Origin of the sequence: Roseburia sp. AF25-13LB, from assembly GCF_003478915.1 — a bacterium.
In the GTDB taxonomy this organism is placed as follows: Bacteria; Bacillota; Clostridia; order Lachnospirales; family Lachnospiraceae; genus Roseburia_C; species Roseburia_C amylophila.
In genome coordinates, this window is record NZ_QUFO01000011.1 from 1 (window position 1) to 57,210 (window position 57,210).

63 protein-coding genes, 6 tRNA genes, 1 riboswitch and 1 other annotated feature (1 of these 71 only partly in view) are annotated in these 57,210 nt (G+C 41.3%); of the genes, 60 read left to right on the top strand and 9 right to left on the bottom strand.

Annotated elements, in window-relative coordinates:
* Positions 1–87 precede the first annotated feature (87 nt).
* From DWY37_RS13220 to DWY37_RS13240, 5 genes are all read left to right on the top strand, one after another.
* Positions 88–160: transfer RNA gene (locus tag DWY37_RS13220), tRNA-Thr, on the top strand.
* A 27-nt stretch (positions 161–187) separates the two neighbouring features.
* A tRNA-Tyr gene (locus DWY37_RS13225) sits at positions 188–269 on the top strand.
* A gap of 28 nt (positions 270–297) precedes the next feature.
* A tRNA-Met gene (locus DWY37_RS13230) sits at positions 298–371 on the top strand.
* 5 nt (positions 372–376) lie between these two features.
* A tRNA-Phe gene (locus tag DWY37_RS13235) sits at positions 377–449 on the top strand.
* A gap of 21 nt (positions 450–470) precedes the next feature.
* Positions 471–543, top strand: a tRNA-Lys gene (locus tag DWY37_RS13240).
* 134 nt (positions 544–677) lie between these two features.
* On the opposite strand, the gene DWY37_RS16420 is transcribed toward DWY37_RS13240, so the two are convergent.
* The gene (locus tag DWY37_RS16420) at positions 678–1,073 is read right to left on the bottom strand and encodes a tyrosine-type recombinase/integrase (protein ID WP_334294286.1); all 396 of its coding nucleotides are present in this window, start codon (positions 1,071–1,073) and stop codon (positions 678–680) included.
* Positions 1,074–1,277: 204 nt separating this feature from the next.
* On the opposite strand from DWY37_RS16420, the gene DWY37_RS13250 reads away from it, so the two are divergent.
* The 7 genes from DWY37_RS13250 (at position 1,278) to DWY37_RS15875 (ending at position 6,628) form a co-directional block, all read left to right on the top strand.
* On the top strand, positions 1,278–2,588 hold the full coding sequence (locus DWY37_RS13250) for a phage portal protein (protein ID WP_255415058.1): 1,311 nt from the start codon (positions 1,278–1,280) through the stop codon (positions 2,586–2,588).
* Positions 2,589–2,955: 367 nt separating this feature from the next.
* A complete protein-coding gene (locus DWY37_RS15870) occupies positions 2,956–3,123 on the top strand; it encodes a hypothetical protein (protein ID WP_156454672.1) in 168 nt (55 codons plus the stop codon).
* A 75-nt stretch (positions 3,124–3,198) separates the two neighbouring features.
* Positions 3,199–3,678 carry a hypothetical protein gene (locus DWY37_RS13255; protein WP_147326032.1) on the top strand — a complete coding sequence of 160 codons (480 nt, stop codon included), beginning with the start codon at positions 3,199–3,201 and terminating at the stop codon, positions 3,676–3,678.
* A gap of 84 nt (positions 3,679–3,762) precedes the next feature.
* Complete coding sequence (locus DWY37_RS13260) at positions 3,763–4,227, top strand: GNAT family N-acetyltransferase (RefSeq protein ID WP_118087933.1); 465 nt, start codon at positions 3,763–3,765, stop codon at positions 4,225–4,227.
* Positions 4,228–4,263: 36 nt separating this feature from the next.
* Positions 4,264–5,163 (top strand): NAD-dependent epimerase/dehydratase family protein, encoded by a 900-nt coding sequence (locus DWY37_RS13265; protein WP_118173685.1) that lies wholly within the window; start codon positions 4,264–4,266, stop codon positions 5,161–5,163.
* Positions 5,164–5,304: 141 nt separating this feature from the next.
* Positions 5,305–6,420, top strand: a complete 1,116-nt coding sequence (gene aroB, locus DWY37_RS13270) for a 3-dehydroquinate synthase (protein ID WP_118173686.1) — start codon at positions 5,305–5,307, stop codon at positions 6,418–6,420.
* A gap of 70 nt (positions 6,421–6,490) precedes the next feature.
* On the top strand, positions 6,491–6,628 hold the full coding sequence (locus DWY37_RS15875) for a hypothetical protein (RefSeq protein WP_156454671.1): 138 nt from the start codon (positions 6,491–6,493) through the stop codon (positions 6,626–6,628).
* 96 nt (positions 6,629–6,724) lie between these two features.
* Here DWY37_RS15875 and DWY37_RS13275 read toward each other — a convergent pair whose 3' ends face one another.
* Positions 6,725–9,043 carry a GGDEF domain-containing protein gene (locus DWY37_RS13275; protein WP_158564750.1) on the bottom strand — a complete coding sequence of 773 codons (2,319 nt, stop codon included), beginning with the start codon at positions 9,041–9,043 and terminating at the stop codon, positions 6,725–6,727.
* 166 nt (positions 9,044–9,209) lie between these two features.
* Here DWY37_RS13275 and DWY37_RS13280 point away from each other — a divergent pair.
* Together DWY37_RS13280 and DWY37_RS13285 are read left to right on the top strand one after the other, a co-directional pair.
* Positions 9,210–9,283, top strand: a tRNA-Pro gene (locus DWY37_RS13280).
* A 217-nt stretch (positions 9,284–9,500) separates the two neighbouring features.
* Positions 9,501–9,974, top strand: a complete 474-nt coding sequence (locus tag DWY37_RS13285) for a methylglyoxal synthase (protein WP_117842334.1) — start codon at positions 9,501–9,503, stop codon at positions 9,972–9,974.
* A 130-nt stretch (positions 9,975–10,104) separates the two neighbouring features.
* Here DWY37_RS13285 and DWY37_RS13290 read toward each other — a convergent pair whose 3' ends face one another.
* Genes DWY37_RS13290 through DWY37_RS13295 form a run of 3 tightly spaced genes read right to left on the bottom strand, consistent with a single transcriptional unit; the run spans position 10,105 to position 11,220 of the window.
* The gene (locus DWY37_RS13290; RefSeq protein ID WP_118173688.1) at positions 10,105–10,545 is read right to left on the bottom strand and encodes an Hsp20/alpha crystallin family protein; all 441 of its coding nucleotides are present in this window, start codon (positions 10,543–10,545) and stop codon (positions 10,105–10,107) included.
* A 31-nt stretch (positions 10,546–10,576) separates the two neighbouring features.
* Positions 10,577–10,702, bottom strand: a complete 126-nt coding sequence (locus DWY37_RS16305; protein WP_255415056.1) for a hypothetical protein — start codon at positions 10,700–10,702, stop codon at positions 10,577–10,579.
* 50 nt (positions 10,703–10,752) lie between these two features.
* Complete coding sequence (locus DWY37_RS13295) at positions 10,753–11,220, bottom strand: Hsp20/alpha crystallin family protein (protein ID WP_118173689.1); 468 nt, start codon at positions 11,218–11,220, stop codon at positions 10,753–10,755.
* Between the two features lie 382 nt (positions 11,221–11,602).
* Here DWY37_RS13295 and DWY37_RS13300 point away from each other — a divergent pair, with 382 nt between their 5' ends.
* The gene (locus DWY37_RS13300; protein WP_118544560.1) at positions 11,603–12,976 is read left to right on the top strand and encodes a sodium-dependent transporter; all 1,374 of its coding nucleotides are present in this window, start codon (positions 11,603–11,605) and stop codon (positions 12,974–12,976) included.
* Between the two features lie 181 nt (positions 12,977–13,157).
* Here DWY37_RS13300 and thiT read toward each other — a convergent pair whose 3' ends face one another.
* Positions 13,158–13,814, bottom strand: coding sequence for an energy-coupled thiamine transporter ThiT (gene thiT, locus DWY37_RS13305; protein WP_118544561.1), 657 nt, complete (start codon positions 13,812–13,814; stop codon positions 13,158–13,160).
* Positions 13,815–13,847: 33 nt separating this feature from the next.
* Positions 13,848–13,947: riboswitch (TPP riboswitch) on the bottom strand.
* 252 nt (positions 13,948–14,199) lie between these two features.
* Between thiT and DWY37_RS13310 the strand changes: the two genes are divergently transcribed.
* The 18 genes from DWY37_RS13310 to DWY37_RS13395 all read left to right on the top strand — a co-directional run bounded on the left by DWY37_RS13310 (position 14,200) and on the right by DWY37_RS13395 (position 38,063).
* On the top strand, positions 14,200–21,762 hold the full coding sequence (locus DWY37_RS13310) for a GBS Bsp-like repeat-containing protein (RefSeq protein ID WP_158575689.1): 7,563 nt from the start codon (positions 14,200–14,202) through the stop codon (positions 21,760–21,762).
* A 245-nt stretch (positions 21,763–22,007) separates the two neighbouring features.
* Entirely contained in the window at positions 22,008–22,277 is a 270-nt protein-coding gene (locus tag DWY37_RS13315; protein WP_022242806.1) for a TM1266 family iron-only hydrogenase system putative regulator, read from the top strand.
* The gene (hydE, locus tag DWY37_RS13320; protein WP_118541668.1) at positions 22,267–23,322 is read left to right on the top strand and encodes a [FeFe] hydrogenase H-cluster radical SAM maturase HydE; all 1,056 of its coding nucleotides are present in this window, start codon (positions 22,267–22,269) and stop codon (positions 23,320–23,322) included. Before DWY37_RS13315 ends, hydE begins: the two co-directional genes overlap by 11 nt.
* Before the next feature lie 84 nt (positions 23,323–23,406).
* Complete coding sequence (hydG, locus tag DWY37_RS13325) at positions 23,407–24,825, top strand: [FeFe] hydrogenase H-cluster radical SAM maturase HydG (protein WP_117842320.1); 1,419 nt, start codon at positions 23,407–23,409, stop codon at positions 24,823–24,825.
* Between the two features lie 13 nt (positions 24,826–24,838).
* Positions 24,839–26,029 (top strand): [FeFe] hydrogenase H-cluster maturation GTPase HydF, encoded by a 1,191-nt coding sequence (hydF, locus tag DWY37_RS13330; protein WP_118544562.1) that lies wholly within the window; start codon positions 24,839–24,841, stop codon positions 26,027–26,029.
* Positions 26,030–26,052: 23 nt separating this feature from the next.
* Entirely contained in the window at positions 26,053–26,529 is a 477-nt protein-coding gene (locus DWY37_RS13335) for a YbaK/EbsC family protein (protein WP_118541670.1), read from the top strand.
* The gene (locus tag DWY37_RS13340) at positions 26,526–27,734 is read left to right on the top strand and encodes an MFS transporter (protein ID WP_118541672.1); all 1,209 of its coding nucleotides are present in this window, start codon (positions 26,526–26,528) and stop codon (positions 27,732–27,734) included. The genes DWY37_RS13335 and DWY37_RS13340 overlap by 4 nt, the downstream gene beginning before the upstream one ends.
* 39 nt (positions 27,735–27,773) lie before the next feature.
* Positions 27,774–28,316: an RNA polymerase sigma factor gene (locus tag DWY37_RS13345; protein ID WP_118541674.1), complete on the top strand. Its 543-nt coding sequence runs from the start codon at positions 27,774–27,776 to the stop codon at positions 28,314–28,316.
* The gene (locus DWY37_RS13350) at positions 28,313–29,062 is read left to right on the top strand and encodes a DUF4367 domain-containing protein (protein ID WP_118541676.1); all 750 of its coding nucleotides are present in this window, start codon (positions 28,313–28,315) and stop codon (positions 29,060–29,062) included. The genes DWY37_RS13345 and DWY37_RS13350 overlap by 4 nt, the downstream gene beginning before the upstream one ends.
* Before the next feature lie 98 nt (positions 29,063–29,160).
* Complete coding sequence (locus DWY37_RS13355) at positions 29,161–29,592, top strand: hypothetical protein (RefSeq protein ID WP_118541678.1); 432 nt, start codon at positions 29,161–29,163, stop codon at positions 29,590–29,592.
* Between the two features lie 119 nt (positions 29,593–29,711).
* Positions 29,712–30,614: a TraX family protein gene (locus DWY37_RS13360; protein WP_118544563.1), complete on the top strand. Its 903-nt coding sequence runs from the start codon at positions 29,712–29,714 to the stop codon at positions 30,612–30,614.
* A gap of 337 nt (positions 30,615–30,951) precedes the next feature.
* The gene (locus DWY37_RS13365; RefSeq protein WP_158575690.1) at positions 30,952–32,115 is read left to right on the top strand and encodes a starch-binding protein; all 1,164 of its coding nucleotides are present in this window, start codon (positions 30,952–30,954) and stop codon (positions 32,113–32,115) included.
* Positions 32,116–32,171: 56 nt separating this feature from the next.
* On the top strand, positions 32,172–33,095 hold the full coding sequence (locus DWY37_RS13370) for an extracellular solute-binding protein (RefSeq protein WP_147403599.1): 924 nt from the start codon (positions 32,172–32,174) through the stop codon (positions 33,093–33,095).
* Between the two features lie 38 nt (positions 33,096–33,133).
* Positions 33,134–33,397, top strand: coding sequence for a hypothetical protein (locus DWY37_RS13375; RefSeq protein WP_147403600.1), 264 nt, complete (start codon positions 33,134–33,136; stop codon positions 33,395–33,397).
* A gap of 4 nt (positions 33,398–33,401) precedes the next feature.
* On the top strand, positions 33,402–34,301 hold the full coding sequence (locus DWY37_RS13380; protein ID WP_118541688.1) for a carbohydrate ABC transporter permease: 900 nt from the start codon (positions 33,402–33,404) through the stop codon (positions 34,299–34,301).
* A gap of 1 nt (position 34,302) precedes the next feature.
* Entirely contained in the window at positions 34,303–35,145 is an 843-nt protein-coding gene (locus DWY37_RS13385) for a sugar ABC transporter permease (RefSeq protein ID WP_118541690.1), read from the top strand.
* Between the two features lie 17 nt (positions 35,146–35,162).
* Positions 35,163–36,971: a glycoside hydrolase family 13 protein gene (locus tag DWY37_RS13390; RefSeq protein ID WP_117947382.1), complete on the top strand. Its 1,809-nt coding sequence runs from the start codon at positions 35,163–35,165 to the stop codon at positions 36,969–36,971.
* A gap of 66 nt (positions 36,972–37,037) precedes the next feature.
* A complete protein-coding gene (locus DWY37_RS13395; protein WP_117947381.1) occupies positions 37,038–38,063 on the top strand; it encodes a LacI family DNA-binding transcriptional regulator in 1,026 nt (341 codons plus the stop codon).
* Between the two features lie 174 nt (positions 38,064–38,237).
* Here DWY37_RS13395 and DWY37_RS13400 read toward each other — a convergent pair whose 3' ends face one another.
* The 3 genes from DWY37_RS13400 to DWY37_RS13410 all read right to left on the bottom strand — a co-directional run bounded on the left by DWY37_RS13400 (position 38,238) and on the right by DWY37_RS13410 (position 42,332).
* The gene (locus DWY37_RS13400) at positions 38,238–40,232 is read right to left on the bottom strand and encodes a 2-isopropylmalate synthase (RefSeq protein ID WP_117698344.1); all 1,995 of its coding nucleotides are present in this window, start codon (positions 40,230–40,232) and stop codon (positions 38,238–38,240) included.
* Between the two features lie 86 nt (positions 40,233–40,318).
* Positions 40,319–40,549, bottom strand: a binding site (T-box leader).
* Between the two features lie 76 nt (positions 40,550–40,625).
* A complete protein-coding gene (locus DWY37_RS13405) occupies positions 40,626–41,321 on the bottom strand; it encodes a zinc ribbon domain-containing protein (protein WP_118056977.1) in 696 nt (231 codons plus the stop codon).
* Positions 41,322–41,513: 192 nt separating this feature from the next.
* Positions 41,514–42,332, bottom strand: coding sequence for a hypothetical protein (locus tag DWY37_RS13410; RefSeq protein WP_118541692.1), 819 nt, complete (start codon positions 42,330–42,332; stop codon positions 41,514–41,516).
* Between the two features lie 159 nt (positions 42,333–42,491).
* On the opposite strand from DWY37_RS13410, the gene putP reads away from it, so the two are divergent.
* The 27 genes from putP to infA form a co-directional block, all read left to right on the top strand.
* Positions 42,492–44,063 (top strand): sodium/proline symporter PutP, encoded by a 1,572-nt coding sequence (gene putP / locus DWY37_RS13415; protein WP_118541694.1) that lies wholly within the window; start codon positions 42,492–42,494, stop codon positions 44,061–44,063.
* 410 nt (positions 44,064–44,473) lie between these two features.
* On the top strand, positions 44,474–44,785 hold the full coding sequence (gene rpsJ / locus DWY37_RS13420) for a 30S ribosomal protein S10 (protein ID WP_117698348.1): 312 nt from the start codon (positions 44,474–44,476) through the stop codon (positions 44,783–44,785).
* Between the two features lie 92 nt (positions 44,786–44,877).
* The gene (rplC, locus tag DWY37_RS13425) at positions 44,878–45,561 is read left to right on the top strand and encodes a 50S ribosomal protein L3 (protein WP_022242791.1); all 684 of its coding nucleotides are present in this window, start codon (positions 44,878–44,880) and stop codon (positions 45,559–45,561) included.
* A gap of 27 nt (positions 45,562–45,588) precedes the next feature.
* Complete coding sequence (gene rplD, locus DWY37_RS13430) at positions 45,589–46,209, top strand: 50S ribosomal protein L4 (protein ID WP_022242790.1); 621 nt, start codon at positions 45,589–45,591, stop codon at positions 46,207–46,209.
* Positions 46,209–46,508 carry a 50S ribosomal protein L23 gene (rplW, locus tag DWY37_RS13435; RefSeq protein WP_022242789.1) on the top strand — a complete coding sequence of 100 codons (300 nt, stop codon included), beginning with the start codon at positions 46,209–46,211 and terminating at the stop codon, positions 46,506–46,508. The genes rplD and rplW overlap by 1 nt, the downstream gene beginning before the upstream one ends.
* 68 nt (positions 46,509–46,576) lie before the next feature.
* Complete coding sequence (rplB, locus tag DWY37_RS13440) at positions 46,577–47,419, top strand: 50S ribosomal protein L2 (RefSeq protein WP_022242788.1); 843 nt, start codon at positions 46,577–46,579, stop codon at positions 47,417–47,419.
* 18 nt (positions 47,420–47,437) lie between these two features.
* Positions 47,438–47,719 (top strand): 30S ribosomal protein S19, encoded by a 282-nt coding sequence (gene rpsS, locus DWY37_RS13445; protein ID WP_022242787.1) that lies wholly within the window; start codon positions 47,438–47,440, stop codon positions 47,717–47,719.
* A gap of 27 nt (positions 47,720–47,746) precedes the next feature.
* Complete coding sequence (gene rplV, locus DWY37_RS13450; RefSeq protein ID WP_022242786.1) at positions 47,747–48,133, top strand: 50S ribosomal protein L22; 387 nt, start codon at positions 47,747–47,749, stop codon at positions 48,131–48,133.
* Positions 48,134–48,143: 10 nt separating this feature from the next.
* Positions 48,144–48,800: a 30S ribosomal protein S3 gene (gene rpsC / locus DWY37_RS13455; RefSeq protein WP_117698349.1), complete on the top strand. Its 657-nt coding sequence runs from the start codon at positions 48,144–48,146 to the stop codon at positions 48,798–48,800.
* Positions 48,800–49,237, top strand: a complete 438-nt coding sequence (gene rplP / locus DWY37_RS13460; protein WP_118541696.1) for a 50S ribosomal protein L16 — start codon at positions 48,800–48,802, stop codon at positions 49,235–49,237. Before rpsC ends, rplP begins: the two co-directional genes overlap by 1 nt.
* Complete coding sequence (gene rpmC, locus DWY37_RS13465) at positions 49,227–49,436, top strand: 50S ribosomal protein L29 (RefSeq protein ID WP_022242783.1); 210 nt, start codon at positions 49,227–49,229, stop codon at positions 49,434–49,436. The genes rplP and rpmC overlap by 11 nt, the downstream gene beginning before the upstream one ends.
* A gap of 64 nt (positions 49,437–49,500) precedes the next feature.
* Positions 49,501–49,758, top strand: a complete 258-nt coding sequence (gene rpsQ / locus DWY37_RS13470; protein ID WP_022242782.1) for a 30S ribosomal protein S17 — start codon at positions 49,501–49,503, stop codon at positions 49,756–49,758.
* Positions 49,759–49,776: 18 nt separating this feature from the next.
* The gene (gene rplN, locus DWY37_RS13475; RefSeq protein ID WP_022242781.1) at positions 49,777–50,145 is read left to right on the top strand and encodes a 50S ribosomal protein L14; all 369 of its coding nucleotides are present in this window, start codon (positions 49,777–49,779) and stop codon (positions 50,143–50,145) included.
* Positions 50,146–50,158: 13 nt separating this feature from the next.
* Complete coding sequence (rplX, locus tag DWY37_RS13480) at positions 50,159–50,470, top strand: 50S ribosomal protein L24 (protein ID WP_022242780.1); 312 nt, start codon at positions 50,159–50,161, stop codon at positions 50,468–50,470.
* Between the two features lie 24 nt (positions 50,471–50,494).
* Positions 50,495–51,034 carry a 50S ribosomal protein L5 gene (gene rplE, locus DWY37_RS13485; protein WP_022242779.1) on the top strand — a complete coding sequence of 180 codons (540 nt, stop codon included), beginning with the start codon at positions 50,495–50,497 and terminating at the stop codon, positions 51,032–51,034.
* A gap of 17 nt (positions 51,035–51,051) precedes the next feature.
* On the top strand, positions 51,052–51,237 hold the full coding sequence (locus DWY37_RS13490) for a type Z 30S ribosomal protein S14 (RefSeq protein WP_022242778.1): 186 nt from the start codon (positions 51,052–51,054) through the stop codon (positions 51,235–51,237).
* Positions 51,238–51,352: 115 nt separating this feature from the next.
* On the top strand, positions 51,353–51,757 hold the full coding sequence (gene rpsH, locus DWY37_RS13495) for a 30S ribosomal protein S8 (RefSeq protein WP_117698350.1): 405 nt from the start codon (positions 51,353–51,355) through the stop codon (positions 51,755–51,757).
* A 190-nt stretch (positions 51,758–51,947) separates the two neighbouring features.
* Positions 51,948–52,487 (top strand): 50S ribosomal protein L6, encoded by a 540-nt coding sequence (gene rplF / locus DWY37_RS13500; protein WP_022242776.1) that lies wholly within the window; start codon positions 51,948–51,950, stop codon positions 52,485–52,487.
* Between the two features lie 18 nt (positions 52,488–52,505).
* The gene (rplR, locus tag DWY37_RS13505; protein ID WP_117698351.1) at positions 52,506–52,874 is read left to right on the top strand and encodes a 50S ribosomal protein L18; all 369 of its coding nucleotides are present in this window, start codon (positions 52,506–52,508) and stop codon (positions 52,872–52,874) included.
* 18 nt (positions 52,875–52,892) lie between these two features.
* Complete coding sequence (gene rpsE, locus DWY37_RS13510; RefSeq protein ID WP_022242774.1) at positions 52,893–53,402, top strand: 30S ribosomal protein S5; 510 nt, start codon at positions 52,893–52,895, stop codon at positions 53,400–53,402.
* 13 nt (positions 53,403–53,415) lie between these two features.
* Positions 53,416–53,595: a 50S ribosomal protein L30 gene (gene rpmD / locus DWY37_RS13515; RefSeq protein WP_022242773.1), complete on the top strand. Its 180-nt coding sequence runs from the start codon at positions 53,416–53,418 to the stop codon at positions 53,593–53,595.
* A 25-nt stretch (positions 53,596–53,620) separates the two neighbouring features.
* Complete coding sequence (gene rplO / locus DWY37_RS13520) at positions 53,621–54,061, top strand: 50S ribosomal protein L15 (RefSeq protein ID WP_022242772.1); 441 nt, start codon at positions 53,621–53,623, stop codon at positions 54,059–54,061.
* The gene (gene secY, locus DWY37_RS13525) at positions 54,061–55,377 is read left to right on the top strand and encodes a preprotein translocase subunit SecY (RefSeq protein WP_117698352.1); all 1,317 of its coding nucleotides are present in this window, start codon (positions 54,061–54,063) and stop codon (positions 55,375–55,377) included. The genes rplO and secY overlap by 1 nt, the downstream gene beginning before the upstream one ends.
* A 117-nt stretch (positions 55,378–55,494) precedes the next feature.
* Positions 55,495–56,139, top strand: a complete 645-nt coding sequence (locus DWY37_RS13530; protein WP_022242770.1) for an adenylate kinase — start codon at positions 55,495–55,497, stop codon at positions 56,137–56,139.
* Positions 56,140–56,142: 3 nt separating this feature from the next.
* A complete protein-coding gene (map, locus tag DWY37_RS13535) occupies positions 56,143–56,925 on the top strand; it encodes a type I methionyl aminopeptidase (RefSeq protein WP_022242769.1) in 783 nt (260 codons plus the stop codon).
* Positions 56,907–57,173: a KOW domain-containing protein gene (locus DWY37_RS13540; protein WP_118541700.1), complete on the top strand. Its 267-nt coding sequence runs from the start codon at positions 56,907–56,909 to the stop codon at positions 57,171–57,173. The genes map and DWY37_RS13540 overlap by 19 nt, the downstream gene beginning before the upstream one ends.
* A gap of 19 nt (positions 57,174–57,192) precedes the next feature.
* Positions 57,193–57,210: the beginning of a translation initiation factor IF-1 gene (infA, locus tag DWY37_RS13545; RefSeq protein WP_022242767.1), read on the top strand. It continues 201 nt past the right edge of the window; 18 of the gene's 219 nt are visible here — the first part of the coding sequence; its start codon is at positions 57,193–57,195; its stop codon lies off the right edge, out of view.

Here is a 57,210-nt window from a genome sequence, read left to right on the forward strand (position 1 = left end):
AGAGCATCTGCCTTACAAGCAGAGGGTCACAGGTTCGAGCCCTGTAGGTCCCACTTTTCTTGTAGTTATAAGTGTAGCGCAAGATATGCCGATGTGGCTCAATTGGCAGAGCAGCTGATTTGTAATCAGCAGGTTATCGGTTCGAGTCCGATCATCGGCTTTATACAATTTCATATTGTATAGAAATGGGCAGATTCCCGAGTGGCCAAAGGGGACAGACTGTAAATCTGCTGCAAATTGCTTCGGTGGTTCGAATCCACCTCTGCCCATTCTTCTTTTTAGAAGATAATTGAATAACGCGGGATGGAGCAGTCTGGAAGCTCGTCGGGCTCATAACCCGAAGGTCACAGGTTCAAATCCTGTTCCCGCAACTCTTGCCCAGTTAGCTCAGTTGGTAGAGCAGAGGACTGAAAATCCTCGTGTCTCTGGTTCGATTCCGGAACTGGGCATTCTCAGAAAACCTGAGAAATGGGATATTAGCTCAGTTGGTAGAGCACTTGACTTTTAATCAAGTTGTCCGGGGTTCGAATCCCCGATGTCTCATTAGTTAAAAATGGCGGAAATACTGATAAATACAGTATTTCCGCCATTTTTGTGAGTAATCGGAAGTAGTGCTAAGTAAGCCTAAATATTCATCTTCACCCCATCTTCAAGGGCATTTTTGAACCCCTTCATCTTCAAAAATTAATTGAATTTTTTACTACTTCCTGCACGTTTTCTTTCTGTTCCAGAACATGATTATAAACCTCTAAAACCATCTCCTCAGAATCACCTAATAATTGTGCAATTCTTTTAATACTGATGTTTGGCATCTGATAACATAAGTTTGCACAGTAATTATGCCGAAAGATATGCGCGGTCAGTCTGGTTATTATTTTAATCTTATTTGACCCACTGGCAGCAACATTCATTTTGGAAATAATATTAGACCACATCTTATTATAAGCAGAAGCAGTCATATATTCATTATTGGCAGAATAGAAGAGATTGGTTCCTGGTAAGGCCTTTATGTATTCTGAAATAAATTCATTAAAAATGGTGGTATGGGAACTATACGATTGCCATTTACGGATTTTGTACCCTTAAAGTAAGGATTATTGCCATCAAAGGGCTAAAGCCTTGTTTACGGTCAATTCATTACGTTCTAGGGATATATCAAATATAGTAAGCAGCCTTTCAAATAACCTGATTGATTTTGATACTCCTATTCATGTGGTGAAAGGTTTTCAGGGTGATAATTTGGAAGAATTGCAGACCAACCTGAAGACAAAAAAATAATTGGTGTGGATGATGACGGCGGTGTTGATGTCAAGACCGTGGATGTGCCATATCAGACGAGACAGGCAAAACTTGAATTGGATGAAAAAAATATTTACCGGTTTGGAATGGGGGTGAATACAGCAGGACTTAAGGACACAAATGCAACAACCAATATAGCAATTAAGGCAGCCTATTCTTTACTAGATTTAAAGTGTTCCAAACTGGAAATAAGATTAAAGCAGTTACTTAGAAGGCTTTTGAAGCTGATTATTGTTGAAATCAATGAAACTGATGGTACAGATTACCACTGCAATCAGGTTTACTTCGAATTTAGCCATGAAGTCATGTCAAATGAGCAGGAAAATGAACCCGCTGAAGCACAAAAGGCTTTAGATGGAGTGAATGCAGATGAATCAGAGACAAAAGGAAATATATTGACTTCTTGTGGGCAACAACAAAAAGAAACGGATGAGCAAGAAGTGTCTAAAACAACAGAAACAACAGAAACAGATTTTACCGACAAAGGACAAAGTGAATTGTCAGAATTAGAGAAACAAATTGAAGAATTTGAAAAAGGCACTTCAGATGAAACAACTATTACACAGGATATTCTTAGAGGTGAATGGAGAATGACAAGTAAGGATGACCTTGTAAATGGTGGATTTCAACCAGAAACAGTAAAACTAGGCAATCTTGAAGTGGATTATGATACTAGTTCAAAGGATTCCAAGATTATATTTACGGATGATGAATTTATGATTTTCTATGATGAACCAGAAGTAAAATATGGAGAAGAAGAAAAACGGTATAGTAAACTTATGAACGATATTACAGTGTCTGGTTTGTATCGTGTTATTAATCAGGATAATTTTAACGAGGAAAAGGACTCGTATGAATCAGAAATAGAGTTATTGATAACAAATGTTTCTCCTAAATATGGATTTATGAATACTGATATATATTCTGAGCTGAATTCATTAATCGGGACGACTATCAATAAAGAAGTAAAATTTTACACTTTTTACGAAGATTGGTCGAATGTAACAGAAGAAGAACTTAATGAATATGAGATAGAGGTGCATGAAGAGGTAAATATAAGTATTGGGGGAGAAATTACAATGAGTGGATTCATATACTATGATGAACCGATTTTGAGCAAAGGTTATCCGATGACTTGTGGATGGTTGTCACAATCTGATGATGAACAACTATATACAGGATATTCACGAACTAAAACGAAAAACACATTGAATTTAAATAAGAAAGAGAAAAAAGGAGTATGGCTATATGATGTGACACCGCAGGAAGAGGTTGAAACAACAGAATAAATGTATAGAGAAAAAGGAATGACTGCATTTTTTAATTGTAGCATTTCTTTTTCTCAGCTTTTGTTTCAATAGTTATTGTATTAAAAATTATGACATGGAGGAAAGAAACATGGGAATAACGTTTAAAAGTGTTCGGCAAAACAACATCGTGGAGTTGATATTTTGGCGTTCATCTATTTTTAACAGCATTTTTGAATCCCTTCGTCTTTATTTCATTAAAAAAAGAAAGTCAAAAAGTAATTCATAAAAGAAAGCTAAAGATAAGCTATATACATGCGAAACAATAATAAGTATAATATGATATGTAAATTGTTGTGGGTAAATAGAAGTTAAAAACAAGAAGAGCGCAAAAAACGGAGGTATTTTTATGAGAAAATTTAAAGCAGTGGATGCAGTTTGTATTATGGTACTTGCGGGAATTGTAGGTTTCTTTATGGGGGATTTTTTGGACAATTCAATGGGAGGAGCTATTTTATTTTCGATGGTTGCGGGATTTGCCTGCGTTGTTCATGCAATCGGTGATAGAGAAGAGTGAATGAAGAGGAAGAGTGAACGGAAAAGAAGAGAGAACGCAAAGGAAGTGTAAATGAAAAGGAAGATTAAAAATAGAATGAAAAACAAGATTACAGGGAAAATGAAAAGATTTGGCATAGTATGTATTTTAGTTATGGGGCTATTGCTTACTGGCTGTAATAATAAATTTGCAAAAGAGCAGTACGATTCAGATATTCAGATAGCAGAGGGTGGGGACCGGTATGCTAAAACAAATAGTGTATTGAATAATTATGGAAATAATGTGACATACACCGTTGGAAAATTCGATGGCAGGGAGACACTCTGGGAAGCGAATTGCAGCAGCGCGACGTGGGTAGATATAACGCTTGTGTTTACGCTGGATGAAGGAAAAGCAAAGCTGGTGCAGATTGATGAGGATGGAAATGTGTCAACGGTGGTGGAATGTACGCCGGATTCTGAAGTGAATGAACTGACTACCTATTCTATTCAGTTGAAAGAGGGAAAAAATCGACTGAAGTTCGTAGGATATGATTGTAAGAATGTGACATTTTATATGGAAATCAAAGAATCATAAAAAATTAAGTATTATTTCCTCCGTTCTGTGATATGATACTGCTGTACGAAGAAGACAGAAAAAATGCGACCTGGAGGAATGATTATGATAACATATATGAATGCGTCACGAAGAGATATGGAGAATCTGATGAGTACCCGGCTGGAGATGCTTCGGGAAGTAAATGATTTGTCAGAGGATGATACATTTCCGGATAATCTGGTCGACAGCAGCAGATTGTATTTTGAAGATGGCAATCAGACGACAATTCTGGCAATGGATGGAAGAAAAGTAGTTGGCTGTGCATCGGTCAGCTATATTGAGGTCATGCCGACATTTGTCCATCCTACCGGAAAACGTGGACATATTATGAATGTATATACGAAGAAGGACTATCGTGGACAGGGAATTGCCCGCCACATGATGGAACTTCTGATAAATGAAGCCAAATTGCGTGGTGTGACAGAACTGAGTCTGGATACAACGGAGAGTGGCAGAGCCTTGTATCATGCCTGCGGATTTACCGAATCCAAAGAATGTATGGTTTTAACATTAGAGCGGGGAAAATAAAAATTTCATAGAAACCCATGCACAAGGAGGAGAAGTATGAGAAAAATCCTGATAACTGGTGGCACTGTATTTGTGAGTCGGTTTATTGCAGAGTATTATGCGGCAAAGGGCGATGAGGTTTATGTGTTAAATCGAAACACCAGACCGCAGTCGGCGGCTGTAAAACTGATTCAGGCAGACCGGCATGCAATTGGTGATGCATTGCAGGGACTGCATTTTGATATTGTGGTTGATACGGCATATACCGGAGAAGATGTAGCGGACTTGCTGAATGCATTGGAAAGTTACGAAGATTATGTCCTTATAAGTTCAAGTGCCGTATATCCGGAATATGCGCCGGCACCATTTACGGAAGAAATACAGCTTGCAGAAAATGTGCACTGGGGTGCATATGGAACAAATAAAATAGCGGCTGAGGCAGCACTGATGCAGAGAAATCCGAAGGCATATATCCTTAGACCGCCTTATTTATATGGACCGATGAATAATGTATACCGGGAAGCCTTTGTATTTGACTGTGCATTGGAAAACCGGAAATTTTATCTGCCACAGGAGGGCGGCATGAAGCTGCAATTTTTTCATGTGGAGGATTTGTGTAGATTTATAGATATTCTGGTGGAAAAACAACCAAAGCAGCATATTTTCAATGTTGGAAATAAAGAAAGCATATCCATTCGTGACTGGGTAACTCTGTGCTATCAGGCGGCAGGAAAGCAGCCGGAGTTTGTGGAAGTTCCAGCGGAGGAAGAACAGCGCAATTACTTCAGCTTTTATAATTATGAATATGCACTGGATGTCAGGAAACAGCTTGCACTTATGAAAGAAACAAAGCCATTGGCGGATGGGTTAAAAGAAGCTTATGACTGGTATGTGACAAATCAGGATAAGGTAAATAAGAAGCCATATATTACATACATAGAGGAACATCTGGCATGAAATAGGATATTTCACAAACTGGGAATTTCTTTCGATTAGAGTTTCGGTGGTTGTAGAGAAAAGAGCAAAATAGTATAATAAACGAAATAAAAATCTGAGACAGACGCAGATTTACAAGACACAGGATAGAACGGAGAAAACATGAGCGTATTTCAGGTAGAATTAAAAAAAGTAGTAGATGACAGCTATGAAATAGAGATTGGCTACCAGTTACAGGAAAAATTAATTGATGATTTAAAAAATGGACTGGTTGGCAAGATTAAGAAGTTTGCAGTAATTACAGATAGCATTGTAAAGGAACTTTACGCAGACCACATTGTGGAACTGCTGCTGGAAGCAGGTTATCAGGCAAAAGAATTTGTCTTTGCGGCAGGAGAGACCAGTAAGACCAGAAAGACAAAGGAAGAAGTAGAAGATGCCATGCTTGAGGCTGGCTTTCGGAGAGACTGCTGCATCATTGCCGTGGGCGGCGGTGTAGTGACGGATTTGTCTGGATTTCTGGCAGGAACCTATGGCAGAGGCGTGCCATTTATTAATTATGCTACGACACTTCTGGCGGCGGCAGATGCATCGGTCGGAGGAAAGACAGCAGTAGATACGCCATTGGCAACGAATCTGATTGGGCTGTTTAATCAGCCGGAGAAGGTATATCTTGATATTGCTGCATGGAAGACATTGCCACAGCGGCAGCTCTCCAGTGGTATGGCAGAGACAATCAAGCATGCCTGCATGGCAGATAAGGAAATGTTTGAATTCCTGGAAAAACATATGGAAGATATTTTCGCGGGAGACAGAGAAGCCTGTGAATACATCGCAAAGAAGAACTGTCAGATAAAATATGCCGTGGTAATGAAGGATGAAAAAGAACAGGGCTTAAGGGAAATCTTAAATCTTGGACATACCGTAGGACGTGCCATAGAAACAGTCAGTGATTATAAACTACTTCATGGGGAAGCACTTTCCATTGGAATGATTGCACAGACGGAACTTGCCCACAGACTTGGTTATATGACAGAAGAAGAGAAGGCAGAAGTGAAGAATCTGCTGGAGAAAGCGAAGCTGCCGGTAGAGATTCCGGAATATATCGATAGAGAAGCGCTGGTTAAGAAATTATATACGGACAAGAAAGTCCGGGATGGAAAACTTCGTTTCGTAGTAGAAAAAGGAATTGGCGGAATCGTGGAATTTGAAGAGGGTGTATTTGCAACACCGGTAGAGGAAGCTGTCGCAAGAGAGATTATTATGAATATGAAATAGAAAAAGATGACATTCCGGGTGGCTTATGTTATACTTGGAAAAACAAAGTGACGCAGGGAGGGTGCTTACTATGGTTATATTTATTGGAATTCTGATATTCGCCGCAATGATTGGATTTTATGCCTGCTTCGGACGTAGAATCAATGAAAATATCGGTTCTGGATTCGGAAAAGAGTACATGAAAGATAAATGGGGAATGGATGAATAAAAGAGCGGTTTCAGAAAGCCGGATGGGTTGACCATCCGGCTTTTTTTCCGCTATTTTCATAGCGTGTGTTTCTTACAGCTTATAGAAAAACATAGCCTACTTTTTAATACTTGCACGCCGTTTGACCTTTTCCTCGTAGAGGATTGCATCAGAGTGCTTGAGAATGTCTGTTAAGTTCATCTGCGGATTACAGTAGAAGTCGTAGATGCCGACAGAGATTTCTACATAAAAAGGTTTATCGCATACGGCATTAAAAGCATCGCTCTCTGCTTTCAGATTCTTTAAAAGCTGTTCTTTGAAATCCGGTATATCTGTTAAGATAAAGGATACAAATTCATCTCCACCGAGTCTTGCAGTAATGGCATCTTTCGGCAGGCATTTCCGGAGCCGTTCAGATACGGTACGCAATGCAAAATCACCGGCAAGATGTGAGAAACAGTCATTGATTTCTTTTAAGTGGTCTAAGTCACCAAAGAGAAGATAAGCCTTTTTGCCGGAATTGGATTCTATAGCATGGGATGCCCGTTCCATAAATCCACGGCGGTTCAAAAGCTGGCTTAAGTCGTCATATTCGGAGATATAGCTTAAGATGCTGTTCTGCTCCTGAATGACTTTCATGGAATCCTGTAATTCTTTCTGAATCTGGCGTTCGCTGGCATTTAACTGGATAAAATGCAGGAGTGCACCAATCTGGAGGCTGCAAATCTGCATAAAGGAAATATCTTTCTGTTCCACTTCGCAAAGCAGCAGACCGAACTGTTCATCCCCGGAAAAGAGGATAAATGATGTATAGCAGTGGCTGTGTTCCTTTGGAAGAAAACTGGAAAATCCATTGGCAGTCGTTACTTTTGGACGTTTGCCCGGTTCATGGTAGACTGATTTTTCATCATGGTAATATGCTGCCAGATAGATTTCATCCGGATACTCTGCAAGCTCATTTTCCTGATGAATGACCGGTTTGTCAAAGAAGAAAAAGAAGGAACTTTTGACATTCATCAGATGCAGCCGCTCCATGATATGTGTAATCGTTTCTTTGAAATTGGCACCGGAGTTAATCAAATCTCTTGTAAAGGAAGGTACAAACCAGGCTTTCCGGTTAGAATCCATGATTTCTTTTTCAAGCTGGAAGACATCTGCAGAATGAACGTATTGCTGGGTAAAGGATAAAATGCCGGAAAGCTGTGTCTGCAGCAGTTCTTCCTCCGAGAAGTTAATCAGTGTACGGAGTAATGAAGTAAGTTGCTCTAAGAGCATTTCTCCGGAAATATGGGGATATGCAGTAAGCTTTCTCAGATAACGAATCAGAGGCTCGTTGGAGAAGTCAGTTCCCTTCCGGATAAAGATTTCTTCATATATATTTTCAAAATATGCATGTAGAACTTCGGTATAGTAATTACGATCTTTTTCGTATGAAATGGAAGAGAATAATTCCTCAGCCATAGCATCGACCTGCTGGTGTATAAAATCGTGCAGCTGCTCCATGCTGATATGACGCAGTGTGGTAAAGCCGGTGTGCAGCTGGCAGCCGCAGGAGCTCCTCTGGTGAAAAATGGCTGACATCCGGCAGGATTGTGGCTTCTTTCCCTGACAGAGCATAAGCGCATTCTGTAATGCCTGGTAGCTGAACTGGAAGCTGCTGTGGGAAACACTGGTCAGTGGTGGCTCCATGGTTTTTGCGTGGTCAATGTCGTCAAAACCGGTAATGGCAATGTCATGTCCCACCAAAAGGTCTCTTGCAGCACAGACGCGGTATCCTGCCTTTGCCATATTATCATTTGCAAAAGCAATTGCCTCTAATCCCGGGTTGTGGTCTAAGATATATTCCACCTGCTCGGTGACAAGCTCTGAGTAGTTGCCATAGACGACCATATCATCCGTGACCGGAAGCTGATGTTCCACCATAACATCTCGGTAGGCTTTCAGCCGTTCGTTGGAGTCTTTGTTGTTAGCTGGTCCTGCTACAAAAGCAATCTTACGATAGCCATGGACATTCACAAGATGTTCGATACATTGCCGCATGCCGTTGTAGTTGTCAGCAATCAGATATGGGATGTCCGGATCGTCCGGTGTGTCCTCTAACATCAGAAATGGAATATCTTTGTAATGGGAAAGAAATTCCGCTTTTACCTGATTACTTTTAAAAATAGAAAGGGAACCATAAGTGATGATCAGTGCATCCGGCTTGCTGAAATGTACATAATCATAAATGGTATCGAACTGATAATTATAGTCCCCGTCAAAGCTGCAGGATAAAATATCTTTACAATATTGTGGCATCTGAGGTCCCATCAGAAAAATAATATTGACATCTTCTTCTCTGGCACAGGTATAGAAACCCCGAAGTAAGTCTTCTGAGTAGCTGGACTGGGTGTCACCTAACATAATTGCAATGGTTGGTCTCTGGTTGTTCTCCATAATGTGCCTTTCTCTGGTAAAAAAGTTACTTGGCATTGTAAAAGCCATTCTTATGATTGACTTAAGTATAACATAAAACGATTAAGTAGAAAAGAAAATAAAAATATTACTGGACAAAAAATGCGATATATGCTAATATAGTTGAGCGTGTGAAAGAATTAAATAACGATGCGTGGCTCAGCTTGGTAGAGCGCTGCGTTCGGGACGCAGAGGTCGCAGGTTCAAATCCTGTCGCATCGACGAAAAAAACGAGTAGACTGTTAAGTGTACTCGTTTTTTATATGAAGATTTCTACCCAAACATTGTCTGGAATCATCCTGTCATGTTATAATGAGCGTAAGCAAGTCAACATATAAGCGTGATTGGCGAGCTGCAATTGTTTATCAGGAGTTGATTTTCACTTGATAAATGAAATGGTTGGAAAATAATACAATAAAGGAGAAGACACAATATGAGTATGGAACCGGATTTTCTTACTTTGACAATCGGAAAACAGAAAAATATTGCATTGATTGCCCATGATGGGAAAAAGGCAGAACTGATTCAGTGGTGTAAAGACAATGCAGAGACTTTAAAGAAACATTTTCTGTGTGGAACAGGAACAACTGCAAAGATGATTACAGACCAGACGGGACTGCCGGTTAAGGGCTATAATAGTGGCCCGCTGGGTGGAGACCAGCAGATTGGTGCCAAGATAGTAGAGGGAAAAATAGACTTCGTTATTTTCTTTTCAGACCCGCTTACTGCAGCACCTCATGACCCGGATGTAAAAGCATTGCTTCGTATTGCCCAGGTCTATGACATTCCGATTGCCAATAATAAAGCGACCGCAGATTTTATGATTCATTCTGAACTGATGGATGAAGAATATAATCACAATGTGATTAATTTTAATAAGAATATCAGACAGCGGGCATCGACGATAAAGTAACAGCTGGAGCAGAGAAAAAGAATTAATATTGCAGAGTTAATTATAAAAAGCTGGCAGCAACAGATGGAAAATACGAATCCGTCTGCTGCTGCCAGTTTATAAATTAAACTTTAAGTTGTTATGATATTCATTATCCTTCAATAGAAATATATTTCCTTTCTTCCACAGCAGGTTTTGCTTCTTTCTTCGGAACGGTCAGAGTCAGGATGCCATTTTCAAAACCGCCTTTGATGTCATCCTGAGTAACGCCATCTCCGACATAGAAGCTACGCTGGTAAGAGCCATAGTAACGTTCTTTACGGATATATTTGCCATCTTTGCCTTTTTCGTCCTTGTTGTCCTGGTGTTTGGCATTGACGATGAGGTATCCGTCTTTCAGCTCAGCCTGGATATCTTCTTTCTTAAAGCCCGGAAGTTCAAATTCCAGTTCATATCTGTCGTCAAATTCCTTAACGTCAGTGTTCATGGCAGCACGGTTGTCTGCTGCAGGAGCATTGTAAGCTCCGAATGGAAATACATCATCGAATATATCATCTACAAAGTTGTTTGAAAAAATACTTGGTACTAACATAAGTCATTCCTCCTGAAATAGTCTATTGTAATTAGTAATAATGTTTCTTGTTTCTGTGAGCTTCTCTGGCTTCCTCAACAGCCTCATGGTCGGCTACATTAATTTTAGCTTTTACTTTCTTCTTCTTTAATGGATGTTTTGGATTTTTATCTGACATAATAACATGCTTCCTTTCTTAATCTGAATCAGATACCATATAAAGTTCTGTTATCCTTCAATGGCAATGTACTTGTGGTCTTCCACAGCAGGTTTTGCTTCTTTCTTCGGAACGAAGAGTTTTAAGATACCATGTTTAAATTCGCCTTTGATATCCTCTTCAGTAATGGCATCGCCGACATAAAAGCTTCGGCTGCAGGCTCCGGAATAACGTTCCTTACGGATGTACTTGCCGGATTTCTTATCTTTATCTTCCTCGTCCAAACCTTTGGCAGCGCTGATGGTAAGGTAACCGTTCTCTAAGGAAGCACTTACTTCGTCTTTCTTAAATCCAGGTAAATCAATGACCAGTTCATAACCATTATCTTGTTCCTTGATATCTGTCTTCATCAGACGTGCGGCTCTACGACCGTAAAGTTTTTTCTCAGTTTTTTTCATATCCATGTTATCGTCCATCCATGGAAAATCCTCAAAGAAGTCATCAAATAAATTCTCTCCAAAAATACTAGGCATCAACATAAGTCATCTCTCCTTTTTTAATAAATCATTTTATGCTTGTTTACCTTGTTTCTTTGGAACCGGGATGTTTTAGGAACTCTTTTTTTGTTCCTCTCCTTTGTTCTGACTACGTTATAGCACCAATTATTAGCACTGTCAAGAGGTGAGTGCTAATAAAATTGTGAAAAATTTGTGAAAAAACACAAATTGTGCAAAAACAAAGAAAAAACATGGAAATGCACTGTAAAAACAAATGAAATATATGGAGATATAATGCAGAAATATAGGGGGAAATAAGGGGTAGCATGATAAAAAGGAAAGAATATTGCAGGAACTATGAGACTGTGTTATGATTTCTATAACTTTGCGTCATGGAAATTATGAGTTTAGGAGAAAAAACAAAATGAAGACACAGAATGAGAAAAGAAGTACATTTTCGGGGAAGATAGGGTTTGTATTATCAGCAGCAGGCGCTTCTGTGGGACTGGGAAACATATGGAGATTCCCATATCTTGCGGCAAAGTATGGGGGAGGAATCTTTCTGCTGATTTATATTATACTTGCACTGACTTTTGGATATACGATGATTATGGCGGAGACTTCTATCGGAAGAATGACGAAGAAGAGCCCGGTGGGAGCATATCATACCTTTGGAAAATCCCGCTGGCTCTCTTTCGGTGGCTGGATAAATGCGATTATTCCGGTTTTAATCGTGCCATATTATTCTGTAATTGGCGGCTGGGTAATGAAATATCTGGTGGAATATATCAGGGGAAATGGCAGTAAGCTTGCATCGGATGGATATTTTTCTGATTTCATTTCCAGCGGACTTTCCACAGAAATCTGCTTTGCTTTTTTTGCAGTATTTACGTTGGGGATTATCTTTGCCGGCGTCCGGAATGGTATTGAACGGGTATCCAGATTTATGATGCCGGTGCTGGTTGTTCTTTCTATATTAATAACGGTTTATTCCGTAAGCAGACCGGGAGCATTAAAAGGAGTTAAATATTTTCTGATTCCAAATTTTGAAAATTTTTCCTGGATGACGGTAGTAACAGCCATGGGACAGATGTTTTATTCCCTGTCCATTGCCATGGGAATTCTCGTTACTTTTGGTTCTTATATGAAGAAGGAAGTTTCTATTGAGGAGTCCACGAAGAACGTGGAAATCTTCGATACAGCGATTGCCATGATGGCAGGGCTGATGATTATTCCGGCAGTCTTTGCATTTTCCGGTGGAAATCCGGAAACCCTGCAGGCGGGTCCATCATTGATGTTTATTACGATTCCAAAAGTATTTGACAGCATGGGACTTGGAACCGGAGTCGGAATTTTGTTTTTTGTACTGGTGCTGTTTGCAGCAATAACAAGTTCTATTGCATTAACGGAAAGTGCAGTATCGACTTTTGAAGATGAACTGGGCTGGGAAAGACGGAAAGCAACGGTAATTGTCGGTATTGTAATGCTTCTTTTGGGAAGTCTTTCTACACTGGGATATGGACCATTGGCGAATGTAAAAATTATCGGAATGCAGATTCTTGATTTCTTTGATTTCCTGACGAACTCCGTGATGATGCCGATTGCAGCTATTGCAACCTGCCTTCTGGTATCAAGAGTGGTGGGAGTGCAGCGGATTGAAGAAGAAGTAACCCGGGGCGGCAACCCGTTCCGCAGGAAAAAGATATTTACGGTGATGATAAAATACCTTTGTCCGATCTTTGCAGCGATTATTTTAATCAGTTCCATAGCAAATGCTTTTGGATGGATTCAGATGTAATGAATGACAAATTAAGAAAATACAGAAATGCAACTACGAGAAACACGCTTTGCGAGTTTCTCGAGTTATCGCGGTGCTCGTCAAATCTGCATGCAAGCATGCGATTTTTCTCGCTACTCGCGTAATCAAAAAGAGCGTTCTTTCCTAATTAGGAAAGACGCTCTTTTTGGACAGAACCATATTATGAATTTGCCATATCCTTAACGGCATTCAATGCCTTCTGGACTGGTGGCAGACAGATAATGATTAATGTAATAAGTGCTTCTGCACCAAGGTATGCACCGTTGTAAGCAAGAGAGTATACCACTGCATTCGGGAATTCTTCCGGAGCATACATGCCGAAGAAAATCCAGCCGGAAAGGAATGCGAAGAAGTATCGGCCTAATACACCAGCGATATAACCTTTGATAAGTCCATGTTTGGATTTGCTGAAAAGTCCGGAAAGTCCTAATGCACCAAAGGCGAAGAGGTAGTCCACTAACATCTGTGGAACACTGATGATGTAAGGGTCAACGACTAACTGCAGAATTCCGTAAGCAAAAGCTGCGGTTAAGCCGGCACCCAGACCGTACCAGTAACCAATCAGAACGATGAATAACATGCTCAGTAAAGTAACGGAACCGCCCATTGGCATGTCAAAAAGTTTAATCATGGAAGTTACCATAGCCAGTGCGATTGCCATTGCTGAAAAAGCAAGCTGCTTTGCACTGAATTTCTTTTTACCTCCGAAGATGGCGCAGCCAATCAGAAGAATGGCAAGCATGATGATAACGAGGGCTGTAAAACCTGCGGTGGTAAGCTGGTAAGATGAGCCGTCGTATGTTGCAAAAAATGACATAAAAAATCCTCCTTAAAGATGATACTCTGCCAGGAGGTTGTATATGTGCTTCCTTACGCCGGTATTATCCGGTTCAAGTAATAAGGGTCAACGCAGATGCGTTTCTCAGCCAAAGGCGCCCCTAGCAAAGTGATATTTTGTTTTCAGTTTGTAATGGTAACAGTGGCAGCTTAAAATGTCAAGTATATTTTTTAATGCAGATTTTATGGAAAAATCTGTGGATAAATGTAAAGAAAAAGTAACTTCCGGTCGATAAAAAAACTAGAAGTGTATTATTCTGTGCTTTTTCGGAAAAAGGTTTCCCTTGAATCTGAAAAGCAAAAAGAATATAGTAAGAATAAAGCGAAAAATGATGAGGAAACAAGAAGTAACAAGGAGAGGTTCTATGCGTAAGTACAAGGATGTTGGAAAAAGAATATTGGTATTAGTTTTAAGTATCTGTATGATTGCAGGTGTGCTTCCGGCGATGCCGGCAGAAGCAGCGGATGCATTTCCAGGCAATGGAAGCATTACATTAGGAGCAGATGCAAATGGAGCGACTGCAACGGGAAATGATACTTATACCTATACCGGACAGGAGGTCAAACCGGCGGTTGCAGTTCAGATTGACGGAGTGACATTAAAGGAAAAAGAGGATTATTCCGTTTATTACCGTAATAATACCAGCGCAGGAACAGCATATATTGATATCGTTGGTATCGGAGACAGCCACAGATGGCAGACCACCAAGAGCTTTACGATTGCACAGCAGAAGTTAAGCTATATCGGTGTTAATTATAAAGGAGTGGAAGGAACCGGTGAAGACGGATATGTTTATTATACCGGAAGTGATGTATTGCCGACGATTACCGGTGTGTATGGTATTGTAAGCGGTACATCTACCATGGTGAACCTTTCTTCTGATGATTACAACGTAGAATATACTGCAGGAAGCAATACTTCTGTTGGAACACATTCCTTTAAGATTGTATTAAAGAGCAGCAGTAATTATACTTTTTCAGGAACAGTAGCAGAAAACCGTTACAATATTTATTATAATATTGGGGCAGATTCTGTAACTGTTTCAAATGGACTGAGTGATTCTACTTATACAGGAACTGCGCAGAAACCGGAATTTACACTGGTTGACAGCCAGAACTCCGCAGGAATCCAGTCGTCTGACTATACTACCAGCTGGGCAGACAATACGAATGCCGGAACAGCGAAGATGACAGTAACAGCAAACTCCTCTTCCCTGTACCGGGGCAGCAAGACCTTTACCTTCTTAATCGGTAAAGCGGATTTAAGTGCAGCAGGCATCAGTGTTTCCTTAAAGAGTGATAAATATTATTATGTAAAGAATAGTAAACCGGATATGACCAATGAGGTAGTAGTGAAGTTGAATGGCGTGGAGATTCCTGCTGGCAACTACAACGTGGCATACCGAAATGAAACTACTGCAGGACAGACGGGAACCAATAACCTGATTATTACAGGAACTGGTAATTTAAGTGGTAATGCATTTATTAACTTTGAAATCTATGACAAACTGGGCAAGGCAGTCCTGGATAAAGAGGAACTGGAATATAACGGTAAGAAAAACGTACCAAATATCACAGTTTCCAATACATCCGGTGATGTCATCAGTGATTCCAGATATAAGATTACTTATTATAAAGATGCAGAATATACCCAGGCAGTATCTGAACCGACTTCCATCGGAAGATATTATGTGAAGGTAACCGGACTGGGTTACTACGAAGGAGACCTTGGAACCAAGGCAGAGCCGATTTGTTTTGATATTGTAGCAAAATCTTTAGATAAATGTAGCTTTAAGCTGGCAATCAACGGAACAGAAGCAGGTGTCATTAATAAAGATACCAGTTATTCCAGTTTCTTTGACGGCAAGAGCAAGGTATTATCCCTGACAGCAACCGATGATGAGGGGAATGCCTTGAAAAAAGGAACGGATTTTGACTATGCTGTTTATCGTGACCCGGAATGTACCGAGCCGGCAGACGATAAGGAAGAGACTACGGGCGTACAGGAACTGATTCATGCAGCAACCTATTATCTTAAGATAACCGGTTTGGATGGCAGTAATTATGCCGGAGGCGAAAGAGTATATACTTATATGATTAAGCCAAAGAACATCAGCCCGACAGATATTGTAATTACAGACCAGACTTATACCGGTAGTGCTGTTGTGCCGGATCCTGCAAATATTACCGTTTATTATACCGAAGGTAGTAAAAATGTCACATTGGACAGCCAGTATGTAGAAGTGGTTTCCTGTGAAGATAACATCGAAATTGGAACCAACAATGCAAAGGCTTATATCAGACTGACTGGAGATTATGCACTGGCAGAGGGTGGCGTGAACCGTGGAACTTTCAGTATTGTGCCAAGAAAGTTAAATGAATGCGAGTGTAATATCGTTACAGGTTCTGCAAACTATGATCCGACACAGGTTACCTTTGAATACAATGGCAGCATGCAGGTACCGGCAATCCGTATTACTGATAATAACGGTGCCAAAGGCCTGGTACAGGGTGAAGACTTTAAGGTTACTTATTTTACGGATTCTGCTTACAAGAATGTCATTACAGAGCCGGTGGACGCAGGTACTTATTATGTATTAATCAGCGGTCTTGGAACCTATGCTAATTTAGATGGAAGTATCCGTACTTCCTATAAGATTACTCCGAAGAGCATGAGTTCATTAACTATAATGGCAAGTAACTGCGGTTATACAGGCAATCCGGAAGCTACAACCTTAGCAGTAATGGATGGTAATCGCACTTTGACAGAGAGTGTCGATTATGAAATCGAAGGTTATTATGAAGATGAATTATGTACAACTGTTTCAGAACATAAGAATTCCGGAAAAGTATATGTCAGAATCAAAGCAGTAGATGGCAGAAATTATACAGGAATGGCAGTGACCTTCTACTTTATCGGAGCAAATATTGCTACAACCGTACAGGCATTTAATATATCTGGTGGAACCTATAACCGGAATTCCCATAAGAATGAGATGATTCAGGCAATTGAGACAAAGATGATGGATGCGATTCCGGATCCGTCATCCTATAGCATTTCCTTCTATAGTGATGCAGCACATCAGAATGTTGTAAGCTCTGAGACAAATGAAGCATTTATCAATGCGGGAACTGTTTATTTTGCTGTATCAGGAAGAGGAGGCTATTACGGAGAGATTTCCGGATATGCTGTTATTGAGAAGAAAGATATTGCAGAACTGAATGCAAGAGTAAATGGAACTTATACATATAATGGAATTGAACAGAAAGTTGTAATTTCTACTACCGCAGACGGAGATGGTGTTGTATTACAGTACCCTACCACCAATGGCTATATTCTGACCGATAAGGAATACAGTATTGAAAGCAGTGAAAATGCAATCAATGCGGGAATTGCAACTCTGACCTTAAAGGCGGCAGAAAACAGCAACTATACAGGAACAACAACCGTAAGCTATACCATTAATCAGAAGGATATCAACGAATTAAGCAAACTCCGGGTAGATGTAAATAGTCCGGTTTATGCAAATAAAGTACTGACTCCTTCCGTAAAAGTAAGCTATGGAGATTCTTCCAGCATATTATCTACAAATAAGGATTACCAGTTTGAGGTATATTCTGATGCAGATTTCCAGAATGTTGCAACAGCAGCCGAGAAGACCAATGCAGGAACAACTTATGTAAGAATCCAGGGTATCGGAAATTACACCGGTGTGCTGGAAAGTGCAGATTATACTGCAGATAAGATTGCAGGCTCTAATCAGTTTATTATTCAGCGGAAGAGTATTGATGGTGTAGGCGTATCTTTGCAGGGAATGAGTTACATTTTTAAAAAGAATATTCCGGATTTCACAGTAACACAGAGTTTTCCGAATGAGTCCGGAATTGGAGAATATTCATATACACTGCAGCCTGGCGTAGATTATACCTATACTCCGACCCAGGTAGATAAATTTAAAGTAGGACAGCAGGATATTACCATTGAAGGAACCGGTAACTTTAAGGGAACCAAGAATAGTTACTTCTACTATGATGGAGATATGAATAATTCTGCTGACCAGATTGAAGTGAAGTTAAGCTATGATACCATTGAGTATGATAAGGCACAGGCAGCATCCGGCGGAATGAAACCTACCGTTACCGTGTATGTAAAAGGCAGCGATACCCAGGAACGTCTGATAGAGGGAACACATTACAGCGTGTCTTATAGAAATAATACTGTTCCAGGGCAGGCCAGTGTACTCATTACCGGAATTGAGAAGAATCACTGGGTAGGCAGCTATGTTGCGAATTTTGCAATTACCGGTAAAATTGAAGATGCTGAGATTACGATTCCGGCACAGAAATATACTGGAAGCGAATACAATACAACCACACAGCCAATTGAAAATATGACTGTGGTATGTGATGGCAAAACTTTGGCACTTGGAACAGACTACAACATTAAGAGCATTGTAAATGGTAAATCGGTTTCACTGACTGACCCGACCGTAACGATTGAGGGAACCGGAACTTATTTCAGTGGTGAGAAATCGGCGAAGTTTGCGATTAAATACGACCTGGGCAGTGATGATTTAAGTATTGACTTAGGTGGAGATGTATTCTCCTATACCGGACAGGAAATCAGACCGGTTCCGGTTGTGAAATATGCATTAACCGGTTCTACCTTTGATACCTTGGAAGAAGGAAAAGATTATACGGTAACTTATCGTAAGAATACTGCAGTTGCAGCAGCAAATGGCGAGAACGGACCATGTGTAGTCATTCAGGCAACAGCAAACGGTAAACTGATGGGAAGCACCAAGGCGAAAGCATTTACCATTGATTCCATTCATATGGAAGATTATGAGATTACCGGAATTGCGGACAGCTATGTTTATACCGGTAAGCTGATTAAACCGGATTCTCTGGTCATTAAGAAGATTGGCGGTTCAGAAGTAATTGACCCGGCAAACTATAGCGTGTATTACCAGACGGATGCAGATAATCCATCCAGTGCACCGGCAGGTGCAACCGAGACCATTACTGTAATCGGTAAGGGCAATTACAAGGGAACACTGACTAAGACATTTACCATTACAAAACGTGATTTGTCTACGGTAAGCAAGACAATTGCTGACGTAACCTACAATGGTGAGGCACAGGAACCTGAAATTAAATTAACATTTAATGATGAAAATAACAAAGAACAGACCCTTACGTTAGACACGGATTATGTGGTGGATGAGTATCGCAATAATATCAATGCAGCGAACGCCGGCGGGGCAAATGCGCCATATGCAGCAATCCACGGTGTGGCAAGCTGTACCGGAACTGCAACGGTAGAGTTTAACATTTTAAAGAAAAATGTTGAAGATTTAGTATACTCTAAAATAGAAGATCCACAGTATGTACCGTTAAAAACCAAGTATGAACCGGAATTAAATGTTTATATGACATCCACCAGTGCCGAACCACTGGTTCGCAATGTGGATTATGTGGCAGCTTACTTTAACAATGAAGCTGTAAAAGATGCAAATGGAACTTCAGGACCGTTTGTCCAGATTACTCCGAAGGATACCACCAACTATACCGGAAGCAAGACGATTCCGTTCTCTATTCTGGCAAGGGATCTTTCTTCTGAAAATATCAGTGCGGCGTTATCCGATGCTTCTGATACAGGATTTGACCCGGCAAACCGGAACTATCCTTATATTCAGGGTACTACTTATACACCGAATATCAGCCTGAAAGATAATTCGGAAAATGGAATTGTAGCACTGATAAATGGAACAGACTTTACTTATGAATATTCTACCAATAACAGTCAGGTGGGAACTGCGTGGATTAAAGTAACCGGACAGGGTAATTACAGTGGAACACGAATTGAGAAGTTTACCATAGGTACCTTACTTTCCAATGATACTTTAACGGTAACCGGAATTTCCGATACTGTATATAACGGTCTTGATACCAAACCGAAGAACATTCAGGTGAAGTTCAATAAGACCGGAAGCTATCTGACAGAAAACGAAGATTACATCGTAAAATACTATATTGATAAAGATTGTACGACGGAAGCAAGTGCCATTGACCTGATTCATGCTGGAACAGTATATGTTGGAATCGTTGGTACGGAAAATGACCAGACCGGATATGTAGGAACAGCTGTATATCCATATCAGATTGCAAGAAAGTCACTTACTTCTGCAGATATTGAGATTACCGGAACCGATAACGTAGATTATACCGGAAGCGAGATTAAACCGGTACTTACTTTAAAAGATACTTCTACCGGATTAACCATTGATTCTTCCCAGTATGAAGTAACTTATGAGAACAACACTGCAATTGGAACTGCAAGTGCAACGGTAACTGCAACCGAAAGCGGTAACTACAAAGATAGCATTACGGTATACTATAAGATTACCAAGCATGATATTGGAAATGCTGTGGCAGAAGCAATCCCAGATCAGAAGTATACCGGCAATTACATCCGCCCGGCACTGACGATTTATGACAACGGAAAGCTTTTGGTAGAAGGGAAGGATTATCAGGTTGTCAATGGCAACAACTTAAGGGCAGGAGAGTCATGGGTAGTAATTAAAGGACTTGGCAACTATGATGAGACCAAGCGCGTTTACTTCAATATTGTGGCAAGCCTTGAGGATGCAATTATTGACAGTGTTCCGGAACAGCTTTATACCGGAAGCCCGATATGTCCGTCTATCCATGTGGCATGTGGTGGCAATACCTTAACGCTGAATGAAGATTATGAAACAACGTATGCAAATAATGAGCTGGCAGGCGATGCATCCATTACTGTACGTCCGCTGACCCAGTATTATACCGGAACAATTGTTAAGAAATTCAAAATCAGCAACAGCTTATCCAAAGCAACAGTTACCGGAATCCCTGCTTCAGAGCAGTATACCGGACAGACTTATAAGCCGGTTCCGGTCGTTAAGATGGGAAGCAAGGTATTAACAGAAGATGTTGATTATACGGTAAGCTACAGTAACAATAGAAATGTGGGAACTGCCAGGGTAATCATTTCCGGTATGGGAGTATATTCTGGTGAGAAAGTTGTAACGTTTGCAATTAAAGAAAAGAGCATTGACAACTGTACGGTTCTTACGGTTGCATCCTTAAATTACAATGGAAATCTACAGACACCACCAGTTGTTGTAAAGGATGGCAGAAAGAAGTTAGAGGAAAATGTAGACTATAAACTATCTTATCGTAATAATATGGCAGTTGGAACAGCATATGTAACGATTACTGGTATAGGTGACTATAAGGGTGCCGTTACAACAACTTTTGAAATTGTACGCCCACAGATATCCTTTAATGTATTAATTCAGAATAAAGATATCGTGACAGGAACGTTTGACATTTTGATTGACCAAGTGCCAAGTTTTGTGACATCCATTATAACTCCGGTATGGACAAAAGCAGATCAGTCAGATATAGCATGGTATGAAGCTACTAGAGTTGATGGAGATACATTTATCGTACATGTAGATATTCGAAATCATAATGCTAATAGGGGTATCTATTATGCGCAAATTTATGTAAATGGTGGAGGATATGACATGCAGTATGCAGCCATTACAGAAACCAAGTTTGGAAATCCTCATCATAAATTTTATAATTACGATTATTATTATAGACGAAGTATAGCAGTAAAACAAAAATTTGGATATGCTGGAAATAAGAGTACAACTCATGGTAGTGCATTGCCTAAATTACAGAGTATAAATGAAGCAGGTGTCTTGGGTGGGAATGAAGCAAGCATATATAATTGGGATTTAGAAAATAAATTGGAGAGTTCTAGTATGCATTCGGAAAGTAAGTGTATATACAAGGATTATACTGATAAATCTGAAAAAGAAGATTTGCGAGTGTATTACAATTACTACATGGGCTGTGCAGATTGGAAAGAATAAAAAATATTGTGAGAATAATATAAATCAAGGGATGGAATAGTTTTATTCCGTCTCTTGATTTTTCGACTTTATAAGGCGAAAGATGGCTATGTATTGCCTGATGACTATAAGTATGTAAAAAAATACAATAAATACGCATAAAACCAGGGCTTAACAATTGTAATCCAAAAATAAATCTCTTATACTAAAAACGTAAAATAAGCGTTGAAATTGTATTGATTCAGAGAAACAAGAGGAACGAAGATATGGCAGCAGATACCAGAGTGGCTGTAATCGGCATTGTAATAGAAAAGGACGAATCAGTCGGAGCATTAAATGAAATTTTACATGAATATGCAGCTTATATTATCGGAAGAATGGGAATTCCATACCGGGAGAGAGGCATAAATATCGTAAGTATAGCAATCGATGCGCCGCAGGATACCATCAGTGCACTGACCGGTAAAATCGGAAAATTACCGGGAATAAGTGTAAAAACAGCATATTCCAGTGTGGTGACCAGACATGAAGAATAGAGGAAAAGAGTTGTTTAATAAGCTGTATCAGGATACTCAGCTTACAGAGGCAGAATATAAAGAATTATTAGAACTGCATACCGATAAAGAAATTGCAGAGTACGGCTTTGAACTGGCGAGAAAAAGACAGAAAGAGACCTTTGGAAATGAAGTTTATACCAGAGGACTGATTGAAATATCCAATTACTGTAAGAATGACTGCATCTATTGCGGCATCCGAAGAAGCAATCAGAATGCAGAACGTTACCGCCTGAGTGAAGAAGAAATCCTATCCTGCTGTAAAAATGGTTATGCATTAGGGTTTCGTACCTTTGTCCTGCAGGGTGGCGAAGACGGCTACTACACAGATGATTTACTGGAAGATTTACTTCATAAGATAAAAGCTGCTTACCCGGACTGTGCCATTACACTGTCCTTAGGAGAACGGAGCCGGGAGAGCTATGAAAGACTTTATACGGCAGGAGCAGACCGCTATTTATTGCGTCATGAGACCGCGAATGAAGCCCATTATGGGAAGCTTCATCCGGCAGAAATGTCTCTTGCAAATCGGAAACAGTGCCTGTATGCTTTAAAAGAAATCGGTTATCAGGTAGGATGTGGCATTATGGTTGGCTCCCCATATCAGACCATAGACAATCTGGTGGAAGACCTTGTCTTTATGAAAGCATTCAATCCGCATATGGTAGGAATCGGCCCGTTTATTCCACAAAAGGATACACCATTTGGAGAGATGGAGCAGGGAAGCCTTGAGATGACATTGTTTTTACTGGCAATTACCCGCCTGATGCTGCCGAAGGTACTGCTTCCGGCAACTACAGCATTGGGAACCATCCATTCAAGGGGCAGGGAGCTTGGCATCCTGGCTGGAGGAAATGTGGTAATGCCGAATCTGTCACCGGTAAAGGTGCGGAAGAAGTACGCCCTTTACGATAATAAAATCTGTACCGGGGAAGAGGCAGCGGAATGCCGTGGATGTCTTGGCAACCGTATGGAATCCATTGGATATAAACTGGTGGTCTCAAGAGGAGATTCACCATTTATATAAATAAAGGAATACAAAAGGTATTTCTTAAATCACCATATAATAACCAACGGGAAAGAGCTTCTGACCCGGAAGAAAGGAAACATTATGTATAACAAAGCATCATTAAAGGCAGAAGAATTTATCTGCCACGAAGAGATTGAAGAGACTCTGGCATATGCCGAGGCAAATAAGGACAATCTTGCCCTTATTGACGAAATCATTGCAAAGGCAAAATTACGGAAAGGGCTTACTCACAGAGAAGCATCAGTATTGCTGGCCTGCGAGAACGAAGAGAAAATCCAGGAAGTATATGACCTTGCAGAACAGATTAAAAAAGATTTCTATGGAAATCGTATTGTAATGTTTGCACCATTGTATCTGTCCAACTACTGTATCAATGGATGTGTGTATTGCCCGTACCATGGAAAAAATAAGCATATTGCCCGTAAGAAGCTGACACAGGATGAAGTGCGTCAGGAAGTAACGGCATTACAGGATATGGGACACAAGCGTCTGGCAATTGAAGCAGGCGAAGACCCGGTGAATAATCCAATCGAATATATCTTAGAGTGTATTAAGACCATTTACAGCATTAAGCACAAAAACGGCGCAATTCGTCGTGTTAATGTAAATATTGCTGCAACAACCGTAGAAAATTACCGGAAATTAAAAGAGGCCGGAATCGGAACTTATATCCTTTTTCAGGAAACTTATCATAAAGAAAGCTATGAAAAATTACATCCAACCGGACCAAAGCATGATTATGCATATCATACCGAGGCCATGGACCGTGCCATGGAAGGTGGCATCGATGATGTTGGCTTAGGTGTACTTTTTGGACTGGAACTTTATAAATATGAATTTGCAGGACTTCTGATGCATGCAGAACATTTGGAGGCAGTGCATGGAGTAGGACCACATACCATCAGCGTGCCACGAATCAAACGTGCAGATGACATTGACCCGGATGTATTCGATAACGGAATCAGTGATGATATTTTTGCAAAAATCTGTGCATGTATCCGTGTGGCAGTTCCATATACCGGAATGATTATTTCTACCAGAGAGAGCCAGGCGGTACGTGAGAAAGTTATCCGCCTTGGCGTATCCCAGATTAGTGGTGGTTCCAAGACTTCCGTAGGTGGCTATGATCATCCGGAGCCGGAAGACGAGCGTTCCGAGCAGTTTGATGTCAGCGATACCAGAACTCTGGATGAGGTAGTACACTGGCTGATGGATATGGGTTACATTCCAAGTTTCTGTACGGCATGTTACCGGGAAGGCAGAACAGGAGACCGTTTTATGAGTCTTTGTAAGAACCAGCAGATTTTAAATTGCTGTCATCCGAATGCGCTGATGACATTGAAGGAATATTTGATTGATTATGCTTCTGAAGATACCAGAAAAATCGGAGAAGCGTTGATTGCTAAGGAGATAGAGAAAGTACCAAATGAAAAAACAAGAGAAATTGCAAAACGTCATCTGAAAGAAATTGAGGAAGGACAGCGCGATTTCAGATTCTAGGAGGTCTTTAGCGATGTCATTGAATGAAACACCAAGTGCAAACCGGATACATATCGGTTTTTATGGCAAAAGAAACAGCGGAAAATCTTCTCTGATTAATGCATTTACCGGACAACAGGTAGCAATTGTATCGGATGTGGCGGGAACGACAACGGATCCCGTCTACAAAGCGATGGAGGTACATGGCATCGGCCCCTGCGTATTTATTGATACAGCCGGGGTTGATGATGTGGGTGAGTTAGGAAAAATGCGTGTGGAGAAGACGGAAAAAGCTGCAGAAAAAACGGATATTGCAGTATTGCTGTTTTCAGGAGAAGAATATAGCGCAGAGTTAGAATGGTTCCGTTATTTTAAAGAGAAACATACGCCGATTTTGTGTGTATTGAGCAAGGCGGATACTCTGACCGGTTCAGATGCTATAGCTGCACAGCTTAAGGAAGAGACAAAACAGGAAATTCTTGTTATCAGCTCGAAAAGCAAGGAAGATATAGAAAAATTTAAAGAAGAATTAATAAGACTTGTGCCGGATGATTATGGTGAAGAAACCATAACCGGAGCACTGGTAGAAGAAGGAGATTTGATCCTTCTTGTTATGCCGCAGGATATCCAGGCACCAAAGGGCAGACTGATTCTGCCACAGGTACAGACCATCCGTGATTTGCTGGATCATAAATGTCTGGTAATGAGCTGCACAACGGATAAGTTAGAGGATACGCTGGCGGCGCTGGCGCGACCACCGAAGCTTATTATTACTGACTCCCAGGTTTTCCGCACAGTATATGATAAGAAGCCGCAGGAAAGTCTTCTGACCTCATTTTCCGTATTGTTTGCAGAGTACAAGGGAGATTTCGCTTACTACAAAGAGAGCGCAGCAGCCATTAGCAGTCTTACGGAAGAATCAAAGGTACTGATTGCAGAATGCTGCACCCATGCACCACTGAAAGAGGATATCGGCAGGGAGAAAATTCCGAATATGCTGAGAAAACGTATCGGAGCAGGACTGACAGTGGATATCGTCAGCGGAACAGATTTCCCAAAAGACTTATCTAATTATGATTTAATAATTCAGTGCGGAGCCTGTATGTTTAATAAAAAATATGTCATGACGAGAATTGAACGTGCAAAAGAACAGAAAGTTCCAATGAGCAACTATGGTGTTGTCATTGCATATCTGTCTGGAATTCTTGATAAAATCAGCTATTAGAAATGATGAAAGGAAGCGTAACTATGTCAATCGAACGCGCGCGAGCATATTTAAAAGAATTTGGAATGGAGGAGCGGATTATGGAGCTGGCAGAATCCAGTGCGACAGTGGAACTGGCAGCAGAAGCACTTCATTGTGAGCCGGAGCGTATTGCAAAGACGCTTTCTTTCCTGATGGGAGAACAGCCGATTCTGATTGTAACTGCGGGAGATGCCAGAATCGACAACCACAAATATAAGACAACCTTCGGAACCAAAGCAAAAATGATTCCGGCAGCGGCGGTGGAAGACTATATCGGACATGCCGTTGGCGGAGTCTGCCCTTTTGGAATCAATGATGGTATAAAAGTATATCTTGATGAAAGCCTGAAAAAATTTGAAACAGTATTTCCAGCATGTGGCAGTGGAAACAGCGCCATTGAGCTGACAATCCCGGAATTGGAACAGTGTTCCGGATATCAGGAATGGGTGAATATCTGCAAGGAGGAACAGCAAGCATGACACAATTATTACTGGCAATTATTTATCTTGCATTTATCAGTCTGGGACTGCCGGATTCCCTTCTTGGTTCCGCCTGGCCGACCATGTATCAGCAGTTTGGCGTGCCGATTTCCTATGCGGGAATTATTTCCATGATTATATCCGCCGGAACAATTGTATCCAGCCTGCAAAGTGACAGACTTACGAAGAAGCTTGGAACCGGAAAAGTAACTGCAATCAGCGTAGCTGCAACGGCGGTGGCTTTGTTTGGATTCTCTTTTTCCCACTCCTTCTGGGCATTGTGTCTGTGGGCAATTCCCTATGGTCTTGGTGCAGGAAGTGTAGATGCGTCTTTAAACAATTATGTGGCATTACATTATGAAAGCCGCCATATGAGCTGGCTCCATTGTATGTGGGGTGTTGGAGCAACGGCAGGTCCTTACATCATGGGAATCGCACTTTCCATGGGGCAGGGCTGGAATATGGGCTATCGATATATTGGAATCATTCAGGTTGTGTTGACTGCAGTGCTTGTTTTCAGTCTTCCATTGTGGAAAGGGCGGAAAAGTACGACCGAAAATTTGCAGAATGCAGAAATGGAACAGTTACTGGAGAATGTATCAGAAAAAGCTGACACAACAGCAGAAAGGGCTTTGTCACTCCGTGAAATCTTAAAAATTGCAGGAGCCAAAGAAGTGATGCTTTGCTTCTTCTGTTACTGCGCACTGGAGCAGACCGCCGGATTATGGGCAAGCAGTTATCTGACTTTACATAAAGGTGTGTCAAGCGAAACAGCAGCAATCTTTGCAAGTCTCTTTTATATTGGAATAACGGTTGGGCGCGCCATAAGTGGCTTTATCACAATGAAATTAAATGATACACAGATGGTGCGGCTGGGACAGAGTATTATTGTCCTTGGAATAATGGCAATGGTGCTTCCGGGAAGCAATGTATTGGCACTGGCAGGTCTGATTCTCATAGGACTGGGCTGTGCGCCGATTTATCCTTGTGTCATTCATTCCACACCAGCACATTTTGGCGCAGACAAATCCCAGGCAATCATTGGTGTGCAGATGGCATTTGCCTATATTGGAATATTGGCGATGCCGCCGCTGTTTGGCGTGCTTGCCAGCAGGATTTCTGTGGCACTGCTGCCGTGCTATTTATTTGCAATACTGGTTGTAATGGTAATCATGCATGAACTTTTAACAAAGAAAACGGCATAAGCGTCGGAAAAAGTACAGCAGAGGAAATGGGAGCGTGTTATGTTTCAGTTACTTGAACTAATCGAAAATGAAGAGGACAGGGAATTTTGCAGGAAGTTGAGTGAGCAGTTTGACTCTGCAATGTACCATGTGGCATATGGAATTTTAAAGAATTCTGCAGATGCGGAAGATGCTGTGCAGGAAAGCTATATTGCAATTATAAATAATTTAGATAAAATTTCTCGTGAAAACTGTCATAAAGCGTGGAATTATATTGTTACTATAGTTAGGAGCAGAGCAATTAATGTATATCGTAGGCGGAACCGCGAAAGCAAGATGGACGAGGATACGATTGAAAATCTGCTGCAGGAGTCTCAGGGAGACGGAGAATTCTTTGAACTTCCGGATGGCAGCAGCATGTCAGAACTTATCGGCAGAATGAAATATCCATATAAGGACGTATTATATTTACGATATTATAATGAATTGAGCTATGAAGAAATTGCAACTGCTCTTGATACAACAGTTGACAATGCAAGACACATTTCCAGCAGGGCAAGGAAGAAGCTGCAGGAAAAGTTAGAGAAGGGGAATTCATTATGACAGAACAGGAACTGAAGGATGCCATTGCATCGGCGTGTGAGGCAGATTACGAATGCGCAATGGTTGCACCAAAGCATCACTTTTCAAGGACATTCCGAAAGAAAATAAAAGAGCTGCTGCAACCGGGCATGGGAAAACATACGATACCGGCACTTTATCCGGTGCATGGCAGACGTCGCGTCATTGTGGTTGTGGCAGTGCTGGTATTACTTCTTGGAACAACCGTAACGGGCAGAAGCTTTTTCCAGAGCCTGCTCGGAAAATATATTCTGACCGGCTATACCGACCATGTGCAACTGAATCTGGGCGAACCGGAGAATCTGGAAATGGTGGCAATAGAGGGCAATGAGAAGAACACAATGGAGATTGGTGCTGAACCGGATTCAGAGGAAGATTTCGAATTTGTCTGCAAGAAACCGCAGTGGGTGCCGGAAGGGTATACGTTAGAACAAGAAGAGTATTATGAAGATTTTCATTTATATCAAAAAACATATGTAAATAGAAATGGAAAAAGTATGCTATATCAGCAGATGTGTAATGATACAGTGGATAATCTTGGCATTAGTTCGAGCGGAAATGAACAGCAGAAAGTTATGATTAAGAATAGCGAAGGATACTTTATTCCAGATAATGCCTTGGATGAAGAAAAAGGAAATCTAGTTTGGGAAGATGGGAGGTACCTTTATATCATTGTTGGAAATTTCACAAAGGAAGAGTTAGTTAAGATAGCAGAAACAGTAAAGTAGTATTTGCAATAAAATAAAATTAAAAAATTGGAAAAATTGTCATAAAACCTCTTTTTCAGTTGTTACATAAGTAGAACAGGTGGAAAGGAGGTTTTGTAATGAAAGAAAAAGCGCTAAAAAAGAAAATCCTGGGTATGTTTTGTGCATTGTGTCTTTGTGTATGTATGACTGGTGGTAGTAAAGTGGTATATGGAGCGAGTGTAGATAGCTGTGTAGATAAAATAGTAGAAGCAAGATATGCAAATATTGGATCTTACTATACGAATATGATTAGAAATGGCTCTACCTTTACTGCAAAAGCCAATGTAAGTGCAAAGATAAAGGCATCCATATCTATTACTATGACATTGCAGAGACAGTCAGGTACAAGATGGTCGGATGTAACAAGCTGGTTCGATTCTACAACGGGCTATAATTTGGATTTGACTAAGAATTACGTCGCTGGCACAAGAGGAAATTATCGTGTACGTGCAGTTTATACTGTGAATGGTGAAACAATAACAACATATAGCAGTACAGTTGCCTATTAGCAGTAAAGGGAGAAAGTTATTTCGAGATATAAGAATGAGCAAAAAATACGGGAGAAAAGCACGAGAGGCATGAGCAATATTTATATCGACGGTAAAATCGGTATATCAGAGGATGAAAAATGAACATATTCACAATCAAAATCATAGCATTAATCTTGATGCTGATGGACCATATAGGCGAGTTCTTTCCGGACTCGCCTATATGGTTTCGGTGGCTGGGAAGATTAGCGGCACCGCTGTTTTTCTATGCACTGGCGGTGGGGTTCCAACATACAAGAAATCGAAAGAAATATCTGCTGCGTCTATATCTGGCAAATGTCGGAATGGTATTTTTTAATCAGATTATGTGTATGCTGCAGAGAAAACTGGACTATGTGGCGTATCAACCGAAAAATCATAATATATTTACAACCCTGTTTTGCGCCGGCGTGCTTATCTGTATATGGGAAAACCGGAAAGAGAAGAAAAAGTTTTTTACATACATTGGGATATATATCTTCTGGCAGGCTATGGTGATGGGACTTGCAATTCTGGCAGAGGCGTTTGATTACATATGGCGCGGTAATGCGCTGTTGCAAACAGTCTTACGGACAAATTATATTTTCCCACTACTGGGTGGAATCTGGGATGCGGAAGGCGGCGTGTTCTTTATTGTGCTGGGAGTATGGCTGTATTGTGCAGTAGAGGACAGGTGGAAGCTTACACTGTATTATATTCTATTTTGCGGAACATATCTGTTGATGTGCGAAGGAGATATCCTGTATCGGATAATGAATCGATTTTCTTTCTGGGGCTATCATAAATTAGCGGATATCATATATGTGGGAAGCTGGAGCACGGGGATTCCGCTTGGAACATCGGAATTATCCATGGTTACGGAATTTTATCAATGGATGATGATTGGTGCGTTGCCAATCATGCTTGCATGTAATGGAAAGCGTGGAAAAAGTTTTAAATGGCTGTTTTATGCGGCATATCCGCTGCAATTTCTGGTATTGTATGGTATAAGTTATTATAAATAAGAAAGGTATATCGGCTGCTGCCGGTATACCTTTTTTGCGAGAAATTCGCAAAGCGTATTTCTTGCATTTTCCGGTATCTGCTAAGGAAACAACAGGGAAACTGTTTCGTTAATAATTCACAAAAATTTCCTCTTTATGCACATTGATAAGAAATCACTGTGAAACATCTACAAAAAATCCAAAACAAATTAGTAAAAATCACCATAAAATAAGGGAAAACGATTACCTAAATAGGAATTGACCGACAATTTCGGGTGAAATATAATCAGCTTATCAAACAAAAAGCGCGCAGATTGTTTTGGAAGATACTGATGAAGGATGTATAGGAGGAATGTTTATGAGTAAAGTGATGAAAAAAATAATTGCATTTTGCTTTATGGCAGTATTGACGATAGCCATGATACCGCAGACAATAAAAGCAGACGAAGCAACGGATGCAAAGAAAGCAGTATATGTACAGGTGCCGCAGGACTGGGAAAATCCATGTGTCTGGGCATGGGATGATGATGGAAATAATGCATTTGAGGCGTGGCCGGGCGAAGAGATGGAAGCAGACAGCGCAAATGAAGGCTGGTATTACATCTGGGTTCCAACCTGGGTAAATCATGTGATTGTAAATGCCAATGATGGAAATGTCCAGACTGCAGAGCAGGTACTGGATGGAAAAAAAGACTGCTGGATTACCGTAACAGATGCAGATAATGCAGAAGTAACCTATGACAAGCAGACCACCGGTGAGACACTGGAATATGTGGAGAAATTTGCAATCCATGCAAAAGTAGATGCAGGCTGGGAAAATCCTTGCCTCTGGGCATGGTCAGCACCGGATGGAACTAACGCATTTGAAGCATGGCCGGGCATGGAAATGAAGCAGGATGACAACGGCTGGTATACCGCCAAAGCTCCAATCTGGGTAAATTCTATCATTGTCAATGCCAACGAAGGAAGTGTTCAGACCGATGACATTTCTATTGATGCCGCAGAAGTCTGGGTAACAGTAGATGCAGACGGAAAAGCAGATTTTAGTTATACAGACCCGGATAAAGCAGAGGTGGCAAATATAACCGTACATGTAATCACACCGTCTGACTGGGATGCACCTTGCCTTTGGGCATGGTCGGCACCGGATGGAACCAATGCATTTGCATCCTGGCCGGGCGAAGCCTTAGAAGAAGGCGAAAATGGATGGCTCATAAAAGAAGTACCGGGCTGGGTAAATTCCATTATTGTCAATGGAAATGAAGGAAGTGTTCAGACCAGTGATATTTCTGTGGATACAGGAAAGGATATCTGGCTTGTGGTAAAAGATGCCGATAACTTTGAAGTAAGCTATGAAGAGCCACAGGTAGATGCGGCAGCAGAACCGGCAACCGAAGCTCCGGCAGAGACAGCAGAAACAGGAAGCAACAATACTGCTCCAATCGTAATCGGTATTGTAGTTATTGCGGCAGCAGTTGTGATTATAATAGTTGTAGCGAAGAAAAATGCAAAAAATAAATAAAGATTAAATAAATAAGAAACAAGAAAAAGTCACAAGTAAAAGACAGGAGGACAGAAGTGAGAAGAAGAGTTAGAAGTAAATTGATGTCAATGGCACTTACACTTACCATGGCAGCAGGATTGTTAAGCGGCTGTGGTGGAAACAGCGTGTCAGAGACGGATAAGACTACCATAACAATCTGGCATGATAAAGAAGATGCAGTGGCGGAAGTCCTTCAGAAGAAACTGGAGGAACTGGAACCGGATGTACATGTTGTGCTGGAGAAGAAAAGTGATTTGACAGAAAGCCTTAAGATGGTGGGAAGTGACCCGAAAGCAGCACCGGATATGTATTTCTTTGCCCATGATAAAATTGGAGTATATGCAGAGATGGACATTCTTGCACCGATTACAGACATTATCCCGGAAGAGGAGCTGGATGTATATATGGATAATACCTTAGAGGCAGCAACCTACAAGGGAGAAATCTATCAGCTTCCTGTCTATTACGAGACTTTGTTATTCATGTATAACCGGCTTTATATGAAGGATGATGAAGTGCCGCAGACTACGGAAGAACTGTATCAATATATGCAGGATAACACTGCCGGCGGACATTATGGCTTTGTGGAACAGCACAGTACGCCATACTATGCAGCAGGCTGGATCAATGGCTTTAACGGTACGATTCTCTCAGCCGATGGCACACCGGGGCTGGATTCCAAAGAAACCATTGCAGCCCTGGAATATCACAAGAAATTTGTGGATTTGATGCCGGGAGAGACGGAGTATGCAACGGTAAATACCCTGTTTAAAGAAGGTATGGCACATTCTACCATTGCAGGGCCTTGGCTGGTGCCAACCGTAAGAGAAAGCGGAATGGACGTTGGCGTGGCAGCAATGCCGGTAATTGACGAGACCGGAAATCCGATTTCTCCATATATGGGAGTGCAGGGAATTCATGTGCTGAAAAATGCGCAGAAAATAAGAAGGATGCGGTAGAAAAAGTACTTCGTGCCCTGATGGATCCGGAAGTAGAGGTGGATCTTGCAAAAGCAAGCGGCTGTGCACCGGCGATGGAAAGCTGCTATGAAATGGATGAAATCACATCAGATGAAGTGGTTATGGCAATGCACGATACCGCAGAACATGCAGTACCGATGCCGAATATTCCGGAAATGGATGTAATGTGGACGGTTGTTGGTAATTTGCTGACAGATGTCAACATGAGTGGAAAAGATGTGACGGAAAGTGCAGAGGCGGCGCAGCAGGAGGCGTTGCAGTTGATTGAAAGTATGAGGTAACAAATTGAAGAAAAATAAGAAAAAAGAAATCCTGTTTGCCTATTCCTGGTCGGCACCATCCCTGATACTGATTTTGCTCATCGTAATCTTTCCAATCCTGTATACCGGGTACATTTCACTGACCAATATGAATGTGTATCACTGGAATAATTATGAACTGATTGGACTGAAAAATTATAAGGATGCCCTGCTGGTGCTGGATAATGGCTTTATACAGGCATTTCTGGTAACGGTTTTATGGACAATTGTAAACATGGTGTTGCAGCTTATCATAGCATTCTTACTGGCAAATCTGCTGAACCTAAAGCGGCTCCGCCTGAGAAATCTATATAAGACACTGCTGATTTTCCCCTGGGCAATGCCGGGCTATGTATCCATTCTTCTGTGGAAAACAGGAATGTTTAACTCCCAGTTCGGTTTGCTCAATCAGTGGCTGGCAAAGTACAACATCGGGCCGGTAAAATGGCTGGGCAGCGATGGTATGGCATTTTTATGCTGTACCACCGTAAACCTCTGGCTGGCACTTCCATTTATGATAACGATTATGGACGGTGCATTGCAGAGTATTGAAAAGAGCTTTTACGAAAGTGCTGTTTTGGACGGAGCAACCTGGTTAGAAAAAATGTGGTATATTACGATTCCGATGATTAAGCCAATCATTGCACCATCGGTTGTAATTACAACATTTACCACCTTTAAGCAGTTTGATATCCTGTTCCTGCTGACACAGCAGGTGGGTGCCAAGACCGGTTCGAATCTGCAGACAATCCTGACCTATGCCTATGAAAAGGCATTTATAACGAACAATTACGGCTACAGTTCTGCAATTTCCATGATAATATTTGTCATTCTGATTGTATTTTCTGTGCTGACCAATATGAAGCCAAAGGAGGAGACGGACTAACATGAAGAAACGAACCAGAGAAAATATTGGACTCGTCTTTGCAAATATCTTTCTTATCCTGCTTTGCTTTGTGGTATTGGTGCCGGTATTGTATGCATTTTCCGTGTCCCTAAATGCGGATAACAGCTTATTGAGTACAAATTTTTCTTTCCTTCCGAAGCATTTCACCCTGGCAAATTATAAAGCAGTATTTACGGAAAAACCGATTATGCTGTGGCTGAAAAACAGTCTGATATTAGCAGTAGTAACCCTTGGCATTTCCCTTGGAACAGGAATTCCGGCGGCATATGTTTTCTCCAGAAAGAAATTTCCGGGCAGAAAAGCAATCCTTCGGACACTGATACTGCTCTATGCATTTCCATCCCTGCTTTCTATGACAGCGCTGTATAAGCTGCTGTCACCCATGGGACTGATTAATACCAGAACGGGTCTGATTATTGTATACACGGGAACCATGGCAGTATTTGCCCTGTGGAATATGAAAGGATATTTTGACACGATTCCGGTAGAAATTGAAGAGGCGGCAATGATTGACGGTACAACACCGGTGCAGCTTGTGACGAGAATCGTACTGCCGCTTGCAAAACCGACCATCGCAGTAACAGCCATGATGGTGCTTATCTATGTATGGAATGAATACATTTTTGCAATCAATTTTATGACAGGTTCCGATACCTATACGTTAGCAGCAGGCTTATATTCCCTGCAGGCAACGGAAATGAGCGGAAGCTGGCCGATATTTGCGGCAGCGTCCATTGTGGTATCGATACCAATTCTGATTGTGTTCTTTGCACTTCAGAAAAATATGACAACCGGACTGACCTCCGGAGGTGTAAAAGGTTAAGAAAGGCTGGACAGAGAATGAACAAAAGTGCAATTTTACATATACCCATGTCACAGTATGCATATGGAACAGACGAAGAGCATGTGACAATCCGGCTCCGTACAGCCAAAGATGATATCAAACGCTGCAGGTTGTATTTCGGAGACCGGGCATGCCGCCTGACACCGGTAATTTTCACGGAAGCAGAAATGCATGTGGTGGCAGGCAGTGAATTATTTGACTATTATGAGGTGAAACTGGTGCGCCCCTATAAGCGGCTGTGCTATTATTTCAGGCTGGAAAGTGGGACGGAAGAAATTTATTATTACGGAGACTGCTTCAGTGCAAAACTGGTGGATGACCGCTCCGAATATTACCAGCTTCCTTTTAATCACAGAGCAGACATTGTAAGACCGCCGGAGTGGGCGAAGGATGCCGTTATTTACAACATTTTTCCGGACAGCTTTGCTACAGGAAAAACGTATATCAGCGGCAAGCCAACAGAAGCCGCCTTTGAAGGAAATGTGGTAAGAGGAAAGCTGGGAGGCTGTCTTAAGGGCATTACCGAAAATGTGGATTACCTGAAAAACCTTGGCGTCAATGCCATCTACATTAATCCGATATTTGCAGCAGGCGAATATCATAAATATGATTTGCTGGATTATTTTCACATTGACCCATGCTTTGGAACAAATGATGATTTTAAAGATCTGGTGGACACCTTCCATGCCAACGGAATCCGGGTGATTATTGATGGCGTATTTAACCATTGCGGCTGGCATTTTCCGGCATTTGAGGATGTGGTGCAGAAAGGCGAAGCATCCGATAAAAAGGGCTGGTTCTATGGATTGCAATTCCCGGTTATCCGCCCCAAAGACCCGGAGGAGTATCCGAATTACGAATGCTTCGGTTACGAGCGGATGATGCCAAAGCTTGATACGGCAAACCCGGAAGTGGCAGATTTTATCTGCAAAGTAGGGCGATACTGGGTGGAAGAATTTCACACAGATGGCTGGCGGTTAGATGTGGCAAGTGAGATTAATGATGCCCTGTGGCGCAGATTCTACCGGGAAGTAAAAGAAGTCAACCCGGAGGCAATCTTAATCGGTGAAGTCTGGGAGACTGCCAATCACTGGCTGGATGGAACCATATTTGATTCAACGATGAATTATGATTTTCGGAAACACTGTAAACGCTTCTTTGGAGAAGAGAGCATCAGCAGCGCAGCATTTGACAGCCGGGTTACAAATATGCGGATGCGTTACCGGGAACAGACCGTGTTTGCACAGTTAAATCTCTTAGACAGCCATGATGTGAGCAGGTTCTATTCCCTTTGCAATGAAAATGAATGGCAGTACCGGCTGGCACTGATTTTCCAGATGACATTTCCGGGCATGCCGTCCGTTTTCTATGGTGATGAGCTTGGCATAACCGGAATTGAAGAGGCGGACTACCGGCAGGCAATGCCATGGAAACAGGCATGCAAAGCAAAAGCCACGGAAGAAAAAGAACTCCGGGAGAAATCCTTTGAACAGAATTTGCCCGATTCTCTTTTTACTTTTATGCGGAGTCTGATTCAGTTACGCAGGAAAGAAGAACTGCTGCGAAGAGGTGATTTCCGTACGGTTTACACCCAGGAAAAAGGCGGACTCTACATTTATGAAAGATATAGTGCTACAGAGCGGATTCGTGTTATGATAAACAGGAATGAAGAACCGATGGACGTTGCGGCATTTCTGGCAGAGTCGGGCAGTGGACAGAGTGAGATTCTGTTGGTGCATGGACTGCTGGGAAGCAAATTAGACGGCTACGGTTATGTAATAATAAAAGGCAGAGTGGAAGAGTGATAGCACGCATTGCATGGTAACAGGATATCGGGCAATAGCATGCAGATATGATGGCGGAAAATTATTTTGGCGCAGAAAGGACAGAAAATGGCGGTTACGATTAAGGATGTGGCAAAGCAGGCGGGAGTGTCTACGGCAACGGTCTCAAAGGTTATGAACGGCTCTTATTCCATTTCTCAGGAGACCATAGACCGGGTGAAAAAGGTCATGCAGGAACTGGATTACCATCCGAATCTCCGGGCGAGAAATTTTGTCACACAGTCTACAAAGACCATTGTCTTTGTGACCTCGCTGGGGAAGAATGCAGGATTTGCCAACCCGCATATGTTTGAAATGGTATGCGGAATGGAGCATGTCTTAACGGAAAAGGGCTATAGCCTTGTGATAAAGAATATGTCATCTGTAGAAGCGAGGGATTATATCCACAAAGCAGCAGAAGAGAAGGCGGCAGACGGCTATATCATTCATGCGGCTGTAATTTCCAAAGAACTGGATGAAATGATTTTTCAGGAATCCATTCCACATCTAGTGATTGGCAATCCTAACTTTACCAGCCATTTCTGCTGGATTGATATTGATAACCGCCTGGCGGGTGAGCTGGCAGCGAAACATCTGCTGGAGCAGGGCTGTCAGTCCCTTGCATTTATTGGTGGAACGGAAGAGGATAAGATTTCCATGCACCGTCTGGACGGCGTGTTGTCGGTTCTGAATGAGCATGATGTGCTGGTGCCGAAAGATTATGTGCAGCGAGGGGAATCCCAATGTGACAGTGGATATGAGATGACCAAAGAGATTCTTTCCAATAAAGTAAGACCGGATGGCATTATCTGTGCCAACAATTACATTGCCTATGGCTGCGTCAATGCATTACATCATGCCGGAATAGAGATACCTTCGGATATCAGGGTCATTACTTTTGATGATTATCCATTTTCACAGATATTGAAGCCGCAGCTGACCGTAGTAAATATTGATATGTATGACATGGGAATACAGGCGGGAAAATACATCCTCCAGAAAATCAGAAAACCGAATCTGTATGCCCAGTCTTATATTACAATCCCGACATTGATTGTAAGGCAGTCGACCTGATATCGTAGCTGACTGATATCGCTGCAATCAGATACGGCAGTTAATCAGACCCGATGGCCGGTTGGAAATAACAGTTTGCCGGGAAGATAGAAACTACGAAAAAACGCTTAGTCCGAGTACTTTTTTAGTACAAGGTCTAAGCGTGTTTCTTTAATTAAATTCTTAAATCAAGATTTATTTACTACAGGAATTGCGGTACTGTACCGGTGTCATCTCGTATTTCTTTTTAAAGAGGCGGTTGAAATGCTCTACATTCTGATAACCCACGGAGTATGCAATGTTTTCAACAGTCATATTTCCGTTCTTTAAAAGAGTTCTTGCTTTTTTCATGCGGACACCCTGAACCAGTTCAACGAATGTTTGACCGGATTTTTCCTTAATATATTTGGAAATGTACGGCTCAGAGAGGTGGAACTGTTTTGCCATATCCTCTAAGGTGACGGTCTGGTAGTTTGTCTGAATGTAATTCTTCATTTCCATTAAGCGCTTATCCTGAATCTCAACACTGGATTTTATGGAAGGAACCTGATTTACTGCAACAACCAGTGCGCTGATAGAGGATTTGATGATATCGTCGTCGATACCAACACCCCAGTACATCTGACCATAGCAGGTGATTCCTACATAGGACATAGCCTTGGAAGAGGAACCATGGCTCAAAGCGTGTTCTTCGTATATGGACAGCTCATAGCTGATGCCGAAGTACTGTTTGATAATGTTGCTGACAGCATCCAGACGGCCATTTCCGTTGGCGCTTACCAGGCGGTTCTGCCCACCATGAACAATCGTAGCTTCTGCCATAATACCATCCACCTGTTTGAAGTGGCATTCTTCAATCTGGAAGTAAGGCTGGCGTTTTACATACTTATCTTCAAAGATTTCATATACCCACTGTGGAGACAGCTCTTTGTGCTCTTCATCGGAAACATGTTTTACCAGATAGCCGACTTCCTCACGCATTTTCTCTGGCAGAGAAATGCCAAAGTTCTGTTTCAAAATGTAGTTTACGCCACCTTTACCGGACTGGCTGTTGATACGGATAACGTCAGAATCGTAAGTTCTGCCCACATCCATTGGGTCAACCGGAAGATAAGGGACAGACCACTCGTTGAGCTTTTTCTCTTCACGCCATGCCATACCTTTGGCAATGGCATCCTGATGGGAACCGGAGAAAGCGGTAAATACCAGATCACCGGCATATGGCTGACGTTCGTAAACGTGCATTCTGGTAAAGTTTTCATATTTCTCGCGGATTGCAGGCAGGTTGGAGAAGTTAAGCTTCGGATCAACGCCGTGTGAGAACATGTTCATGGCAAGTGTGATGATATCTACATTACCGGTACGCTCTCCATTACCGAAAAGAGTTCCTTCGATACGGTCGGCTCCGGCAAGAATACCAAGCTCTGCGTCACAGACACCGCAGCCACGGTCATTGTGTGGATGCAGGGAAAGTGTTACGGCATCACGATATTTCAAATGCTTGTGAATGTATTCTACCTGAGTGGCAAATACATGCGGCATTGCATTTTCAACAGTGGTTGGAATATTAATGATTGCCTTATTAGAAGCCTTTGGCTGCCATACATCAAGTACTGCGTTGCAGACTTCCACGGCATAGTCCACTTCAGTTCCCGGGAAACTTTCCGGGCTGTATTCGAAGGAGAAGTTACCTTCGGTCTCAGAAGCCAGTTTATTCAAAAGCTTTGCCCCGTCAATGGCGATCTGTTTTACTTCCTCTTTGCTCTTTTTAAATACCTGCTCACGCTGTGCAACAGAGGTAGAATTGTAAAGATGAATGACTGCGTGCGGAGCACCTTTTACCGCTTCAAAGGTTTTCTTGATGATATGCTCTCTTGCCTGGGTCAGAACCTGGACGGTAACATCGTCCGGAATCATATTGCGGTCGATTAAGGCGCGCATAAAGTTGTATTCTGTCTCGGAAGCAGCAGGGAAACCAACTTCAATTTCTTTGAAACCAATTTTAACCAGCATTTCAAAGAACTGCAGCTTTTCCTCTAAGCTCATCGGCTCAATCAGAGCCTGGTTGCCATCACGTAAATCAACGGAGCACCAGATAGGCGGCTTGTCGATATAATCCTTCTTTACCCAGTCATAAGTACATTCAGGCGGCATAAAATATGCACGCTGATATTTTTCGTATCCTTTCATATTGAACCTCCAAAAAAATATTCTGATTATGTTGCAGCGTAACCTGCGTAAAAAAAATCTTCCGTCTCTATCATTCGAAGATGAATCATAGAGACGAAAGAAAACCTTCGCGGTACCACTCTGTTTCATGTTGTTACATGCACTCATTAGCACTATCATGCTATTCCCGGGTAACGGTGGGAGTCCGTCGCGACCTACTATAGGGTTCAGCCGGCAGCTTCAAGGCGAGTTCACTGTATTCCTTCTGCCGTCTTGCATCAACCGGCGGCTTTCTGAGAGAATTCCTGACAGTTACTATTCCTTTTCATAGCCTTTTTCAAATGTCTTTGGTAATACTAACACAAAAAAGTACATTTGTGTATGATTAAATTTAATCATTTATATTGATATATTTTAATAAGGAATCTGACCACTCTTGCTATATTTATTCCAAGCACCCTGATACTGGAAAGTTGCCACAATAGCATAAATTGCTGCCACAAGAATCAGCCATCCGCCAAACTCTCCCGACGAAAGGAATACGAAAATGGTATTAATGACGCCATAGACACAAAGTAAAATGGAGCATACACGGCTCTGCGCAAGATGAATAGCAAGTCCGAGTCCGAGCATAATTGCAGCATCAATCAGTGAGGTATAATTATGTAAAAAAGCAATAAGAAGCAGATTAATTCCTACACATATATAAATGATAACAGAAGAAGCAATAATATTTCCTCTGTATTTCTTGCAGAGTGGAGAATGATAGAAATCGTGTTTACTCATTCCCTGTGGAACCTGATTCGGTGCAGCGTATGGATTGCCATAAGGATATTGCTGAGCATTGTTAAACTGAGGCTGTCCATTATAAGGGTTCTGCTGAGCATTGTTAAACTGAGGCTGTCCATTATAAGGGTTCTGCTGAGCATTGTTAAACTGAGGCTGTCCATTATAAGGGTTCTGCTGAGCGTTATTAAATTGGGGCTGTCCATTATAAGGATTTGGCTGTCCGTTGTATGGACGCTGGTTTGGCATTGGAGCCGGTGCACCGCAGTTCGGGCAGGTTCTAAAGTTATCTGGATATTGTGTTCCGCATGATTGACATTGCATAAAATGTCTCCCCCTTTTGTATTCATTATATTATATAAGGTAATGCAGATGTATTGTATTCAGGTCGTTGACAGAATGAAATCATCTTTCTCTCAAAAACCTTAAAATATCATCGAATCACCTATATCATATCATTCTATCTGTTTTCCTGATATCTGTAAACAATAAAATAAGAAGAAATCCCCATCTGCCTTACACGCTGGCATCAATATGAGCTGCTTTTTTGCGTAGCCCGGAAAGATGGATATTAATTTCGCGTCGTACAGACTGAGCAGTGACAGGTTCTTCACCAGACTTATCGTCATGCTCTGCTTTGACCAAATTGGCAGTGTGCTTATCTGAGCCATCATCCGCTGCACCCACAGACTCTTCGGCAGAATCTGAACCGGAAGAGATTTCTGCATTATCGGTAGAATCGGATGTCGTTGCATCGGTTGAATCGGCAGAACTTTTATCCTTATCGGCTGGACTTACATCTTCGTAAGGCTCTTTGTCCGGTTTTGCCTGATATTCCGGCGTCTTGGTATAATCATTGTGTTCTTTTTCAATGGCATAGGTGCGCTTTAAAATCTGCTCTAACATAGCCTTTTTCTTGGCTTTTGGAATGTGGGGGTCATTGGAAACCGTCTTAACCTCAGACATAAACTGCCCCATTTTATAGAGTTTTAGCTTCTCAACGTCCTTTTTGGTACGGCAGTTTTGAAGCTGTTTACGGTAAGCTGCCACTTCTTCCTTTAGCTTTTCATGTTCTTTTAGGGCATCCGGATTGACTTTTTCTAAATACTGTTCTTCCTCCGGAGTTAATTCCTGACCGGAATCTAATTTTGCCTGAAGCTCCTGCTGGAAATTACTTTCGTGCATCTGGGAAATCTGTTCCTGATAATGCTGTAACAGGCGTTCCTCCTGGGTCAGCTCCTGGTTCCGTTCTTTTTTGGTAGGTCGCTGCGGGAGCCCCTGTTCCTTCTTGCGTTGGGAAAGAACCACAAGTGAGTTTTCGAGTTTGAGATTCATATCTTTTCCTCCTTGAAAAGTTCTGTGAAAATCCATTTTCACATATGCCGTTTATGAGAATCTTCTATATAAATAATATCGGCAAAATAAAATAAGACTTTACAACAAAACAAACAATTGCTATTCTAAATATTAAGTAATTTAAGAGGAGGACATTTTATGTTTAACAGTAACGTGCTGTGGATTCTTGCGGCATTTGTGGTATATATGGGTGTGATGATTGCCATAGGTGCGAAATATATGAAAAGTACAAAGAATTCAGAAGATTATTTTCTTGGAGGAAGAGGCTTAAGCGGCTGGGTGGCAGCATTAAGCGCACAGGCATCTGATATGAGCGGATGGCTTCTGATGGGACTTCCGGGTGCGGTATATGCATTTGGAACCGGTCAGGCATGGATTGCTATTGGACTGTTTATTGGAACGGTCTGCAATTGGATATTTATTTCCGGAAGACTGCGCAGATATACCATCCGTGCCAATAACTCCCTGACTTTACCGGAGTATTTCCAGAATCGTTTCCATGATAAGAAGAATGTGTTGTTGTGTATTTCTTCTATAGTAATAGTCGTATTCTTCCTGGTATATACTGCATCTGCATTTGCAGCAGGCGGAAAATTGTTCCATGCAGTAACCGGTGTTGATTATACTATAGCTTTAACCATCGGTGCAGTTGTTATTTTACTGTATACCTTCATGGGAGGTTTTATGGCAGTATGTGTAACAGACTTTATCCAGGGAATGCTGATGCTGGTTGCACTTCTTGCAGTGCCTCTGATGGCATATGCGGTGGTAAGTGGCAATGGCGGATTAAGAGAACTTTTAGATGCCAGCGGAGTAGCAGGAGGAAGCGATTCCTATATGAGCCTCTGGCAGAATGGTGGAGAGCCATATCGTGCCATCGATATTATTTCACAGCTCGCATGGGGATTGGGATATTGCGGAATGCCTCATATCCTGACCAGATTTATGGCGGTAAAGAGCCAGAAAGAATTAAATAAATCCAAAGGTATTGCAATTGTCTGGGTAGCATTATCCTTAACCTTTGCCTGCATCATCGGTGTGGTTGGAAGAGCGTACCTGTATCCGGAAGTGCTTGGAAGCGCCGGGGCAGATTCTGCGGAAAATGTATTCATTAATATGATTACACATTTGTTTACGAAGCAGTATGCGTTGCCGTTTGTTGCGGGAATCTTCCTGTGCGGAATCCTTGCAGCAATTATGTCTACTGCAGATTCACAGCTTTTAGTAACCGCATCTTCCGTATCAGAAGATATATACAAAGGTGTAGTAAATAAAGAAGCAAGTGATAAAAAGGTTCTTATGGTCAGTCGTATTACCGTAGTGGTAGTTGCGATTATTGCTTATATTATTGCACTGAATCCGAACAACTCCATTATGGGACTGGTATCCAATGCATGGGCAGGATTTGGCGCTGCATTTGGACCACTGGTAGTATTATCCCTGTTCTGGAAGCGTACGAACAAACCGGGAGCAATTGCAGGAATTATATCCGGCGGTCTGGTAGTTATCATCTGGGATTATATTCCTTTGATGAAAAACGCAGACGGTGCCATGGTAACACTTGGAACCGGAACCGGAATCTATTCCCTTCTGGTAGGATTCTTCTTAAGTTTAATCTGTATCGTAATTGTGAGTCTTTGCACCAAAGCACCAAGCGAGGAAATGCAGAAAGAATTTGCAGATGTTGCTGACAAGAGCATAGAATTATAATAGAAAAGAAAAGCTGTTTATTTGCAATGGCAAAAGGATGCCGGCAAGTAAACAGCTTTTTATAATGAAAAAACAAGGCAGAAGTGAAAAATACCGTAAAAAAGATAGGAAATGGATTGTACACAAAAAAATACAATTTTTCTAAAAAAAGTATTGCAAAAGCGTAACCTGTCGTGTATAATAATCCTTACTGTGACATTGATAGCGTAGAAGCGTGAGGTTGCTGCCCACTGTGGCAGGTTTTCCGTGGAGCGAATGTCAAGTTAGGAAACTGGCGACAAGTCACTGTATCACGAATATGGTCTACAGAGGTAGAAACAACGTGTGTAAAGCTTATGACACACACGGAGAAGTGTACAGTCACCGCTTGTCGTACTGAATTAAAGTGCGAAAAGGAGGCGACTTTTTTTATGGCAAGTCAAGTAATGAGAATCACATTGAAAGCTTATGATCACGAATTAGTAGATTCATCAGCAAAAAAAATCATCGAGACTGTAAAGAAAAATGGATCACAGGTGAGCGGACCGGTGCCGCTGCCAACTAAGAAAGAGGTAGTTACCATTCTTAGAGCAGTACACAAGTACAAAGATTCCAGAGAACAGTTCGAGCAGAGAACTCATAAGAGACTGATTGATATCATTGCTCCGACACAGAAAACAGTTGATGCATTATCAAGATTAGAAATGCCAGCTGGTGTCTACATCGATATCAAAATGAAATAAAGTCAAAACAAGTAGTAAATCCTGAGGGGCCGCAAGGCTTTCTAGGATGAACGGGAAACCGTTCCGCTGTAGAAAAAACAGGAGGAAAGATAATGAAGAAAGCAATTTTAGCAACAAAAGTCGGAATGACTCAAATCTTCAATGCAGACGGCGTATTAGTGCCGGTAACTGTATTACAGGCTGGTCCTTGTGTAGTAACACAGATTAAAACTGTTGAAAACGACGGATACAGTGCAGTACAGGTTGGTTTTGTTGACAAGAAAGAAAAAGTTGTAAACAAAGATGCCAACGGTAAGAAAGAAATCAGAAACAGACATGGCGTAAACAAAGCTGAAATGGGACATTTCAAAAAAGCTGGTGTGTCTGGAAAGAGATTTGTAAGAGAGTTCAAGCTTGAAAATGCAGCTGATTATAATCTTGCAGATGAAATCAAAGCAGATATCTTTGCAGAAGGCGATCATGTAGACGCAACTGCAATTTCTAAAGGTAAAGGATTCCAGGGCGCTATTAAGAGACTTGGTCAGCATAGAGGACCTATGGCTCACGGTTCTAAATTCCATCGTCATCAGGGTTCCAATGGTTCCTGTTCTACACCTAGCCGTGTATTCAAGGGCAAAGGAATGCCGGGACATATGGGAAGCGTTAAGATTACAACTCAGAACCTTGAAGTTGTAAGAGTAGACGCAGAGAACAACCTGCTTTTAATCAAAGGTGCTGTTCCAGGACCTAAGAAAGCTTTAGTAACAATCAAAGAATCAGTAAAAGCAGCAAAATAGTGCATTTAAGAAAGGAGGAACACACAGATGGCTAAAGTATCTGTTTATAATATGGAAGGCAAAGAAGTTGGCAATATGGACTTAAACGATGCTGTATTCGGTGTAGAAATTAACGAACATCTGGTACACATGGCAGTAGTTCAGCAGTTAGCTAACAATCGTCAGGGAACTCAGAAAGCTAAGACACGTTCTGAAGTATCCGGTGGCGGAAGAAAACCTTGGAGACAGAAAGGAACTGGTCATGCAAGACAGGGTTCAACAAGATCTCCACAGTGGACTGGCGGTGGTACAGTATTCGCTCCAGTACCAAGAGACTATTCTTTCAAATTAAACAAGAAAGAAAAGAGAGCAGCTTTAAAATCTGTTTTAACATCTAAAGTTCAGGAAAATAAATTCATCGTTGTTGATGAACTGAAATTAGACGAAATCAAAACAAAGAAATTCGCAGAGGTTATGAACAATCTGAAAGCAGACAAAGCATTAGTTATTTTAGGCGATATGGATACAAACGTAATCAAATCCGCTGCAAACATTGCAACTGTTAAGACAACACAGACCAGCGAAATGAACGTATTTGATGTATTGAAATATGACACAGTAGTAGCAACAAAGGCTGCTGTTGAAAAAATCGAGGAGGTGTATGCATAATGGCAAACGTACAGTATTATGATGTAATCCTCAAACCAGTAGTAACTGAGAAGAGTATGGCAGCTATGGGAGAAAAGAAATATACTTTCTTAGTACATCCGGAAGCTAACAAAACCATGATCAAAGAAGCAGTTGAGAAAATGTTCGAAGGCGCTAAGGTTGCCAAGGTTAACACAATGAACCAGGAGGGCAAGAACAAAAGACGTGGTGCTGTAGTTGGAAAAACTGCAAAAACAAAGAAAGCTATCGTTCAGTTAACAGAAGATAGTGCAGATATCGAGATTTTCTCCGGACTGTAAAATCCGGGAAACTCAGCTAGGCACAGAAAAGTGCGATAATAAACTTATTTATTGAAAGGAGAAAAACAATGGGAATTAAGACATACAACCCATATACACCTTCCAGAAGAAATATGACTGGATCTGATTTCTCTGAAATCACAAAGAAGACTCCTGAGAAATCCCTTACAACTTCTTTAAAGAAGAACTCCGGTCGTAACAATCAGGGTAAAATTACAGTAAGACACCAGGGTGGTGGAAACAGAAGAAAATACAGAATCATCGACTTCAAGAGAAGAAAAGATGGTATCCCGGCAACTGTAATCGGAATCGAGTACGATCCAAACAGAACAGCTAACATCGCTTTAATCAGTTATGCAGATGGCGAGAAAGCATATATCCTTGCTCCAGAAGGATTAACAGACGGAATGACTGTTATGAACGGAGCAGAAGCAGAAGTAAGAGTTGGAAACTGCTTACCACTGGAGAACATCCCGGTAGGTACCCAGGTACACAACATTGAGTTATACGCTGGCAAGGGCGGACAGTTAGTACGTTCTGCAGGTAACAGCGCACAGTTGATGGCTAAAGAAGGAAAATACGCAACACTTCGTCTTCCTTCAGGAGAAATGAGAATGGTTCCTCTGAACTGCCGTGCATCCATTGGTGTAATCGGTAACGGTGACCACAACCTTGTAAATATCGGTAAAGCAGGACGTAAACGTCACATGGGTATCCGCCCGACAGTCCGCGGTTCTGTTATGAACCCGAATGACCATCCACATGGTGGTGGAGAAGGTAAGGCACCAGTTGGACGTCCAGGTCCATGTACACCTTGGGGCAAACCTGCTCTTGGACTTAAGACACGTAAGAAGAAAAAAGCTTCTAACAAGTTAATCGTAAGAAGAAGAGACGGCAGAGCTATTAAATAGTAGATAGGAGGAAATAAAATGGCAAGATCACTTAAAAAAGGACCATTTGCAGACGAAAGCTTACTGAAAAAAGTAGATGCTATGAACGCAGCAAATGATAAATCAGTTATCAAGACATGGTCACGTCGTTCCACAATTTTCCCATCCTTCGTTGGACATACAATTGCTGTTCATGACGGAAGAAAACATGTTCCTGTATATGTCACAGAGGATATGGTTGGACACAAACTCGGTGAGTTCGTAGCAACAAGAACTTACAGAGGCCATGGAAAAGACGAGAAGAAATCAGGCGTTAGATAAATAGAATTTTGAAAGGAGGTTTCACTCATGGCAAAAGGACATAGAAGTCAGATTAAGAGAGAAAGAAATGCAGTAAAAGATACTAGACCTTCCGCAAAGTTGTCTTATGCAAGAATGTCAGTTCAGAAAGCTTGTTTCGTATTAGATGCTATCCGCGGTAAAGATGTTGAGACAGCACTTGCGATTGTAACTTACAATCCAAGATACGCATCAAGCGTAATAGAGAAGTTATTAAAATCTGCTATTGCAAATGCAGAGAACAATAACGGAATGAGCACAGAAAACCTTTATGTTGAGGAGTGCTACGCAAACAAAGGACCAACAATGAAGAGAATCAGACCAAGAGCACAGGGTAGAGCTTACAGAATCGAGAAGAGAACAAGCCACTTAACAATTGTGCTGAATGAAAGATAGGAGGGCAAACATGGGACAGAAGGTTAATCCTCATGGCTTAAGAGTCGGCGTTATCAAAGACTGGGATTCCAAATGGTACGCAGAATCTGATTTTGCTGATTTCTTAGTAGAAGACTATAACATCAGAACATTTCTGAAAAAGAAATTATATGCTGCAGGTGTTTCTAAGATTGAAATCGAAAGAGCATCCGACAGAGTAAAGGTTATCCTTTACACAGCTAAGCCAGGCGTTGTAATCGGTAAAGGCGGAGCTGAAATCGAGAAAGTAAAAGCTGAATTACAGAAATTTACAGACAAGAAACTTGTTGTAGATATCAAAGAAGTAAAGAGACCAGACAAAGATGCTCAGTTAGTAGCTGAGAACATTGCACTTCAGTTAGAGAACCGTGTTTCCTTCCGTAGAGCAATGAAATCCTGCATGGGAAGATGTATGAAAGCTGGAGCAAAGGGTATTAAGGCATCCGTATCCGGACGTCTTGGCGGAGCTGATATGGCTCGTACCGAGTTCTATTCAGAAGGAACTATTCCACTTCAGACATTAAGAGCAGATATCGAGTATGGATTTGCTGAAGCAGACACCACATACGGTAAAGTCGGTGTTAAAGTTTGGATTTATAAAGGAGAAGTACTTCCTACAAAAGGAAATAAGGAAGGAGGAGTTCAGTAATGTTAATGCCTAAGAGAGTAAAACATCGTAAACAGTTCCGTGGTTCTATGGCCGGAAAAGCGATGAGAGGAAATAAAATTACAAATGGTTCCTACGGTATCGTAGCACTTGAACCATGCTGGATTCGTTCCAATCAGATTGAGGCAGCCCGTATTGCTATGACAAGATATATTAAGCGTGGTGGCCGTGTCTGGATTAAAATTTTCCCAGACAAACCAGTAACTGCAAAACCAGCAGAAACCCGTATGGGTTCCGGAAAAGGAACTTTAGAGTACTGGGTAGCTGTAGTAAAACCAGGACGTGTATTATTTGAAATCTCTGATGTATCTGATGAGATTGCAAAAGAGGCATTACGTCTTGCTACACACAAATTACCTTGTAAATGCAAAGTGGTTTCTCGTGCAGACTTAGAAGGCGGTGAATCAAATGAAAACTAGTAAATATTTAGAAGAATTAAACACACAGTCCGCTGCTGATTTAAAAATGCAGTTGGTTGAAGCTAAAAAAGAACTTTTCAATTTGAGATTCCAGAACGCAACAAATCAGCTGGATAACACGAGCAGAATCAAAGAAGTTAGAAAGAATATTGCCAGAATCCAGACCGTTATTACTCAGAAAGAAAAAGTTGCTGAATAATTTCAAAAGAATCATACCTGCTTAAGCAGGCAAACAGGCAATCATAAATGAAAGGAGATTCGTCGTGGAAGAAAGAAATCTTAGAAAAACACGTGTAGGCGTTGTTGTAAGTGATAAAATGGATAAGACCATTGTTGTTGCTGTTAAAGATAACGTAAGACATGCATTATATAACAAGATCGTAAAGAAGACATACAAATTAAAAGCTCATGATGAGAACAACGAGTGTAAAATCGGTGATACCGTCAGAGTAATGGAAACAAGACCACTCTCTAAAGATAAGAGATGGAGACTTGTAGAGATTATGGAAAGAGCAAAATAATAGAAGGAGGCTACCGGCATGGTACAACAGGAAACCAGACTTAAGGTTGCTGATAACACTGGAGCAAAAGAATTGCTGTGCATCCGTGTTATGGGCGGTTCAACCAGAAGATATGCAAATATTGGTGATGTAATTACAGCTACTGTTAAAGATGCAACACCAGGCGGCGTTGTTAAAAAAGGTGACGTTGTAAAGGCAGTCGTTGTTCGTACAGTAAAAGGTGCTCGTCGTAAAGATGGCTCTTATATCAAATTCGATGAAAACGCTGCAGTTATTATCAAAGATGATAAAACCCCAAGAGGAACTCGTATTTTTGGACCAGTAGCAAGAGAGCTTCGTGAAAAACAGTTTATGAAAATTGTTTCTCTGGCTCCGGAAGTATTGTAGGAGGTACCCGAAAATGGCAAGCTTGAAAATTAAAAAAGGTGATACTGTAAAGGTAATCGCTGGAAAAGACAAAGACAAAGAAGGCAAAGTAATTGCTGTAAATAAGAAAAACAATACTTTACTTGTTGAAGGTATCAATATGGTAACAAAACATGCAAAACCAAGCATGGCTAACCAGCAGGGTGGAATCATCCATCAGGAAGGACCTATTGATGCTTCTAACGTAATGTATCTTCACAAAGGAAAAGCTACCCGTGTAGGTTTCAAAATGGATGGAGATAAGAAAGTACGTTATGCAAAATCTACAGGTGATGTAATCGATTAATCGTAAGAGAGGAGGAGCAGCAAGTTGAGTAGACTTAAAGATCAGTACCAGAACGAGATCATTGATGCAATGACCAAAAAGTTCGGCTATAAAAACATTATGGAAGTACCAAAGCTTTCTAAGATTGTTATCAACATGGGTGTTGGTGAAGCAAAAGAAAACGCTAAAATCTTAGAGTCAGCTATGAAAGATATGGAAACAATTTCCGGTCAGAAACCAGTTACTACAAAAGCAAAGAATTCCATCGCTAACTTCAAGTTAAGAGAAGGAATGCCGATCGGATGTAAAGTTACTTTAAGAGGCGAGAAGATGTATGAGTTCGTAGACCGTCTGGTAAACTTAGCTTTACCACGAGTACGTGACTTCAGAGGAGTTAATCCGAACGCTTTCGACGGTAGAGGTAACTACGCTCTTGGTATCAAAGAGCAGATCATTTTCCCTGAAATTGAATTCGATAAGGTTGATAAAGTAAGAGGAATGGATATTATTTTCGTAACAACTGCAAAGACAGACGAAGAAGCACGCGAATTATTGACATTATTCAATATGCCATTCGCTAAATAAGACAGGAGGGAATTTAAATGGCAAAGACTTCTATGAAAGTAAAACAGCAGCGTAAACAGAAATTCTCTTCTAGAGAATACAATCGTTGCAGAATCTGTGGTCGTCCACATGCATATTTAAGAAAATATGGAATCTGTAGAGTTTGCTTCCGTGAACTGGCTTACAAAGGTCAGATTCCGGGTGTAAAGAAAGCAAGCTGGTAGGCTTTAGAGCCATTCTCTTAAGATGAGTGAGACCGAAGCCCTTGTGGCGTAGGTCGAACTTGACAGAGAACATCTACAACAAAGAAAGAGAAGAATAATAGGAGGCAGACACATCATGACAATGACAAGTGATCCAATTGCAGATATGCTTACAAGAATCCGTAATGCAAACACTGCAAAACATGATACAGTTGATATCCCGGCTTCTAAAATCAAAGTGGCAATCGCAGACATTTTAGTAAGAGAAGGATACATTGCAAAATATGACATCATTGAAGATGGAATCTTTAAGACCATTCGTGTAACCTTAAAATATGGTGCAGATAAGAATGAAAAGATTATTACCGGACTGAAGAGAATTTCTAAACCAGGACTTCGTGTATACGCTGGTAAAGATAATCTTCCTAAGGTACTTGGTGGACTTGGAATCGCAATTCTTTCCACAAACCAGGGAATCATCACTGACAAAGAGGCTAGAAAGCTTCAGGTTGGTGGCGAAGTATTAGCATTTGTTTGGTAGGCATTGAACACTTGATGAAATCGAGCCGCAGGCGAAGATTGAGGCTAGTGTGAAAGCCGTTCTGTGAGATTACTGAGCGCAAGCCCTTTGGGGTGCGGCGCGAAGTTAGCGAGCAGAACTACCTTAAGAGTATATTCTTAAGGCATAGCGCAGGTAACAATAAACCACAAATTATACAGGAGGTACGGGCATGTCACGAATTGGAAGAATGCCAATCGCAATTCCAGCAGGTGTTACTGTGGAATTAGCAGAAAATAATCAGGTGACTGTAAAGGGTCCAAAAGGAACATTAAGCAGAGTATTACCATCCGAGATGGAAATCAAAGTAGAAGGTTCTGAAGTAACCGTTACAAGACCAAATGATTTGAAGAAAATGAAATCCTTACACGGATTAACAAGAACACTGATTCACAACATGGTTGTTGGTGTAACAGATGGATTTACCAAAGAACTTGAAGTAAATGGTGTAGGTTACAGAGCATCTAAAGCAGGAAAGAAACTTACATTAAACCTTGGATATTCTCATCCGGTAGAGATGGAAGATCCAGAAGGATTAGAGTCTACAGTAGATGGTAACAAGATTATCATCAAAGGTATCGATAAAGAAAAAGTTGGCCAGTACGCAGCTGAAATCAGAGATAAGAGAAGACCTGAACCTTACAAAGGAAAAGGTATCAAATATGCTGATGAAGTTATTAGACGTAAAGTTGGTAAAACTGGTAAGAAATAATTAAAGGAGTGACGAGAGATGGTTAATAAAGAATCAAGAACAGCAGCTCGTGAAAATAAACATAGAAGACTGCGTAATCGCCTGGCTGGAACAGCAGAGAGACCACGTTTAGCTGTGTTTAGAAGTAATAATCATATGTACGCTCAGATTATTGACGATACAGTTGGCAATACCCTCGTAGCAGCATCTACAATGGATAAAGATGTAAAAGCAGCTTGCGAGAAGACTAATAACGTTGATGCAGCAGCACAGGTTGGTACTGCAATTGCAAAGAAAGCATTAGAAAAAGGTATTACAACAGTTGTCTTTGATAGAGGCGGTTTCATATATTCCGGAAAAGTAAAAGCATTAGCTGACGCAGCAAGAGAAGCTGGATTAGAATTCTAATAAGGAGGAAAACAGTACATGAAACGTACAATTATTGATGCTAGTCAATTAGAATTAACAGAAAAAGTGGTATCAATCAAGCGCGTTACGAAAGTTGTAAAAGGTGGACGTAACATGCGTTTCACAGCTCTTGTTGTTGTTGGTGACGGCAATGGTCATGTGGGCGCAGGACTTGGAAAAGCAACTGAAATTCCTGAAGCAATCCGCAAAGGAAAAGAAGATGCTATGAAAAAACTTATCACTGTAAAATTAGATGAGAACAATAGTATTACTCATGATATCAGCGGAAAACATACTGGTGCATCTGTTTTATTAAAGAGAGCTCCAGAAGGTACCGGTGTTATCGCAGGCGGTCCGGCTCGTAACGTATGTGAGCTGGCAGGAATCGAGAATATTCGTACAAAATCTCTTGGTTCCAACAATAAGCAGAACGTAGTACTTGCTACTATCGATGCTTTAAGCAAACTGAAATCCCCGGAAGAAGTTGCAAAACTTCGTGGATTATCTGTAGAAGAAGTAGTAGGTTAAGGAGGAATAAGAAATGGCAAATTTAAAAATTACACTCGTAAAATCTACTATCGGTGCAGTGCCAAAGAATAAAAAGACAGTAGAAGCATTAGGTCTTAAGAAAATTGGCGCATCAGTTGAACGTCCGGATAACAAAGCTGTTAGAGGAATGATTCAGCAGGTAAGACATTTAGTGAAAGTAGAAGAAATCTAATTATAGAGATAAGGAGGTGCCAGAAATGGATTTATCCAATTTACAGCCGGCATTAGGTTCTAAGCATAGTGATAATTTCAGAAGAGGCCGTGGTCACGGTTCAGGAAACGGTAAGACCGCTGGTAAAGGACACAAGGGACAGAAAGCTCGTTCCGGAGCTCCAAGACCAGGCTTTGAAGGTGGCCAGATGCCTTTATACAGAAGATTACCGAAGAGAGGTTTCAAATGTATTAATTCCAAGACTATCGTTGGAATCAATGTATCTGCTCTTGAAGTATTTGACAACGATGCAGTAGTATCTGTTGAAACTTTACTGGAAAAAGGTATCGTAAAGAATCCAAGAGATGGAGTTAAGATCCTTGGAAACGGCGAACTTACTAAGAAGCTCACAGTTCAGGCTAATGCATTCAGCGCAAGCGCAAAAGAAAAAATCGAGGCTCTTGGTGGAAAAGCTGAGGTGATCTAATGTTTGATACAGTTCGTAACGCATTTAAAGTAAAAGATATTAGAAATAGAATTTTATTTACCTTTTTTATGCTGATTATCATCCGAATCGGTTCACAGTTACCGATTCCGGGTGTTGACCGGAATGTGTTTGCAGACTGGTTTGCTAATCAGAGTAGTGATGCGTTTAACTTTTTCGATGCAGTAACAGGCGGTTCATTCTTACAGATGTCCGTCTTTGCATTGAATATCACACCATATATCACATCTTCCATCATCATGCAGCTGTTGACGATTGCAATTCCAAAACTGGAAGAGATGCAGCGTGACGGCGAAGAAGGAAGAAAGAAAATTGCAGAGATTACACGTTATGTGACTGTTGCTCTGGCTTTAATCGAAGCAATTGCAATGGCAATCGGATTCTCCAGAAGCGGTTATCTGACCGATAAAGGATGGCTTACGGTTCTTCAGGTAATTGTAACCTTGACAGCAGGTTCTGCAGTACTTATGTGGATTGGTGAGAGAATTACGGAAAAGGGTGTTGGAAACGGTATTTCTATCGTACTTGTAATCAACATTATTTCACGAATTCCTAGCGATTTTGGAACACTGTATGAGCAGTTTGTAAAAGGAAAGATTCCTGCAAAAGCAGTTCTTGCAGTAGTAATTATCGCAGCAATCATTTTAGTAACCGTTGTCTTTGTCGTTGTCCTTCAGGCAGCTCAGAGAAAGATTCCGGTACAATATTCGAAGAAAATTCAGGGAAGAAAACAGGTAGGCGGTCAGTCTACGCATATTCCTCTGAAAGTAAATACCGGTGGAGTTATCCCGGTTATCTTCGCACAGTCTTTAATGCAGTTCCCGGTTGTTATTGCGTCTCTCTTAGGAAAGGGCAATGGAACAGGAATTGGCAGTAAGATTTTAAAGGGATTATCCCAGTCTAACTGGTGCAACCCACAGGAGCCAATCTACAGCATTGGTTTGGCTGTATATCTTGTATTGATTATTGCATTTGCATACTTCTATACATCCATTACATTCAATCCGCTGGAGATTGCGAACAACATGAAGAGACAGGGTGGATTTATCCCGGGTATCAGACCTGGAAAACCAACCAGCGATTATCTGAATCGGATTTTAAATTACATTGTCTTTATCGGTGCGGCAGGCTTATCCATTGTTGCAGTTATTCCAATCTTCTTCAATGGAGTATTTAAAGCAAACGTATCTTTCGGTGGAACATCTATCATCATTATCGTAGGTGTTGTTATCGAGACAATTAAACAGATCGAATCCCAGATGTTAGTTCGTTACTATAAAGGATTTTTGAATGACTAATGTGTACCAGAAGGGGGTGCTGCAAATGCAGCGTCTCCTGTGGTGCACTAAAGTTGTTTATAGAAGAAAAAGCAGATTAGCTTGCAAAGAAGAAGGTAAACAGGAGGTTTTCTTTATATGAAAATTATTATGTTAGGAGCGCCGGGTGCTGGTAAAGGTACACAGGCAAAACAGATTGCAGATAAATATTCTATTCCACACATCTCAACAGGAGATATTTTCCGTGCAAATATCAAAAACGGAACAGAATTAGGCAAGAAGGCAAAACAGTATATGGACCAGGGAGCTTTAGTTCCGGATGAATTAACCTGTGATCTGGTAATGGACAGAATACAGCAGGATGACTGCAAGAACGGCTTCGTACTGGACGGTTTTCCAAGAACCATTCCTCAGGCAGAAGCATTGGATGCAGCACTTGGTAAAATAAACGAGAAGATGGACTATGCAATTGATGTAGATGTTCCAGACGAAAATATCGTAAATCGTATGAGCGGCAGAAGAGCCTGCTTAAATTGTGGAGCAACATATCATCTTATTTCCATTCCACCAAAGGTAGAAGGAATCTGTGACCGTTGTGGCAGCGAAATCGTATTGCGTGAAGATGATAAGCCAGAGACAGTTCAGAAGAGATTAAAAGTATATCATGAGCAGACACAGCCATTGATTGATTATTATAAGAATCAGGGCATTTTAAAATCTGTAGACGGAACACAGCCGATGGATGAAGTATTCAAAGCCATCGTTACAATCTTAGGAGCGTAAATAATGTCGGTTACGATTAAATCAGCAGAAGAAATAGAGCTGATGCGTCAGGCAGGAAAGTATCTTGCTAAAGTACATCAGGAACTGGAACGTGCAATCAAACCTGGAATCAGCACATGGGAGATTGATAAAATCGGAGAAGAGACCATCCGCAGCCTTGGCTGCGAACCGAATTTCCTGAATTATCAGGGCTATCCGGCATCCGTCTGTGTATCGGTCAACGACGAAGTTGTTCATGGAATTCCAAGAAAAGACCATATTATTAAGGAAGGCGATATCGTAAGCCTTGATACCGGTCTTATCTATAAGGGATATCATTCCGATGCGGCAAGAACCCATGGAGTTGGTGAAATCAGTAAAGAGGCTGCTCTTTTAATAGAAAGAACCCGGGAAAGCTTTTTCCAGGGAATGCAGTATGCAAGAGCCGGAAGAAGGCTTTATGAAATCTCAGGAGCAATCGGAGATTATGCAGAAAGCTACGGCTACGGAGTTGTATATGATCTGGTAGGGCATGGCATTGGAACTCATCTTCATGAGGAACCGGAGATTCCGAATTTCCGTCAGTGGAGAAGAGGACTGAAGCTGAAGGCAGGAATGACATTGGCAGTTGAGCCGATGATAAATGCCGGAAGCCCGGATGTGGAATGGATGGATGATGAATGGACAGTAGTAACCTACGATGGTTCCTTATCTGCACATTATGAAAACACCATTCTGATTACAGAAGGAAGACCGGAAATCCTTACATTGACAGAGGAGGAAAGAGAATGTATCTGGCAAGAGTAAAGGCGGGTCACGACCGGAATCAGTACTATGTAGTGCAGTTACAGGATGAAAAATTCGTCTATCTTGTAAATGGAACCACAAGAACCTGTGACCGGCCGAGAAAGAAAAGCTACAAACATGTACAGCTTGTAAAAAAGCTTCCGCAGGAAGTCTTAGAAGCAGTAAATAAACCTGGGCTTACAGAAAATGCAAAAGCAGCAAAGCTGATTAAGGCTTATGAGCAATATATATTAACCAGAAAAGATTGATTTAGCAGGAGGAAAGAAAATGTCAAAGGCAGATGTA

Excerpts from the sequence above, each read along its gene's own strand:
- DWY37_RS13265 (WP_118173685.1), top strand. The coding sequence starts at position 4,264 with ATGAGAAAAATCCTGATAACTGGTGGCACTGTATTTGTGAGTCGGTTT.
- DWY37_RS13350 (WP_118541676.1), top strand. The coding sequence starts at position 28,313 with ATGACAGAACAGGAACTGAAGGATGCCATTGCATCGGCGTGTGAGGCA.
- rplD (WP_022242790.1), top strand. The coding sequence starts at position 45,589 with ATGGCTAAAGTATCTGTTTATAATATGGAAGGCAAAGAAGTTGGCAAT.
- DWY37_RS13340 (WP_118541672.1), top strand. The coding sequence starts at position 26,526 with ATGACACAATTATTACTGGCAATTATTTATCTTGCATTTATCAGTCTG.
- DWY37_RS13390 (WP_117947382.1), top strand. The coding sequence starts at position 35,163 with ATGAACAAAAGTGCAATTTTACATATACCCATGTCACAGTATGCATAT.
- secY (WP_117698352.1), top strand. The coding sequence starts at position 54,061 with ATGTTTGATACAGTTCGTAACGCATTTAAAGTAAAAGATATTAGAAAT.
- rplF (WP_022242776.1), top strand. The coding sequence starts at position 51,948 with ATGTCACGAATTGGAAGAATGCCAATCGCAATTCCAGCAGGTGTTACT.
- DWY37_RS13275 (WP_158564750.1), bottom strand. The coding sequence starts at position 9,043 with ATGGAGAACAACCAGAGACCAACCATTGCAATTATGTTAGGTGACACC.
- hydG (WP_117842320.1), top strand. The coding sequence starts at position 23,407 with ATGTATAACAAAGCATCATTAAAGGCAGAAGAATTTATCTGCCACGAA.
- DWY37_RS13260 (WP_118087933.1), top strand. The coding sequence starts at position 3,763 with ATGATAACATATATGAATGCGTCACGAAGAGATATGGAGAATCTGATG.
- rpsJ (WP_117698348.1), top strand. The coding sequence starts at position 44,474 with ATGGCAAGTCAAGTAATGAGAATCACATTGAAAGCTTATGATCACGAA.
- DWY37_RS13335 (WP_118541670.1), top strand. The coding sequence starts at position 26,053 with ATGTCAATCGAACGCGCGCGAGCATATTTAAAAGAATTTGGAATGGAG.
- thiT (WP_118544561.1), bottom strand. The coding sequence starts at position 13,814 with ATGTCATTTTTTGCAACATACGACGGCTCATCTTACCAGCTTACCACC.
- DWY37_RS13295 (WP_118173689.1), bottom strand. The coding sequence starts at position 11,220 with ATGTTGATGCCTAGTATTTTTGGAGAGAATTTATTTGATGACTTCTTT.
- DWY37_RS13490 (WP_022242778.1), top strand. The coding sequence starts at position 51,052 with ATGGCAAAGACTTCTATGAAAGTAAAACAGCAGCGTAAACAGAAATTC.
- DWY37_RS13285 (WP_117842334.1), top strand. The coding sequence starts at position 9,501 with ATGGAACCGGATTTTCTTACTTTGACAATCGGAAAACAGAAAAATATT.
- rplW (WP_022242789.1), top strand. The coding sequence starts at position 46,209 with ATGGCAAACGTACAGTATTATGATGTAATCCTCAAACCAGTAGTAACT.
- rpsE (WP_022242774.1), top strand. The coding sequence starts at position 52,893 with ATGAAACGTACAATTATTGATGCTAGTCAATTAGAATTAACAGAAAAA.
- DWY37_RS13360 (WP_118544563.1), top strand. The coding sequence starts at position 29,712 with ATGAACATATTCACAATCAAAATCATAGCATTAATCTTGATGCTGATG.
- DWY37_RS13405 (WP_118056977.1), bottom strand. The coding sequence starts at position 41,321 with ATGCAATGTCAATCATGCGGAACACAATATCCAGATAACTTTAGAACC.
- rplO (WP_022242772.1), top strand. The coding sequence starts at position 53,621 with ATGGATTTATCCAATTTACAGCCGGCATTAGGTTCTAAGCATAGTGAT.
- rplP (WP_118541696.1), top strand. The coding sequence starts at position 48,800 with ATGTTAATGCCTAAGAGAGTAAAACATCGTAAACAGTTCCGTGGTTCT.
- rplN (WP_022242781.1), top strand. The coding sequence starts at position 49,777 with ATGGTACAACAGGAAACCAGACTTAAGGTTGCTGATAACACTGGAGCA.
- rplX (WP_022242780.1), top strand. The coding sequence starts at position 50,159 with ATGGCAAGCTTGAAAATTAAAAAAGGTGATACTGTAAAGGTAATCGCT.
- DWY37_RS13315 (WP_022242806.1), top strand. The coding sequence starts at position 22,008 with ATGGCAGCAGATACCAGAGTGGCTGTAATCGGCATTGTAATAGAAAAG.
- DWY37_RS13255 (WP_147326032.1), top strand. The coding sequence starts at position 3,199 with ATGAAAAACAAGATTACAGGGAAAATGAAAAGATTTGGCATAGTATGT.
- DWY37_RS13400 (WP_117698344.1), bottom strand. The coding sequence starts at position 40,232 with ATGAAAGGATACGAAAAATATCAGCGTGCATATTTTATGCCGCCTGAA.
- rplR (WP_117698351.1), top strand. The coding sequence starts at position 52,506 with ATGGTTAATAAAGAATCAAGAACAGCAGCTCGTGAAAATAAACATAGA.
- rplC (WP_022242791.1), top strand. The coding sequence starts at position 44,878 with ATGAAGAAAGCAATTTTAGCAACAAAAGTCGGAATGACTCAAATCTTC.
- rpsC (WP_117698349.1), top strand. The coding sequence starts at position 48,144 with ATGGGACAGAAGGTTAATCCTCATGGCTTAAGAGTCGGCGTTATCAAA.
- DWY37_RS13530 (WP_022242770.1), top strand. The coding sequence starts at position 55,495 with ATGAAAATTATTATGTTAGGAGCGCCGGGTGCTGGTAAAGGTACACAG.
- rplB (WP_022242788.1), top strand. The coding sequence starts at position 46,577 with ATGGGAATTAAGACATACAACCCATATACACCTTCCAGAAGAAATATG.
- rplV (WP_022242786.1), top strand. The coding sequence starts at position 47,747 with ATGGCAAAAGGACATAGAAGTCAGATTAAGAGAGAAAGAAATGCAGTA.
- hydF (WP_118544562.1), top strand. The coding sequence starts at position 24,839 with ATGTCATTGAATGAAACACCAAGTGCAAACCGGATACATATCGGTTTT.
- aroB (WP_118173686.1), top strand. The coding sequence starts at position 5,305 with ATGAGCGTATTTCAGGTAGAATTAAAAAAAGTAGTAGATGACAGCTAT.
- DWY37_RS13300 (WP_118544560.1), top strand. The coding sequence starts at position 11,603 with ATGAAGACACAGAATGAGAAAAGAAGTACATTTTCGGGGAAGATAGGG.
- DWY37_RS13290 (WP_118173688.1), bottom strand. The coding sequence starts at position 10,545 with ATGTTAGTACCAAGTATTTTTTCAAACAACTTTGTAGATGATATATTC.
- rpsS (WP_022242787.1), top strand. The coding sequence starts at position 47,438 with ATGGCAAGATCACTTAAAAAAGGACCATTTGCAGACGAAAGCTTACTG.
- DWY37_RS13385 (WP_118541690.1), top strand. The coding sequence starts at position 34,303 with ATGAAGAAACGAACCAGAGAAAATATTGGACTCGTCTTTGCAAATATC.
- rpmD (WP_022242773.1), top strand. The coding sequence starts at position 53,416 with ATGGCAAATTTAAAAATTACACTCGTAAAATCTACTATCGGTGCAGTG.
- DWY37_RS13310 (WP_158575689.1), top strand. The coding sequence starts at position 14,200 with ATGCGTAAGTACAAGGATGTTGGAAAAAGAATATTGGTATTAGTTTTA.
- DWY37_RS13345 (WP_118541674.1), top strand. The coding sequence starts at position 27,774 with ATGTTTCAGTTACTTGAACTAATCGAAAATGAAGAGGACAGGGAATTT.
- DWY37_RS15870 (WP_156454672.1), top strand. The coding sequence starts at position 2,956 with ATGAGAAAATTTAAAGCAGTGGATGCAGTTTGTATTATGGTACTTGCG.
- DWY37_RS13410 (WP_118541692.1), bottom strand. The coding sequence starts at position 42,332 with ATGAATCTCAAACTCGAAAACTCACTTGTGGTTCTTTCCCAACGCAAG.
- hydE (WP_118541668.1), top strand. The coding sequence starts at position 22,267 with ATGAAGAATAGAGGAAAAGAGTTGTTTAATAAGCTGTATCAGGATACT.
- DWY37_RS13365 (WP_158575690.1), top strand. The coding sequence starts at position 30,952 with ATGAGTAAAGTGATGAAAAAAATAATTGCATTTTGCTTTATGGCAGTA.
- DWY37_RS13540 (WP_118541700.1), top strand. The coding sequence starts at position 56,907 with ATGTATCTGGCAAGAGTAAAGGCGGGTCACGACCGGAATCAGTACTAT.
- rpsH (WP_117698350.1), top strand. The coding sequence starts at position 51,353 with ATGACAATGACAAGTGATCCAATTGCAGATATGCTTACAAGAATCCGT.
- DWY37_RS16305 (WP_255415056.1), bottom strand. The coding sequence starts at position 10,702 with ATGTCAGATAAAAATCCAAAACATCCATTAAAGAAGAAGAAAGTAAAA.
- rpmC (WP_022242783.1), top strand. The coding sequence starts at position 49,227 with ATGAAAACTAGTAAATATTTAGAAGAATTAAACACACAGTCCGCTGCT.
- DWY37_RS13355 (WP_118541678.1), top strand. The coding sequence starts at position 29,161 with ATGAAAGAAAAAGCGCTAAAAAAGAAAATCCTGGGTATGTTTTGTGCA.
- DWY37_RS15875 (WP_156454671.1), top strand. The coding sequence starts at position 6,491 with ATGGTTATATTTATTGGAATTCTGATATTCGCCGCAATGATTGGATTT.
- putP (WP_118541694.1), top strand. The coding sequence starts at position 42,492 with ATGTTTAACAGTAACGTGCTGTGGATTCTTGCGGCATTTGTGGTATAT.
- map (WP_022242769.1), top strand. The coding sequence starts at position 56,143 with ATGTCGGTTACGATTAAATCAGCAGAAGAAATAGAGCTGATGCGTCAG.